The organism is Candidatus Zixiibacteriota bacterium (assembly GCA_014728145.1).
Classification (GTDB): domain Bacteria; phylum Zixibacteria; class MSB-5A5; order JAABVY01; family JAABVY01; genus WJMC01.
The window spans coordinates 1-44,253 of sequence record WJMC01000087.1 but is presented as its reverse complement, the minus strand read 5'-3'; the positions used below and the strand labels follow the sequence as shown (position 1 = coordinate 44,253).

38 protein-coding genes and 1 pseudogene are annotated in these 44,253 nt (G+C 49.4%); 17 read left to right on the top strand and 22 right to left on the bottom strand.

The annotated features are described in order from the left end of the window. Positions 1 to 3: 3 nt before the first annotated feature. The 5 genes from GF404_05740 (at position 4) to GF404_05720 (ending at position 4,100) form a co-directional block, all read left to right on the top strand. Complete coding sequence (locus GF404_05740) at positions 4 to 741, top strand: fumarate hydratase (GenBank protein ID MBD3381684.1); 738 nt, start codon at positions 4 to 6, stop codon at positions 739 to 741. A 12-nt stretch (positions 742 to 753) separates the two neighbouring features. After that, complete coding sequence (locus GF404_05735) at positions 754 to 1,314, top strand: Fe-S-containing hydro-lyase (protein ID MBD3381683.1); 561 nt, start codon at positions 754 to 756, stop codon at positions 1,312 to 1,314. A gap of 51 nt (positions 1,315 to 1,365) precedes the next feature. After that, the gene (locus GF404_05730; protein MBD3381682.1) at positions 1,366 to 3,117 is read left to right on the top strand and encodes a hypothetical protein; all 1,752 of its coding nucleotides are present in this window, start codon (positions 1,366 to 1,368) and stop codon (positions 3,115 to 3,117) included. Between the two features lie 96 nt (positions 3,118 to 3,213). Then, on the top strand, positions 3,214 to 3,636 hold the full coding sequence (locus tag GF404_05725) for a DUF134 domain-containing protein (protein MBD3381681.1): 423 nt from the start codon (positions 3,214 to 3,216) through the stop codon (positions 3,634 to 3,636). Positions 3,637 to 3,650: 14 nt separating this feature from the next. Next, positions 3,651 to 4,100, top strand: coding sequence for a hypothetical protein (locus GF404_05720; GenBank protein MBD3381680.1), 450 nt, complete (start codon positions 3,651 to 3,653; stop codon positions 4,098 to 4,100). Between the two features lie 56 nt (positions 4,101 to 4,156). Here the strand turns inward: GF404_05720 and lpxD are convergent, their stop codons facing one another. The 4 genes from lpxD to rplU are packed head-to-tail and all read right to left on the bottom strand — an operon-like array spanning position 4,157 to position 8,416. Next, the gene (gene lpxD / locus GF404_05715) at positions 4,157 to 5,194 is read right to left on the bottom strand and encodes a UDP-3-O-(3-hydroxymyristoyl)glucosamine N-acyltransferase (protein ID MBD3381679.1); all 1,038 of its coding nucleotides are present in this window, start codon (positions 5,192 to 5,194) and stop codon (positions 4,157 to 4,159) included. 6 nt (positions 5,195 to 5,200) lie between these two features. Further along, complete coding sequence (locus GF404_05710) at positions 5,201 to 5,731, bottom strand: hypothetical protein (GenBank protein MBD3381678.1); 531 nt, start codon at positions 5,729 to 5,731, stop codon at positions 5,201 to 5,203. Between the two features lie 50 nt (positions 5,732 to 5,781). Further along, positions 5,782 to 8,076 carry an outer membrane protein assembly factor BamA gene (gene bamA, locus GF404_05705; GenBank protein ID MBD3381677.1) on the bottom strand — a complete coding sequence of 765 codons (2,295 nt, stop codon included), beginning with the start codon at positions 8,074 to 8,076 and terminating at the stop codon, positions 5,782 to 5,784. Positions 8,077 to 8,104: 28 nt separating this feature from the next. After that, entirely contained in the window at positions 8,105 to 8,416 is a 312-nt protein-coding gene (gene rplU, locus GF404_05700) for a 50S ribosomal protein L21 (GenBank protein MBD3381676.1), read from the bottom strand. 202 nt (positions 8,417 to 8,618) lie between these two features. On the opposite strand from rplU, the gene uvrB reads away from it, so the two are divergent. The 12 genes from uvrB (at position 8,619) to rplS (ending at position 19,786) form a co-directional block, all read left to right on the top strand. Beyond that, positions 8,619 to 10,622 carry an excinuclease ABC subunit UvrB gene (gene uvrB, locus GF404_05695; protein MBD3381675.1) on the top strand — a complete coding sequence of 668 codons (2,004 nt, stop codon included), beginning with the start codon at positions 8,619 to 8,621 and terminating at the stop codon, positions 10,620 to 10,622. A gap of 41 nt (positions 10,623 to 10,663) precedes the next feature. Next, positions 10,664 to 11,539, top strand: a complete 876-nt coding sequence (locus tag GF404_05690; protein ID MBD3381674.1) for a hypothetical protein — start codon at positions 10,664 to 10,666, stop codon at positions 11,537 to 11,539. A gap of 125 nt (positions 11,540 to 11,664) precedes the next feature. Beyond that, positions 11,665 to 11,859 (top strand): hypothetical protein, encoded by a 195-nt coding sequence (locus tag GF404_05685; GenBank protein ID MBD3381673.1) that lies wholly within the window; start codon positions 11,665 to 11,667, stop codon positions 11,857 to 11,859. Between the two features lie 70 nt (positions 11,860 to 11,929). Continuing rightward, on the top strand, positions 11,930 to 14,497 hold the full coding sequence (locus GF404_05680; protein MBD3381672.1) for a TIGR03960 family B12-binding radical SAM protein: 2,568 nt from the start codon (positions 11,930 to 11,932) through the stop codon (positions 14,495 to 14,497). 86 nt (positions 14,498 to 14,583) lie between these two features. Continuing rightward, complete coding sequence (locus GF404_05675; protein MBD3381671.1) at positions 14,584 to 15,351, top strand: PASTA domain-containing protein; 768 nt, start codon at positions 14,584 to 14,586, stop codon at positions 15,349 to 15,351. Beyond that, positions 15,351 to 16,010, top strand: a complete 660-nt coding sequence (gene rpe, locus GF404_05670) for a ribulose-phosphate 3-epimerase (GenBank protein ID MBD3381670.1) — start codon at positions 15,351 to 15,353, stop codon at positions 16,008 to 16,010. Before GF404_05675 ends, rpe begins: the two co-directional genes overlap by 1 nt. An 88-nt stretch (positions 16,011 to 16,098) precedes the next feature. Continuing rightward, a complete protein-coding gene (locus GF404_05665) occupies positions 16,099 to 17,412 on the top strand; it encodes a signal recognition particle protein (protein MBD3381669.1) in 1,314 nt (437 codons plus the stop codon). A gap of 21 nt (positions 17,413 to 17,433) precedes the next feature. After that, positions 17,434 to 17,853 (top strand): 30S ribosomal protein S16, encoded by a 420-nt coding sequence (rpsP, locus tag GF404_05660; GenBank protein ID MBD3381668.1) that lies wholly within the window; start codon positions 17,434 to 17,436, stop codon positions 17,851 to 17,853. Between the two features lie 35 nt (positions 17,854 to 17,888). Continuing rightward, the gene (locus tag GF404_05655; GenBank protein MBD3381667.1) at positions 17,889 to 18,119 is read left to right on the top strand and encodes a KH domain-containing protein; all 231 of its coding nucleotides are present in this window, start codon (positions 17,889 to 17,891) and stop codon (positions 18,117 to 18,119) included. Between the two features lie 4 nt (positions 18,120 to 18,123). Next, on the top strand, positions 18,124 to 18,642 hold the full coding sequence (rimM, locus tag GF404_05650; protein ID MBD3381666.1) for a 16S rRNA processing protein RimM: 519 nt from the start codon (positions 18,124 to 18,126) through the stop codon (positions 18,640 to 18,642). Further along, positions 18,639 to 19,385: a tRNA (guanosine(37)-N1)-methyltransferase TrmD gene (gene trmD, locus GF404_05645; protein ID MBD3381665.1), complete on the top strand. Its 747-nt coding sequence runs from the start codon at positions 18,639 to 18,641 to the stop codon at positions 19,383 to 19,385. Before rimM ends, trmD begins: the two co-directional genes overlap by 4 nt. Positions 19,386 to 19,405: 20 nt before the next feature. Beyond that, the gene (gene rplS / locus GF404_05640) at positions 19,406 to 19,786 is read left to right on the top strand and encodes a 50S ribosomal protein L19 (GenBank protein MBD3381664.1); all 381 of its coding nucleotides are present in this window, start codon (positions 19,406 to 19,408) and stop codon (positions 19,784 to 19,786) included. Between the two features lie 27 nt (positions 19,787 to 19,813). On the opposite strand, the gene GF404_05635 is transcribed toward rplS, so the two are convergent. The 18 genes and pseudogenes from GF404_05635 to GF404_05550 form a co-directional block, all read right to left on the bottom strand. Beyond that, a complete protein-coding gene (locus tag GF404_05635; GenBank protein ID MBD3381663.1) occupies positions 19,814 to 21,217 on the bottom strand; it encodes a Stp1/IreP family PP2C-type Ser/Thr phosphatase in 1,404 nt (467 codons plus the stop codon). A 1-nt stretch (position 21,218) separates the two neighbouring features. After that, complete coding sequence (locus GF404_05630) at positions 21,219 to 22,550, bottom strand: FHA domain-containing protein (protein ID MBD3381662.1); 1,332 nt, start codon at positions 22,548 to 22,550, stop codon at positions 21,219 to 21,221. Further along, on the bottom strand, positions 22,550 to 25,210 hold the full coding sequence (locus tag GF404_05625; GenBank protein MBD3381661.1) for a PEGA domain-containing protein: 2,661 nt from the start codon (positions 25,208 to 25,210) through the stop codon (positions 22,550 to 22,552). The genes GF404_05630 and GF404_05625 overlap by 1 nt, the downstream gene beginning before the upstream one ends. Continuing rightward, positions 25,207 to 26,625: an FHA domain-containing protein gene (locus GF404_05620; GenBank protein MBD3381660.1), complete on the bottom strand. Its 1,419-nt coding sequence runs from the start codon at positions 26,623 to 26,625 to the stop codon at positions 25,207 to 25,209. The genes GF404_05625 and GF404_05620 overlap by 4 nt, the downstream gene beginning before the upstream one ends. A gap of 10 nt (positions 26,626 to 26,635) precedes the next feature. Continuing rightward, on the bottom strand, positions 26,636 to 28,879 hold the full coding sequence (locus GF404_05615) for an FHA domain-containing protein (GenBank protein MBD3381659.1): 2,244 nt from the start codon (positions 28,877 to 28,879) through the stop codon (positions 26,636 to 26,638). After that, a complete protein-coding gene (locus GF404_05610; protein ID MBD3381658.1) occupies positions 28,870 to 29,331 on the bottom strand; it encodes an FHA domain-containing protein in 462 nt (153 codons plus the stop codon). The genes GF404_05615 and GF404_05610 overlap by 10 nt, the downstream gene beginning before the upstream one ends. Positions 29,332 to 30,436: 1,105 nt before the next feature. Then, the gene (locus GF404_05605) at positions 30,437 to 30,529 is read right to left on the bottom strand and encodes a DUF3678 domain-containing protein (GenBank protein MBD3381657.1); all 93 of its coding nucleotides are present in this window, start codon (positions 30,527 to 30,529) and stop codon (positions 30,437 to 30,439) included. Between the two features lie 347 nt (positions 30,530 to 30,876). Then, entirely contained in the window at positions 30,877 to 31,773 is an 897-nt protein-coding gene (locus GF404_05600; protein MBD3381656.1) for a hypothetical protein, read from the bottom strand. Then, the gene (locus GF404_05595; GenBank protein MBD3381655.1) at positions 31,773 to 34,808 is read right to left on the bottom strand and encodes a putative baseplate assembly protein; all 3,036 of its coding nucleotides are present in this window, start codon (positions 34,806 to 34,808) and stop codon (positions 31,773 to 31,775) included. Before GF404_05595 ends, GF404_05600 begins: the two co-directional genes overlap by 1 nt. After that, entirely contained in the window at positions 34,808 to 35,209 is a 402-nt protein-coding gene (locus tag GF404_05590) for a baseplate protein (protein MBD3381654.1), read from the bottom strand. Before GF404_05590 ends, GF404_05595 begins: the two co-directional genes overlap by 1 nt. Before the next feature lie 8 nt (positions 35,210 to 35,217). Continuing rightward, a complete protein-coding gene (locus GF404_05585; GenBank protein ID MBD3381653.1) occupies positions 35,218 to 35,613 on the bottom strand; it encodes a hypothetical protein in 396 nt (131 codons plus the stop codon). A gap of 15 nt (positions 35,614 to 35,628) precedes the next feature. Continuing rightward, positions 35,629 to 36,297 (bottom strand): phage tail protein, encoded by a 669-nt coding sequence (locus tag GF404_05580; protein ID MBD3381652.1) that lies wholly within the window; start codon positions 36,295 to 36,297, stop codon positions 35,629 to 35,631. A gap of 13 nt (positions 36,298 to 36,310) precedes the next feature. Beyond that, the gene (locus GF404_05575) at positions 36,311 to 36,931 is read right to left on the bottom strand and encodes a LysM peptidoglycan-binding domain-containing protein (protein ID MBD3381651.1); all 621 of its coding nucleotides are present in this window, start codon (positions 36,929 to 36,931) and stop codon (positions 36,311 to 36,313) included. Further along, positions 36,931 to 40,104, bottom strand: coding sequence for a hypothetical protein (locus tag GF404_05570; GenBank protein MBD3381650.1), 3,174 nt, complete (start codon positions 40,102 to 40,104; stop codon positions 36,931 to 36,933). Before GF404_05570 ends, GF404_05575 begins: the two co-directional genes overlap by 1 nt. Then, a complete protein-coding gene (locus GF404_05565) occupies positions 40,104 to 40,553 on the bottom strand; it encodes a hypothetical protein (protein ID MBD3381649.1) in 450 nt (149 codons plus the stop codon). The genes GF404_05570 and GF404_05565 overlap by 1 nt, the downstream gene beginning before the upstream one ends. Positions 40,554 to 40,556: 3 nt before the next feature. After that, positions 40,557 to 42,305: pseudogene (locus tag GF404_05560) on the bottom strand (hypothetical protein). Positions 42,306 to 42,331: 26 nt separating this feature from the next. After that, the gene (locus GF404_05555; GenBank protein ID MBD3381648.1) at positions 42,332 to 43,270 is read right to left on the bottom strand and encodes a hypothetical protein; all 939 of its coding nucleotides are present in this window, start codon (positions 43,268 to 43,270) and stop codon (positions 42,332 to 42,334) included. A 41-nt stretch (positions 43,271 to 43,311) separates the two neighbouring features. Further along, on the bottom strand, positions 43,312 to 44,244 hold the full coding sequence (locus GF404_05550) for a hypothetical protein (GenBank protein ID MBD3381647.1): 933 nt from the start codon (positions 44,242 to 44,244) through the stop codon (positions 43,312 to 43,314). Positions 44,245 to 44,253: the final 9 nt, after the last annotated feature.

The window sequence follows — 44,253 nt, the reverse complement described above, 5'->3', positions numbered from 1 at the left end:
GCTATCGACATCGAGGAATCTGAGCTCGGCAAATCGATCTTAAACGATATCGTTAAAAACGCTGAAATCGCCCGTGATGAGCAGGTTCCGATCTGCCAGGACACCGGCTTCTCGGTCTTCTTTGTTCGCATGGGTCAGGATTTGCGCCTGGTGGGCGGTGATTTTAACGATGCTTTTAACGAGGGCGTCCGCCAGGGCTATGCTGAAGGGTACCTGCGTAAATCGATCGTCTCCGATCCGCTCGAACGCAAGAACACCGGCGATAACACCCCCTGCATCATCAACCTGGAAATCGTTCCCGGCGACAAATTGGAAATCCAGTGCGCGCCCAAAGGTGGCGGTTCGGAAAATATGAGCGAGGTGAGGATGCTCAAGCCGTCAGACGGTGTCGAAGGGCTCAAGGATTTCGTGGTTGAAAGAGTCGAAAAATCTGGTGGTAATCCCTGCCCGCCGGTGATAGTCGGAGTGGGTGTGGGCGGAACATTCGACAAATGCGCGCAACTGGCCAAAAAAGCTCTCCTGCGCGAGGTCGGCTCGACTCATCCCAGCTCATACTATGCCGAGCTGGAGAAGGAGCTTTTGCAACTTGTCAACAAGACCGGTGTCGGTCCGCAGGGTCTGGGCGGAAGGGTGACCGCGCTGGCGGTTCATATCGAGGCTCATCCCTGCCATATCGCCAGTTTCCCGGTGGCGGTCAATATGCAGTGTCACGCCGCCCGTCACAAATCGATCGTTCTGTAAGGAGGCAATCAGATGAACAGCAATAAAATTCGGATAGAGACTCCCCTGACTGATGACCTGGTCAAGGAGCTGAAAATCGGTACCGAGGTACTGATAAACGGCACTATTTATACCGGCAGGGATGCCGCCCATAAACGCATGACTGATGCTCTGGCCAAGGGCGAAAAGTTACCGTTTGACCCCAAAGGGCAATTGATCTATTATGCCGGACCCACTCCGCCCAAGCCGGGCAAGGTAATCGGCTCCGCCGGTCCGACTACTTCATATCGCATGAACAAGTACGCTCCGGCTATGTACGATGCCGGCTTGAAGGGCGCAATCGGAAAAGGCGAGATGTCTGCTGAGGTGGCCGGCAAATTAAAAGAACATACAGGTGTGTATTTTTTGGCCATTGGCGGAGCGGGTGCGCTGATCTCACGCTCGATAACAGCCGCCGAAGTTATCGCTTATGAAGACCTCGGACCGGAGGCTGTGCGAAAACTAACGGTCAATGATTTTCCCGCAATCGTGGTCATGGACTGTTACGGCGGAAATCTCTTTCGTGAAGGTATTGAGAAATATAAAGTTGCTTAAAAAATACAAACTTTTGTTGACCCCGTCGCCTTGACGGGGTTTTTTATAGATATGCCTGGACTGTACGGAATAGTTTCGTTCGATAAAAAGCCTGATTCAAGATTATACGACTCACTGGGTAAGAAAGTCTCCGCTTTTGACAGCCCTGTGTACAGTTATCATGACGACTGTGTCCAGCTCGGTTTCAAGACGCTGAATATAATCGATATGATAGATCAGCCTTTCTTCGAACAGAGAATGCACCTGATCCTGTTCTTCTGGGGTGAAGTTTTTTCGGATCCGTTTGATGACCAATCGGTTTCACACTCGCTGTTCGATTTTTACCTCCATGACCGCCTGGATCGCCTGTCGGAAATTAACGGTTTGTACTCTTTCGTGTTGTGGGATGAGGGCCGGAAGAGACTGGTGCTGGGATCAGATATCTATGCTTCTCGACCGCTCTATTACTGTGAATATAACAACCAGCTTGTATTCAGCCCTTCCCCCCTGATTCTGGCCCAGGTACTGGGTAAAAGCAGAATCAATCGGGAAGTGATACCACAATTTCTGAGCACCGGTCTGATTCTGGGTGACCAATCGTTCAGCGAGGATATTCGCAAACTTCGCCATGGCCGTTACCTGGTCTATTCAGAGAAAGGCATCAAGCGCACGCGTTATTTTAAAGCCGAGTACAGGCCGGAAAAGATGAGTCTGAACGATGCCGCAACGACATTAGCGGAAAAGACTCACGATGCCGCGCAACGCATGACCGAGGGCAATATATCGCTATCTCTCTCTGGTGGCAGTGATTCGAGGCTGATGGCTATTTCGATGATCAAAGCGGGATACCGTCCGCCAGCATTCACTATCGGCCAGAGCAACAGTCGCGATATCGAGATTGCCGAGGATGTCTGCAAAGCCTTCAATCTGCGTCATCATCCGCTTGTAATAACACCCGACTTTTTGCCAGAGAACCTGCAGGAAGCGGTTTATAACACCCATGGTTATGATTCCGCCATCAATTTCCATGGTATTTCGATCCGCCATGAAGTCAAAAAGTTCGCAGATATTGTGGTTAATGCAATGTGGGGCAACAAATTCGTAGGGCACCTGAGCACGAAAATACTTCCGTTTTCGAAAGCCCGACATGATGATGACTTTTACAAGTATTTTCTGGACTGGCATCAAAACGGCTTCACGATTGACGAGCTGAAAAACATCTGCACAGTCGATCTTCCTTATGACAGCCTGGAGCGGGCTGTCATGCAGATTATTCGTGAAAACCGTCAGGATGATTACCTCCAGACATTTTTAACTATGGATCATTTTGAAGTTGGCAGTCAGTACATGATGGCCGGGCTCTGGCTCGAAAATGATCTTCTTGAATTCCGCAATATCTTCCTCGACTACGAACTGATGAAGTTTAATTTCAGTGTTCCCGCCGAATATAAACTGCTGATGAAACTGGGCCGGCATATCTGGCGCTTCGTATATCCGCAGGCAGGTAAAATCCGTTACCAGAGAACCAACCTGCCCCTGTCAGCCTCACTTCTCAGGGTTGCCTTCACACGCTTTATTGAATCCATCGCCAGAATCAAACATCCGCCAGGCATCTTCGATTACACGGATGCTTTCCGAAACCCGCTGGCAAACTGGCTGAAGGATATGCTCTGTTCAGATAAAACCCTCAGTCGCGAATACCTAAAAACGGAGATGCTCGACAGGATAGTGAACGATCATATCGAATCGAAAGCAAACAACACCGAAAAAATCGGCTTGCTCCTGACGTTCGAGCAAACTCTTCGCATACTCGAAGATGATTGACGCTTGATTAAAAATCCCCGTTTTCACTTGACAGATTTAAACTTGCTGAGTAAATTCTCCCATATGAGCATATGCTCATAATTGAAAGGAGTTCAGATGCCGCGTCCAGCACGTCGTCGTCGTGTGTGTTTTGATCCGGAGCGATTATTTTTCAAGCCGAGAGGCGTGCGTATGAGCGATCTTGAAACGATCGAACTGACACGCGATGAACTCGAGGCTATCCGTCTCTGCTATTTGGAGGGTCATTACCAGGAGGAGGCCTCGCGCCAGATGGATATATCCCGCCAGACACTTGGCCGGATACTATCCAGCGCTAACAGCAAGGTAGCTGATTTTCTGGTTAACGGCAAGGCACTCACTATTAATGGTGGTCATTATTACCGCGATAAATTGAATACAAATTTGAAGAAACGACATGGCAGGTTAAAAGGCTCGCAATCCTGTTACAAGAAGAACAACCGGGCCCTTACTTCTATCGACAAGGCGAAAGCTTCACGTAAGAACGACCTGCCGGAATAAACGGAGACCATATTATGGACACAAAAAGAATTGCTGTCGCAACCAGCGACCGGAAACATATCAGCAAGCATCTCGGGCGGTGCAAATACTTCGCCATATATACTATATCACCCGAGTCCGTCCAGGATAAGCAGATCATCGAAAACAAGTTCACCCATCACCGCCAGCAGGAGATTAAGCTGGGTGCGCCGATACAAGGTGAATTACCTCACAAGGGTGAAAAGCATGGTCACCATCACCACAACCACTCTCACAAGGGACTGATTGACGCTATCGCAGACTGCCAGGTTGTCTTGGCCGGCGGGATGGGTCAACGCTTGATGAATGACCTGCGGGAGGCCGGTATAAGCGCTTATGTTGTCGATGACGATGCCGAGATAGACGTTATCATAGATAAGTACATTAAAGGTGAACTGCAGGTATTAAAAGACTTTAAGTGCGGAGGCCACGAGCACGAAGCTTGATTGATTCTTAGAGAAAATATCGACTCGAAACAAAAGAGAGCATCACGGGTCCTGACCTATTCATTAGTTTTTTCGGAGTTTTTTTCTATCAGTTGTTTTTCGAGTTTACGAACCCGCCTGATCAGTTCCGGCAGTTTTTTTGTCGAGGCTTCGATTCGCTTTTGGTGCATAATCTCGGTTGCGGGCGAGCCAAAATATGCTTTGTCTGCTTCCAGCGATTTATTGACACCGCTCTGGGCCGCCACCATAACATTATCGCCAATTTCGATATGCCCCACGAGCCCGACCTGCCCGGCCAGGATAACATTGTTGCCGAGTTTGGTCGAACCGGAAATTCCGACCTGAGAAACAACGATACAGTTTTGACCGATCTTGACATTATGGGCGATCTGCACAAGGTTGTCGATTTTTGTGCCGCGACCTATCCTCGTTTCCCCCAAAGCGGCTTTGTCGATCGAGCAATTGGATCCGATTTCGACATCATCTTCTATCACGACAATCCCGACCTGGGGAATCTTGTGGTGATGGCCGTTTACCTGAGCGTAACCAAAGCCGTCGGAACCTACTACAGTCCCGCTGTGGATCTGCACCCGATCACCCAGCTTTGAACCTGCTCTCAGGGTGACGTTTGGAAACAGCCGGCATTCAGCACCAATCAGGCATCCCCTGCCGACGAAACAACCGGCCAGCACCTGAGTTTTCTCACCGATCGTGACACCGTCCTCGATCACTACACTCGGGCCGACATAAGCCGTCGAACTAATCTCGCAGTTTTCACCGATTACAGAGCTATCATGAATTCCCGGTTCATGCTGGTCCCCGTCGGCATAGAACAGTCGCAATGCCTGGGCAAATATGAAATATGGCTGGGGATGAACTATCAGGGTAGCCGGTGCTTCCACGACTTCGGGAGAGACAATGATTGCGGATGCCCGGGTGGTCTCGAGATACTTGTAGTATTTACTATTCGCCAGAAAAGCCAGGTCACCTGTCCCGGCGGACTCTATCGAAGCCATCCCGGTCAAGACGATTTCGGGATCACCCTTGAGTTCAGCGCCCAGCTTTTCAGCCAGGCGCCCTGTTGTAATCTCCATAGTTTACTACTGCGTTTTTTCGAGCTCGTCCAGCACCTTGTCGGTTATATCCAGGCTTTTCTTGGCATAGGCGATATTACCGTTAACTGAATCGAAGATATAATCGTAGTTATTGTCCTGAGCGATTTTTTCCAGAACAGCGGTTATCTTGTCCAGAAGCGGCTTGGTAAGTTCCTGGTTGCGCTGTTCAGCCTGACCGCCCTGGCCGAACACCTCGACCATATATTTCTGTAATGCGGCCTCTTTAGTTGCGATCACTTCCTCTTTTTTGGCACGGGCTTCTTCTGAGAGAAGCAGGGCTTTCTCGTTGAGATCACGCTTGAGGCTGTCGATCTCCTGTTCCATTTCCATCGCTTCTTTCTGCCAGGCATCGAGATCCTTGTCAAAAACTTCCTGCGCGGACTGGAATTCACGGTACTCACTGCGAATTCGGTAAGAATCAACATATACTATTTTTCCACTCTGGGCCACCATATCAGAAGCGAACTGGGGAACTCCAATCAGAGCTAGCAGAAGAAAAATAATGGTCTTCTTCATGACATCACCACTCTCTTACTTTTATGTTACCGATTTATTTTCGAACCTGTTTAGAACGTTGAACCGATCTGGAAATGAGGTTTCCAGCCGGGATCATCTTTGTCATAGCCATAAGCGAAATCGAATCCAAGGATTCCAATTCCAGGGATAACCACCCTGAAACCGGCCCCAATCGATCTCTTTAACTCACCCTTAAAGTCAAAAGGTCTAATCTGGTATCCGGCCAGCCAGCTGTTACCGGCATCGGCAAACAACAAGCCATAGATCTGCTGTTCGACTACCGGGAACTGGATTTCGGCATTGTAGACCAGCATCGATCGACCGCGGATATTGTAGCCGTCGTCATCCTTGGGCGTGACATCACCATCTTCATAGCCTCGAAGTGTGCCGTCGGGATCAGTTCCTCCGGGCGAAAACCGCTCTGTAAAAGGTACACCGTCGTCACCGTCAGGTGAATCAACGACACCCAGTTTCAACTTTCCTGCGAGTACGAATTTCCAGAACAACTTGTAAAAATGTTTTACTTCAAAGGTGTGCTTGTGGTACTGCCACTCTCCCCCCAGGGGACCACCGGCATACTCAACCGTGTAGGAGTGAACCGATCCTGATGTTGGAAACATCGGCAAATCACGTGAATCGCGCATCAATGTCGATGTCACCGAAGAGGTCCGGAGCCAATCCTCGTTAAATCGCGCCAGCGAATTCGGATCGGCGGCATAGACGGAATCCTCGAAATCATAATAGCGAATATCTTCCAGACGATAACTGGCGTAGACCCGGAAATAATCATCCGGCCATCTCAGGCGTCGTCCGAAGCGTACCGATCCGCCCCGGCGACCTTCCCAGAAGTCATCGTACCATTTACGATTGAGATTGTAGATCGAAGCCGAAAAGGAGGTCGGCGTTCCAAACAACCAGGGCTCTGTGAAAGACAGTGAAAGCGAATTGCGACGAGATCCGAACTCGGTCGAGAGTTGAAGCGTCTGGCCATTGCCTCGAAAGTTGGGCATTCCCAGCGAAACCGTTCCTACCAGCTTGTCCTGACCCGAGTAACCAGCGCCTGCGTTGAACTGCCCGGTCGGCTTCTCTTCGACTTCGAGAATCAGATCGACATCGCCATTGGGAAGAACCTTGAAATCCGGCTCAGCTTTGCCAAAGTAATTCAGGAGCATCACATTTCGCACAGATCTCATCAAAGCCGAACGGCGGAAAACCTGACCCGGTCGTGAAGCCATCTCGCGCCGGATAACCTTCTCCTTGGTCTTGGTATTGCCGTTTATGACGATCTTGTGGATCTTGGCCGGGACACCCTCGGAAACCTCGAATTCGATATTCAGGATGCTGTCGACCGTGCTGATGTTCTCAAAGATACGGGCATGAATATAGCCGTCTTCCTGGTAGACAGCATACAGTTCAGAAATCGATTCTTCGAATTTCTCGGAATTAAAAATGTCGCCTTCGTCGTATTTCAAACGGCTGTGGAGAAGCTTGTCGCCGTAGATTTTATTGCCGGTAAATTTCGTGTCGCCATAGCGGTATTGAATACCCTCATAGACTTCGATTTTGACAGTCATCCAGCGCGGATCGTCCTCGTGCACAATTACGGTATCGTGCAGAATATCGGCATCGAGATAACCCTTCTCATGATAAAACTCGATAATTTTTTCTTTGTCTTCTTCATGCTTCTCCGGATCAAAATTCCCCGAACGCAGAAAGCCCTTGGGTTTGTTACCCATCTTTCCCCGCAACTTGTCATCTGTGAAGACGTCGTTGCCCTCAAAGACGATATCCATGATACGGATCTTGGGGCCCTCATCGAGTTTAATCAGGAGTTCATGATTTAGCTGACTCCCCTCGACGGGCTTCAATTCAGTCTCGATATTTACCAGGTAATAACCCTTATCCTGGTATTTGCGGCGAATTCGTTCAGTCGCCTGCTTCAGTTCATGGGGTGGAATCTGTCGTCCGACCTCGATCGAATCAACCTCTTTGATATCATCATCATCGAGCTTGTCATTGCCGGAATACTCCACCCTTGTGACGCGTGGATATTCTTCAACCTCAATGATCAGGTCGATCGTCTGCTCGTCGGTCACCTCGCCCTTGATGCGCACATCGGAAAACAGGCCGAGACCATAGATAGCCCGGATCGCGTCCTGGGTCGAAGTCGAGGTCAGCACCGCTCCGATGGTGATATCAGCCACGGAAAGGATGAGCGAGCGATCGGCAGTCAGGTTGCCGCGCACCTCAACCGAGGAGATCGTGAGGTTTTGGGCCTCCACCGTGGAAGACCATGAAAATAGTGCGAATAGTAAAATCCCTAATAATAGAAAACGAGAACTCATCCTATATCCCGAATCCAGCCCGGTAGGTTCAGGGCACGGCAATCCTGTTGATTTTGATTTCCGTATAGGGCTGGCGGTGTCCGGCTTTGCGGCGATATTTAGTCCGGCGCTTGTAGGTGGAGACGATTATCTTATCCTCTTTGCCCTGATTGACCACTTCGGCTTCGACAGTGGCGTTTTCGACATACGGCTTACCTACCTTCGGCTCATCACCGCTGATCAGCAGAACCTTGTCAAAGCTCACCTTGTCGCCGACCGTGGACGCAAGCCTGGGGATATGGAGGGACTTTCCCTCTTCCACCTCGAATTGCAGACCGCCGGTTTCAATAACTGCGTACATCGATTCTCCTTTCGAATCTCGAAATCAAGCCGGAATTATACGAAAATCATTGCCCATGTCAAGATCATTTTAATTACCAAATTCTCATACTATTGTAAACAAAAAACATTTTGCAGTTCCAGCATAACTCAATATCCTTTCTTTTAGAAGAATTTCGCTTTCTGCTTGACCGCTGGATGTGGATTACTAATTTAAATAGATTATGTCCGATTTCGAGCTCGTATCATCATATAAACCGACCGGTGACCAGCCCCGTGCGATCAAAGAAATAACCGAGGGCCTCAAGGCCGGCAGGGATTTCCAGACGCTTCTGGGAGTAACCGGCTCGGGCAAGACCTTCAGCATGGCTAACGTGATCGCCTCTTACGGCCGTCCCACTTTGGTTGTATCGCACAATAAAACCCTGGCGGCCCAGCTTTACGGTGAATTCAAGGGCTTTTTCCCTAATAACGCGGTCGAGTTCTTTATCTCGTACTACGACTACTATCAACCGGAAGCTTATGTCCCTGCTACCGACACATATATCGAAAAAGATACCGATATAAACGAAGACATCGACCGTCTCAGACTGCGCGCCACATCATCATTGCTCCAGCGTCGGGATGTTGTCATAGTTGCTTCAGTATCATGTATTTACGGTATCGGTTCACCATCCGAATACAAGCGCCAGATAGTCCAGATCGAAGTCGGTCAGTCTGTCGACAGAGACGAATTTCTGCGAGACCTGATAAAAATCCATTACAACCGCAACGATATCGACTTTTCCCGCGGAACATTCCGGGTTCGCGGCGATGTGATCGAGCTCTTTCCGGCCTATGAGTATATGCCCGTCCGGATTGAATTTTTCGGCGATGAGATCGAACGGATTACCACGATCGACCATATCACCGGTGAAATCAAGGAGGAACGGAGTTATCAGACCGTCTACCCGGCCAAGCATTTCATAACCAGCCCGGATCAATTGGAGCGGGCGATTGGCGACATCGAAAACGAGCTCTACTTTCGCCTCGATGAGTTCCGGAGCCAGAACAAGCTTTTGGAAGCCCAGAGGCTTGAATCACGTACCCAATTCGATATTGAAATGATGCGCGAAATCGGCTATTGCAGCGGAATTGAAAATTATAGCCGTCACCTGACCGGCCGTAAAGCTGGTGAGAGACCTTATACTTTGATAGATTTTTTCCCGGATGATTTTTTAATGATAATTGACGAATCGCATCAGACTATACCCCAGATCAACGGCATGTATTCCGGGGACCGCTCGCGCAAGATGGTATTGGTCGAACATGGCTTCCGCCTGCCCTCGGCTTTGGACAACCGTCCGCTTCTGTTCGATGAATTCGAGGGCATGATCGACAAGTGCATTTTCGTCTCGGCCACTCCCGCAGATTACGAGCTGAAAAAATGCGAGGGGGTTGTCACAGAACAGATTATCCGCCCGACAGGGCTGGTCGACCCGGAAATACTTGTCAGGTCGCTGGCTAACCAGGTCGATGACCTGATCGAGGAAATCCGCAAGCGTGTGAAAAAGAACGAACGGGTTCTGGCCACTACTCTTACCAAGCGGATGGCCGAGGACCTGACCGATTACCTGAAGGGCTTGAATATCCGTGTGCGCTACCTGCATTCAGAAATCGATTCGATAGACCGGGTCGAAATCATCCGTGGCCTGAGATTGGCGGAGTTCGATGTCCTGGTCGGTATCAACCTTCTGCGTGAGGGGCTCGACCTGCCGGAGGTCTCGCTGGTGGCCATTCTGGACGCCGACAAGGAAGGCTTTCTGCGTTCCGAACGGTCCCTCATACAGACTGCAGGGCGGGCGGCCCGCAATGTCAACAGCCAGGTGATTTTCTACGCCGACAAGATCACCAAATCTATGAAAAAAGCGATCGACGAAACCAACCGCCGTCGCACAATCCAGCTTGAATATAATAAAAAGCATGGCATCGAGCCTGCTACGATCTTCAAGTCCAGAGATGAAATCATCCGTTCGACAGCATTCGCCGACTCCAAATCGAAAGAGGAGGAACAGGTTCTGCTACCAGACTTCTTCAAACACCTGGAAAAATCGCAACAACGCAAATTCCTCAAGCAGGCTATGAAACAAGCCGCTGACAATCTCGAATTCGAGGCGGCGGTGTATTATCGTGACCAGCTCGGAAAACTTGACGGTTCCCAGCGAACGAAATCCAAAAAAACACGTTAAATGATTAGAACTTTGGCTGAATTTATACATAAGAGGTGACTATGATTCGTAAGCTTTTTTTATCGATAAACTTACTGGTTATGGGAATGTTTTTGTCAGGTTGCGACAAAAAAGGGGATACACCGGTGACTAACCCGGATGCAATTGTCGAACTGTTGCAACAGGACGAGGATGCCCTGGTTACAAACGATCCGGATTTTATTTCTCCCGACACTTTAACATTTTATCCTGCCCTGGATGGCGATTTCCAGACACGCAGATTCGCGCTTATCCTCGATTCCGGAGTGACGTCATTTGAAGTCTTTCTGGGCGATGCGGTTACTGTCAACAACCTGCTGGCGCGGGAAGCCGAGGCCGAATCTCATTATGAGCTCTATTATACGCTTTGGCTGAGCAATCTGGACAGCGTCGTGGCCACCAAACAACTGGTTACCGACCTCGATGAGGCTTATAAAAACCATTACCTGCTCCAGCTCGGTTCCTCTGGCGGAACCTATCGCGGTTGGCTGTTCTGGGGCACAACAAGGCGCTTCGATCTGGTACGGCCGTTTCCGATCCTTAGCTGGACTTCGCAGGAAAAAGGTGAGATCATCGCTGATCAGGATGTTATCCTGCTTTCGGAATTTGTTGAATTCAATGAACGCGACCTGATATCAGTCACTTATACCGGCGGTCCCGATGATATCGCTTTCCTTACAATCAACGAGGACGGCACGCCCGAGCGTATCGAAATGAACAAACTTTCAGGATCTAACAACACCTATCGCGCGAGCTGGAGAATTTCCTCCAATCCGCTCGACAAACCGTTTTTCTACGCCGGCGTGGAGGTTTATGATTATGAAACCCTGGCTGATCCGGACAGCTCAAAAACCGATTTCTGGCTGAGCGGGTTGATGTATTCTATTGCTGAAGATTAATAATTATTACAATTCGGCACCAGATCGAATTGATCACAAAATCAACCGGTGACGGGTCGTGATTAAAAACTATTGACAATCATCCGAAAATGATTATATAAAAGAGCGAATTAAGGAGGATTATTATGGCAAAGAAACAGACCTTTGCAGATAAAGCCAAGAAGAAAAAGCAACGGGCCAAGTTTTGTTCCGTTTGCGAGTCGGAAGTTGAAAACATTATGATCGTGAAATCGGTCGAGCGACCCGACGGCAAAGGCTATAAGTTCAAACATGAAAACATCGGTCTCTGCAAATGCAATGAAAAAGAGGTTTTTGCTTAGACTGAACGAGTCAGATTTAATTTTTAAAACCAAGGGGTAAACTCTTGGTTTTCTTTTATTATATAATACATTGGAAAACCTCAAAACACGCATAGACACAGAGCTTCTCCCGTATATACTCAAGCCGGGAAGGCTTATAGGCAACGAATTGGGCGCAGTCGAGCCGAACGGTGATGATAAAATCTCGGTCGCGCTGGCATATCCGGATTTGTATGACCTGGGGATGTCGAATCTCGGTTTATCGATTCTATACCATATAATCAACAGCAGACCCAACGGGCAAGCCGAGAGGGTTTTTGCGGTGACCGAGGATGTTTTTGAGCTGATGACCGAAAAGCATATACCGCTTTTTTCGCTCGAATCCAAGCGTCCTGTTAAAGAGTTTGATCTGCTCGGATTTAACGCCGCTACCGAATTGACTTTAACTAATATACTCGCCATGCTTGACCTGGCTGGTATTCCTCTGACCTCGCCTGAACGAAATGAGAACGATCCGCTGGTTGTGATCGGTGGTGGATGCGCCTTTAATCCGGAGCCGATGGCCGACTTCGCCGATTTCTTTTTCCTCGGTGATGCCGAAGAAGCGATTACGGAAATCATCGATTGTCTGAAAACAAACCGTGACAAAAACAGATCAGAGAAACTCTTCGAATTATCACAAATCGAAGGTGTTTACGTCCCTTCGTACTATTCAGCACACTATGACCAGGACGGTAAATTTGCCGGGCTGGAAGTTATCAGGCAGGGAGCACCTGCGAAAATCAAAGCTCGTACTGTCGAAAAGTTAAAGGACGATTTTTATCCCGCCACTCCCCTGGTCCCCGCGGTCGAAGTCGCCCATGACCGCCTGGCAGTAGAAATCATGCGCGGATGCGGTCATGCCTGCAGGTTTTGCCAGGCCACGGTTATATATCGACCGGCCCGCAGGCGTAAAGTCGATGACATCGTACGACAGGTCGAAGTTAATCTTGCCAACAGCGGTTACAACGAGGTCACTCTGCTATCACTATCGTCGGGAGACTACCGCGATATAGAAACGCTTGTGGCACGACTTGCCAAACGGCTCAAAAAGAATCGCATTACTATCTCGCTACCATCTTTGCGCATCTCGAGTATGTCGTTAGAACTGGCCGAACTTGTCACTTCTAATCGCAAGACCGGGCTGACGTTCGCGCCTGAAGCAGGTACCGATCGTTTACGCAAAGTGATCAATAAACCGCTGAGAGAAGAAGTTTTGGTCGACGTCTTGACGGAAGCTTTCAACAAAGGCTGGATGACGATCAAGCTGTACTTCATGATTGGACTGCCAACTGAAACCGATGAAGACCTGACGGCTATTACCGACCTGCTCAACAAGCTCTCACGTATCTCCCGAAAATTCAAAGGTCGACGCAACATCAATGTCACCCTATCCCCCTTCTGTCCCAAACCACATACTCCCTGGCAGTGGGAACGGCAGGCCGAGATCGACGAGATCTATGAGAAGCAGAGGCTGTTGAAGAAGACCATCCGCGGAAGAAACGTAAACCTTAAATTTCACGATCCTCATATCACCTGGCTCGAGGGAGTCCTGGGACGGGGTGACCGACGGCTCGGAAAAGTTATCCTGCGGGCCTACCGTATGGGAGCGAAAATGGATGGCTGGAGCGAGTCATTTCAATTCGAGACCTGGCAGAAAGCTTTTGAAGATGAGCAGATTGACCCGTGTATGTATCTCAATGCGAAATCGACTTCACAACCTCTGCCCTGGGATCATATCGAAAAAGGCTTATCCAAAGAGACATTGATAAAACAACTGACTGTTTCGCGGGGTTTGACAGATGTTGTAACCTCGCTCGACCGCGATAACAATCAAAGCGGGGAAAAAGTATCAGCAGAGAACGCCTCCTCAGCTTCCGGTATCAGCTACGGGCGGGCTCCCAAAGCCCTCAAGCCACAGGCCGATAAAACCGTCCCGCAGAGCAGGCTCAGGATACGCTGGGGGCGAAGCGGCCCCTCGAGGTTTTTGTCACATCTCGACAATATGCGCGCGATTGAACGAGCACTCCGGCGCGCCAACCTGCCCCTTGCATATTCCCAGGGCCATAAACCCCATCCGAAGCTGAGTTATGGTCCCCCGCTGGCGCTTGGATTTACCTCCGAAGCTGAATACCTGGATATCCAGCTTGAAGTCCCGGCCCAGAACTATATGCTCGAAAAATTGTCCCGAAAATTCCCACCTGATTTTCAGCTCTATGAGAGTAAGACCGTCTTTGGCAAAGCGACATCGTTGTCTTCACAGTTGAACCTGGCAGTCTACCAGATCAAGGTCGATCGTCCTGTTGATGAATTGCTTCTTAAAACCGATCGGATCCTGACCGCTGACGTAATTACTATTCAGCGTGAGACTAAAAGCGGCCAGCAGGAATTAGACATTCGCCGGGGAATTATCGACCTTAAAGCCGAGAAAATTTCTGAAGCCAGTACCCTGTTAACATTAGAAACCGCCATGGCCGACCTTGGTTTCGTCAAGGTTCAGGAAGTTCTCGAATTCGGCTACGGTTTCAATACAGAGGAGATCATGGGCTTCACGATTCATCGCAAAAATATGTTCCGTCTCGAGGATGGCAGACGGTTCGATCCATTTGAACTGCTCTGAGACAATCTAATTCTCAGTTTATTGTTGAAAATTTGGACTCCCTGCATTTATTGGCTGTATAACATTTTTGGAGTAGCAATGAGGTTATGGACTTAGAATTATCAGATAAGCTGCAGAAGCTCAAACCGCTCTGGACAATCATCAAGTATGGAGCGGTCTTTCTGGCTTTTTTCATGGTCATGTTCCTGCTTTTCGACCACGTGTTCATGCCGGTATATACCCGCCACGGCACCGAGTTTCCACTTCCCAACCTGCTGAACAAATCGTACGATGAAGCCCTGCGTCTGGCGGAAGCTTATGAATTCCAGGTGGTGATCCGGGGCGAACAACCCTCACCCAACATCCCGGAAGGAACGGTGCTTTCGCAGGTGCCCAAAGCCGGCACGATGATCAAGGAAAATCGTGAAGTCAAGGTGATAGTCTCCTCCGGGGTATCTATGAGTGAGGTCCCGGACCTGAGCCGTTTCTCGATTCGCCAGGCGGAACTGAAGTTGCCTGAAAACGGTCTCAAAGTTAAGAACTACTACTGGACTGAAACTGACACCCTGGCCCGGGATGTAATCTCTTACACTATACCCCCGGCCGGCGCACTGGTGCCAAAAGGCTCGGGAGTTGATCTGTATATAAATCGAGGAACGACTGAAGAAGAGGGTTATATACCCAAACTCCTGGGCAAACCCCTGGCGGAGGCGCGGGAGATGCTCGACAGCCTGGGTTTCAATGAACCGCGTATCGAATATGTCACCAACCCGCTTCTGTTACCCAAAATCGTAACTTATCAGAATCCTCCACCCGGAACTCGTGTCCGCTTTGATTCGGCACAGATTCTGGTGGTGGTACCCTCGGGAGAATGATGATCAAATTGTCACCCTCGATACTGGCGGCCGATTTCGGCCATCTCGAAGATGAGATCAGGCTGACTGAAAAATCCGGTTGCGACTGGATTCACCTGGATATCATGGACGGGCACATGGTGCCCAATATCAGCTTCGGACCGGATATCATCAAGTATGTCGACTCCAGAACCGACCTGTTTTTGGATTCACACCTGATGATTTCCAATCCTGATAAATATCTCGAAATCTACGCAGAAGCGGGTAGCGACCTGATCACGATCCATTATGAAATTGAAATGGATACAATCCCGCTTTTGAAGAAAATCCGGTCGCTGGGCAAAAAAGCCGGGCTTTCGATCAATCCCCACACCGCATTTGAGGCGGTATTCGAACCGCTTCAATACTGTGACCTGCTTTTGATCATGACGGTTCATCCCGGTTTTGCAGGTCAGAAGTTTAAGCGCGATGTAGTTCCCAAAATCCGCCAGGCTCGTGAATATATCGATTCTCACAATCTGTCGATTGAAATCCAGGTCGACGGCGGTATCGGATTGAAAACAGCGCCCCGGGTGATAGAAGCCGGTGCCGATGTACTGGTAGCAGGATCGGCCTTCTACAAATCGGGCGATTATGCGGATTTTACACGTAAGATCAAGGCGCTCAAAGCCGAAAACTAATTAAACGCTCCCCGCATTATATTAAAAATCGCTTGCCAAACCGAAAATATGTAATATATTTCTGGTTTGTCTTGAAGGATATTTTTTTATGTTCAATGAGTTGAGTGACAAATTAGAATCGGTCTTTAAAAAACTTCGCGGCCATGGCAAGCTGAACGAAAAGAATGTCAAGGACGCCTTGAAAGAAGTCCGTTTGGCGCTTCTGGAAGCCGATGTCAATTTCCGGGTTGTCAAAAAATTCGTAAAATCCGTGACCGAAGAAGCGCTCGGCGCAGAAGTACTGCAATCGATTTCACCCGGCCAACAGATCATCAAGATCGTGCACGACAAGCTGGTCGAGATACTCGGGGGTGAGTCGGATCCGATCAGGATATCTTCCGCGCCCCCCACAGTGATCGTGCTGGTAGGCTTGCAGGGTTCCGGTAAAACGACTATGTGTGGTAAACTGGCACTGCATTTTCGCCAGAAAAACAAGTCACCGCTTTTAGTGGCCGCTGATGTTTACCGGCCGGCCGCTGTCGATCAGCTCAAAACTCTCGGAAAATCGATCGAGATTCCCGTGTTTCACGAAGATGTCAAGCCTCCTGAGATGGCCAAAAAGGCGCTGAAGGCCGCCCGGGATAACAACCATGATGTCCTGATCGTCGATACTGCCGGAAGGTTGCATATTGACGATGCCCTGATGGAGGAACTCGAGAACATAAAACAAGAAATCGATCCCGATGAGGTGCTTTTGATTGCTGATGCCATGACCGGGCAGGATGCAGTCAATATCGCCAGCGAATTCAACAGCCGACTCGATCTGAGCGGTGTGCTTTTGACTAAGATGGATGGCGATGCCCGTGGCGGTGCCGCCCTGTCGATCAAGCAGGTCACCGGTAAGCCGATAAAAATGGTCGGTGTGGGCGAGAAACTGAGCGACCTGGAGGTCTTTCATCCCGACCGCATGGCTTCGCGTATTCTGGGAATGGGCGATGTCATCACGCTGGTTGAAAAAGCCCAGGCGACAATGGACGCCAAAGAGGCAGAAAAGCTGGAAAAAAAGCTTCGCAAGGAAACATTTACACTCGAAGATTTTTATAACCAGTTACAGCAGTTGAAAAAGATGGGGCCACTGGAATCTCTGGTCGGTATGCTTCCAGGTGTCGGCAATGCCCTGAAAGGGATCAACGTCGATGATTCCGCCATGAAACGGGTCGAGGCCATCATCCAGTCGATGACACCTGAAGAGCGCCGTAAACCCGATATCCTCGATGGTTCCCGTCGCAAGCGGATAGCCGAGGGGTCCGGCAACAGCGTGGTTGATGTGAACCGCTTGATGAAACAGTTCAATATGATGCAAAAAATGATAAAAAAGTTTTCCCGCGGGCAGATGAAAGATTTTGCTAAGGGATTGTTTTAATCTATTTAAGGAGGTTGTTTTTTGGCTGTACGCATACGCTTGAGGAGAATGGGAGCGAAGAAGAGGCCGTTTTATCGTTTTGTTGCCGCTGACAGCAGGTCTCCGCGTGATGGACGGTTTATTGAGATTCTTGGTTATTACAATCCGATTGAAAAACCTGCCAAAGTGGTGGTTCAGGAAGACAAGGTATTCAAATGGCTCCAAAACGGTGCTCAGATGACAGAGACGGTTGCGACTCTGTTTAAAAAAATTAATGTGCTGGACAAATGGGAAAAGATCAAAGCTGGAGAATCCGGTGATGATATCCAGGTCAAGGACACCATTGAGGAACGCAAGAAGAGAACCAGGCGTGCCAAGAAAGCCAGTGCATCCGAAGAAGAAGCTGAAGCTAAAGCTGAAGAAGGAAAATCAGCCGAAACTGAAGAGGCTAAAGAGGAGTAGAACCAATCTTCCCACTCATTGCAAGGGAGTGTACTGTGAAAGAGTTCATTGAAACCATCGTAAAGCATCTGGTTGACCAGCCTGATGAGGTTCGCCTGACTGAGGTTCAGGGCTCCAAGACTACTGTTTACGAACTCAGAGTAGGTCCCGGGGACCTGGGCAAAGTTATTGGTAAAAAAGGCCAGACCGCCAAATCTATCAGGACACTGATCGCGGCAATCAGCGCCAAAAAAGGCCAGCGTGCCGTTCTGGAAATATTAGAATAGTGCCGTGCCCGAAGAAAAGGTTGCCATAGCGCTGATAAATAAATCCTGGGGCGTAAAAGGGGAGGTGGTAGCACAACCACTGACCCGTTTCACCCAGAGATTCAAGCAACTTGGCAAAGTTAATATTTCGGGCCCCAGAATAGATCTGGACCTGACCGTCGAAGCGGTCAGACCGCACTCCGGTCGGGTCCTGATTAAATTTAAGGAGATTTCCGACAGAGAAGAAGCCGCCAGGCTCAGAAACACTTATTTGCAGATCGACGCCAGCGAAACGTTCGAACTTCCAGAGGGAAATTACTATCATTTTCAATTAGTCGGTCTGGAGGTGTTCGATGCTGGGGCTGAAAAAATCGGTAAAATCAGCGATGTCTGGGAGTATCCCGCCGGCGATATAATAGTCGTCAAATCCGATAAAGGCCGGATGTTGATCCCGTTCATCAGCGAGACAATAAAAAAAGTCGATATTGAAAACGATCGAATGGAGGTAGTCCTTCTTCCCGGAATGGAATTTGAAGCTGAATGAAATTCGAAATCCTGACCATTTTTCCGGAGATCATCGAAAACGCGGTCAAGGCCAGCCTTCTGGGCAAGGCACGTGAGGCTGGAATCATAGAAATCGACACGATCGACATCCGCGACTTCGCAACCGACAAGCATAAAACGGTCGATGACACCCCGTTCGGAGGTGGCGCCGGAATGGTCATGAAACCGGAACCGATCGATATGGCTTTAAGTCAACTGCTAAAAACAGGAGATAAGAATCGGGCCAGGATTATGCTGACATCAGCTTCAGGAAAAAAATTTGACCAAAAATTTGCGGAAAAGCTGGCGCGGGAAGAATTTTTGATTATAATCTGCGGAAGATATAAGGGAGTCGATGAACGTCTCAAGAAGCTCTACCCGATAGAGGAAGTTTCTATCGGCGATTATGTCCTCTCCGGCGGGGAGGTTGCGGCCCTGGTGATAACCGAGGCGGTCAGCCGATTGAAGCCGGGCTATATGGGCAAACTCGAGGCGGCCGAAGATGACTCTTACAGCTGGGATATACTGGGTTACCCGGTCTACACCCAGCCCCAGGTTTACCGCGACCTGAAAGTTCCGGAGGTGCTGGTTTCCGGTCATCATGAAAAGATCCGGGTATTCAGGCGCAAAGAGGCTTTGAGAAAGACATTGTTACAGCGACCCGAGATTCTGGAAAAGGTCGAGTTGAACGCTGAAGATGAGAAATTATTAGACGAAATAAAACAGGAAGAAAACAATTTCTAATATACTGTTGGAGGTCTGCTATGGATTTATTGTCGAAGATAGAGAGTGAATATAAAAAACCGAAAGTCTCCCGGTTCTCCCCCGGCGATACGGTTAAAGTTCATGTGCGTATCAAAGAGGGCGACAAGGAAAGAATCCAGATATTCCAGGGAACGGTTATCAAAAAGCGTGGCAGCGGATTAAATGAATCATTCACTGTTCGCAAGGTTTCCTCGGGTGTTGCGGTCGAAAGAGTGTTCCCGCTTCATTCACCCAACGTGACCAAAATTGAGCGGACCCGTCGCGGAAGAGTGCGCCGTGCCAAATTGTACTATCTGCGCAACCTGACCGGTAAACAGGCCCGCATCGCCGAGAAAAAAGAAGATAAAGCTCCCAAGGGGAAAAAAGGCGCGAAAAAATAGCTGTTTACAGATTGATTTTAAGCCCGTCTATTCCACGAATTCAGGCGGGCTTTTTTGTTGCACAAAATTAAAATCAGAGTAGTCGAGAAAGACCTGTCCGCTGTCGAAAACCTGCCTCAGGCTGGCATAAAGCGAGTCATTCCCGTCTTTGAGTTGAAGTGTATGCATTCCCGGATCGAGACCCAGACGTTCACTCAAATACTGTCTTACCGACCCCTGTGGAACCATATCGACGTACAGGATTAACCCCAGAAGTGAATCCGGAAAGTCCCCGATCCTGAGGTAGGCGGTCCCGCGGGGCACATCGACAATTTCGGAAGGTGCAGGTTTTTGTTCCTCTTGACCGGAAATCACCTGCCGGACATCATCTATCCACCCATCGACAGTATATTGAAAGTCCCTGTAATCATTCAGGTAAGCCCATGCACCCACCCCACCGGCAATCAGAATCAAGACGAGTAAAAGCCATCCAAACCGAAAACGTCTTCTCGACGGGACCTTAAGAGGCCTTGTATCCACACGCGCGGTCACTTGCTCTCCTGAAGATCGATTGGAATCGAAAAGCTTCTTAATGACGTCGTTTTCATGTTCCAGTTCAGCATCAGATTCGACATCGACCGTCTGGCGGGAGAAGTTTTTGTCGATTTCATCACAGTTAACATGATCAGTAATCCTCGCCAGGGCAACTGTAATATTGTCCTCACCTCCCGCCTGGTTGGCCATGTCAACAAGCTTTTGCGCCATCTGATCCAATGAGAGACCGTTGTCTGACATGACCGCGAGAATATCTCCATCGGAAACGAATCCGCATAAACCATCAGAACAGAGCAGGTAGATATCTCCATCGCAGGTATTGTCCTGACGAATATCCACCTTGACATCTTCTCTTGTCCCCAGCGCGCGGGTGATCACGTTCTTGGACACAAAACTCTTGGATTCTTCTTCAGTTAATTGTTTCGAGTTGATCAGTTCATTGACCCAGGAATGATCCATGGTGAGTTGTTCGAGATTGCCGTTGCGGAACCTGTATACCCTGCTGTCTCCGACATGACAGATAATCACGCTATCGTTCTCGAATAGAGTGGTGACAACCGTGGTACCCATCCCCCGCATCTCCTCATTGCGCACAGACTTGAGATAAATTCTGCGACTGGCCAGGCGAATCGCGTGCACCATCTTACGGCCGGACTTCGAAAATCCTTTATCGAGTTTCAGAGAATCCGGGGGATCAGTCAACTGAGATGAATCCGCGATCACATCTCCAATTGTCTCAACTGCCAGCTCGGAAGCAACTTCCCCGGCCGCATGCCCACCCATTCCATCGCAAACAACTGCCAGATCATTTTCCGGCAAAAGCCTGAAATTATCTTCGTTCAGTTCCCTGACCCGACCGACATCGGTCAATGCGGTAAATTCAATTTTCACGGCAATATCACTTTAGAATCAAAATTAATATCAATATTATCACCAGCAATCCCACGCCGACAAGTATATACGGCAGATACCGCTGTAACTTCTCCGGTGAAATCGCGTCAATTTTTATCTTTGCTACCGGAGCATCGATGTTTTTCTCGGACACCAATTTGAATACTGTGCTCTCGCGCACCGAGGATATCTCGATCAGGTCGCCCTCCTTGAGTGGAAGGACCTCATCGGTGGAGATCGTACGATCGTTGAGTTTAGTACGCATCTGGCTTTTTGTATCGCTCAGGTAGAAAACTCCATCCGTGTAGTCGACAACCGCGTGTTCTCGCGAGATCGAGGTGTCAACTTCACCCTTGCGGTCAAGGCGGACGATTATATCATTTTTCTGGCGGTCTCGGCCAATTCTGTTAGGCCCCTTAATCAGCTTGAACCTGTGATCCTGTAATGGTCCGGAGATCACCACCAGCCACATATCTTCCTCATCAGGTTTCAAAGGCTGTGGTTCAGGTTTCTTATGAGCAGACTCATCGGGGGTATCCCCGGCATCCAGCACCTTGGTCTTGTGAGCGGATTCAGCAGGCGCATCAGATACTTTTTCTGCCGACTCGATCGGCTGTTCCTGTTTTTGCGGAGCGATCGTCGGTTTGCGTGGTTCAAGAGTCGGTTTGCGCGGTTCTTCCTTTTCAATAGCTTTATCGACCGCTTTTTCTACTTTATCTGGCTCATCCTCGCTTTTCGCCGGCTCTTCCGGAGTATGATACTCCTCGGTTTTCTCAACCCGTACTTTCTCATCCGGGACATCCGGCCCATCCTCATCCTGTTTAACTTCGGCTGTTTCCTCAGGTCCTGTTTCAGGGACTTTCTCAGTTGAGGATTCAACTTGATCTTCTGCCGGTTTTTCTTCTAACTTATCAGGTTTCAATTCATCTTTTTCAATCGAAATCTCTTCATCAGACTTTTGGGAATCTTCCGTCTTTTCTTGTTCTTCTGTTTCTACCGGTTTTTCCTGGCGGGGTTCTGCGTCAGCGATCTTCTCCAGCTCATCATCAAGGACATTGAGGACCAGATCGTATTCCTCGATATTGATCGTATCGCCATCCTCGAGCTTAACCTCCCCCTCGACTCTTTCGCCAGTCACAAAGACCGCTGGTATATGGGTCACGAGCTGGAGGTAGAAACCATCCTTTCGCAATATTATTTTGGCCTGCTCCGATGCCAGAGCGGGATCTTCTATCGGGACATCACAACCGGATGAGCTCCCGACACTGATTTCCTCGCGACCGGGAAAATCAAAAGTGTTGACTATACTGCCGTCTTTTTGCAAAATTATCTTCGGCATTAATCTCTTCTCAGCTTCTTTTTGTATTTATAATTTTTCCCTTTACTGATTTTTTCACCATCATCCCATTCGCGGTAGCCGTCTTTGTTGGCGATAAACTTGTATTTACCTTCCGCCAGCCTGACTTCGAGACGTCCCTCCGAATTAGTACTACCCAGCAAAATCCGTTCGCGAGTATCCTTTTCTTCCGCCACGACATCGACACCTTCAAGGGGCTCCTTGCTTTTTCTATCGGTAAAGATAAACAGTAATTGCGCCTTGTCCTTATCTTCCTCTGGTTTTCTGACAACTGGTTGATCGGACGCTTGAGTTTCGCTTTTGGAAGTCATCTTCGCCACCAGCTCATTCTGGTTGACCCCGATAATCAGGCTCGTATCACGGTAGCCGTCTTTAGCCAGGTAGATCCTGTGCTCGACCCCGGAAAGAAGCATCTGAGAGGGTGTTTTCTCATTGACCTGTGAGACCTTGCCTTCGCTTTCGATCTTGTAGACAGTCGCTTTCAGATCGGGACCATCGGGATCACTCTTATCAACCGCGCTGATTTTTACCTGGCGAAACATCTCGTAAAACAATGAGCCCTTAAAATCCGAAGCGATGTTGACGGTTCTGACCTTGGTTTCAAAACCTGCTTTTACCAGGGTCAGTTTTGACGATCCGAACGGGATCATCATCTTGCCCGGTGTTTGTCCAATCGGGGTTTCGCGCCCATCTATCAAGACATCCGCGCCCTGTGGTTTGGATGAAATCGTGATCTCTTTTAAGAATCGCCCGGTCAGTTCCCAGCGTTCATCATCTTCGTTAAACTGCTTTTCCCATATATAGTCATCATCCGCCTGAAATTCACCGCTTTCGATCTCAAAACCGGCAAGCTTGACCGGATATTTACTGTTTTCATGCTCGAGCCTGATGTTAACGCTGTCCATAATCGGCACATCGACAAGCGCTGGAGTGATCAGATCGGTTTCTCTGGAATTGACATAAACTTCTGCCCCCTGTGGAATCGAATTGACATAGACTTCTCTCGTGAGGACAAAATTTGGAAAAGTCACCTCTGAACCTTCAGTCAGTACAAATTGCGTATCAATCGGATCTGCCTCCGGATGGAGAAGACGCAGATCATACTCGCCATCCTCGAGTTCGACCAGTTGAAGCGGTGTCTTACCATAGAGTTCATCATTCAAATAGACCTCGGCACCTTCGGGCGCGCTGTTGATCCAGACACGATAATCTCCCACAGGTCCGCTTTCACCGCCCCCCCGAAGCAACAGCGCTAAAATCAGGATTAAAATCAAGACTCCCAGCGATCCGCCCGCATATATCCAGACCCGGCTGTCGATACGTTTAAAATTGGCGGCAATCGAATTGAAATTAAACCCTCCGCGGCCGGATCTGGCTCCTGCTTGTGAGGTGTCGTGAATAACTGTGCGCGCTTCAGCGCTGGAGGTGTCGTGAACGACTGTGCGAGCCTCTTCGGAATTAAAAATCTGTGTTTTAGCTTCCTCGCCCGGTCCGGGTTGCGAAGGTGTTTCTGATGGCTTCTGTTTGGGATGATCGCTCTCAGAAGCTTCAGGCTCCGGTTTTGGTTTTGGTTCCGGTTTTGGTTTTTGCTCTGGCTCGGATATCTCGGCGAACGGATTGTCCCCGGCCGAGAGAACCTGTGTCTTGATATTCTGCTGATCCGACTTCTCGTCCTCAGGCTGCGGAAGAGAGGGTTCGCTTCCCGGTACAGTGTCCTCGCCGATATGAATTTCATGCACGAGCCTTGACAGGTCGGACATCGGTTCACCCGGATAATGCTTGCGGGTCAGTTCATATAAATCGACATACATCTCGTTTGCAGTTTTATAACGATCTGCGGTGTCACGCGCTAATGACTTCTTGACGATCTCGCGTAAATCAGGGGTGAGGTCCTGATCATTTAACCTGCTGAAATCGATCCTTCCTGACATGATATTCTTCATGATCGAAAAATCGGAGTCTCCCACAAACGCCTGGCATCCGGTCAAAAGTTCATAAAAAACCGTACCCAGAGAGAAGATATCGCTCTGGCGGGTAGCATCCCTGCCCTCCAGTTGCTCAGGCGAAAGATATGCCACCTTGCCCTTGACAAATCCGGTCTGGGTTTTCTGGGCCACCCGATGACGCGCTTTGGCAATCCCGAAATCAATCAAATTGACGGCGCCCTCGACTGACAGCATTATATTTGATGGTGATATGTCGCGGTGCACGATATTCAGGGACTGACCGGTCCTGCGGTCTTTGAGGTTATGGGCGTACTCGAGTGCCTTGCAGATCTCGCCAATAATAAACACAGCCAGGTTCTCCGGCACCCGGCCATCACGTTCAATGAAGTATTCGATCAGGTCACGCAGGTCAATACCCTCGACGAACTGCATGATAATATACAGGTTGTTCTCGGATGTCCTGCGCAGGCTGTAAATCTGGACTATATTAGGATGGTTCAAGCGGGCCGTGTTGAGCGCTTCATCGACAAACATATCCATGTACTGCTTATCACCCAAAAGCGACTGTGCTACCTCCTTGATAGCCACAGGTCGATCGAGCGTAATATCCCAGCCGTAATAGATCGTGCCGAAACCGCCGGTTTTTATCCGCCTCAGGATTTCGTACTGGTTGTCGATTATCTTGCGCAGGCTCATCGTTCGCTATCCTCGTTCTCGAAGCCGAACCTCTCGGGATCAGTGGCGATAATCATCACCGCCATGATCTTGGGTACATACCCCATGGTCTCGTTGTGAAGCATATCGCTTTTAACCAGGTACCAGAAACGATTTTCACCGATCACATCGATTCTGCGCAATGCACGGGCTACCCTGCCTTCCCCGGTATTGTACGAGGCCATAGCCAGCATATACGAGTTATACAAATTATACAACTGTTTAATATATTTACAAGCGGCTTGTGTCGATTTTTTAGGGTAGATACGTTCATCGACTGACCCATCCACTCTTAAACCAAATTGTCTCGCGGTTGCGGGCATAAACTGCCACAAACCACGCGCGCCGGCATGGGAGGTAACCGTCGTATCATAACCGGATTCGACAAACGCCAGCCAGGCGAAATGCTCTGGCAGACCTGCACCGCGCAGGAGCCTGCGGACCATACCGAGCTGTGGCCGGGCACGTTCCATTGAGCGCGAAAACCAGTTGCGCAGATTGCCTGTGAATTTTTCGACATAACCGGCTACACTTTCGACAAAAATCAAGGGGATCTCGTCCTGCGGATCGCCCATCTGGGCAGAAAGATCTTTCAGCCTCCAGGCGACATATTCATTGAGAGATTTCTTCTCGACCTCCTGCTTTTCCGTGTAGGGCCGGTAAAGCGCAAAATATCCTCCTGCCACTATCAAAGCGATAATCACGAAGACTGCGACCAGAGCCAGTTTGCGACCGCTCTTTTTAATACTAACCGCGCCGTCACCTCCAAAATCGACTGTTACTTCGGGACCATTATCTCCGAAGACGATTTCATCGCCGGCAGTAAGACGCGCGCTGTCAATCTTTTTACCATTGATGAAAGTACCATTGGTGGAGTTGAGGTCACGGACAGTCAGCTCGGGCGGACGGAAATTGATTTCGGCATGAGCGCGGGAAACCATCAGGTGATCCAGGGGAAGGTCGCAATCGACTTCCCTTCCGACAATTATCTTGCCGGGCGGATAACGATAAGTTTTATCCCCGGAGACTTCCAGGACAAGCACTGTGTCAGCATGCTGAACCATCTCGGTTTTGGCACGCTTGCCAGGTTGCGCGGATTCATCGGTATAGGTAATCTTGACCTCGGGACCGCCTTCTCCGAAACGAACCAGGTCACCGAAGGCAATATAGCCCTTATCATGGGGAGATTCATTGACATAAGTGCCGTTGGATGATCCCAGATCGGTCAAAAACAGCCCGTCACCTTTGATATTTATACGGCAGTGCTGGTAAGAGACGACATCGGAATCAAGCACCAGATCGCAATTTCCCGATCTTCCCACCAGCACCGAATCTCCGGAAAACCTCTTGCGACTGCCGACGTTTTCACCGGAGATGAACTCGACAATAATCTGCAATTACACACACCTATCCGGTTTTAAACACGAAATCAACCACAGAAGCAATACTGATCACATCATTGTTGATCAAAATCCGCCGGTCGATTCGATTACGATTCACATAGGTCCCGTTAGTAGAATCGGAATCGACAAGCGTATATTTACCGCCGGCAAACTCGATTATTGCATGATGGCCAGAGATTCCCTCTACCTGAAGGACGATATCGTTGTCGTTTGCGGATCCGATCTTATTAACCCCTTTGCGCAGGCGGTATTCTTTCTGGGATGCACTGCCCGACTTGACTTCCAGCCGTGCCTCGCCTATCGGTGCCTTTGATTTCTCAGAAGCTTTCTTCAATATGATAATGATGATGATTAACAGGATAATCACCAGCAGTATAATCAAAAGGATCAGGCCATATTTTTCAAAAAACGATTTCCCCTTGATATCAACTTCTTCACCACTCGGTTCAGAATACGGATGAGTTTCTGTCAGGACGTTTCCATCCAGATCGACATCGACATCGACAGTGAGTTCACCCTCCGTGGGCAGGTTGTTTAAGGCCAGCCAGTATTGACCGCGGATGAGCGCGACAGCCCGCCGGAAGAGAAAATAGATCATGTCACGCTTGTCCGCAGAGTAGAGGAAACCGCCCGAAAAATCAGCGATCTTCTTGAGATCCTCAAGCATCTGAGGATCTTTTTTGTCGTCATAGACCAGCGTATAGACCTGAGGAAGGCCATGCGAGCGTTTGTACTTTTCGAGTGTATTAAAGCTGTTGCGGCTGGATTTATCGTCAGAGTTAGTGAACACTATGAAGATTGGATATGTATCGCTTTGAAGTGAATCGTAGTACGATAATGCGCTCAAGATACCATCATAGAGCACCACTTTATCGCCATCAAACTCCAGCTTTTCTACTGCTGATTTCTGTTTTGAGAAAGATTTTTCCAACGGCAAGGCCATCTCAACATCACCGGCACAGGTAAAAAACGCCACGCGGTGACGGGACTCATCCAGCTTGCTTAAAAACTCCGTCGTGATTTTTTCACGTACTTCACTCAGCTCGTTAGCACGAAGCTCAGCGGTTCCAAGAATGAAGATAAAATCGATCTCACCGGAAGAGAACAATGCCTCCGCTGATTTCACATCGAGCGCTTCACCATCGACTTCCACCCTTGTAAAGTTTTCAGCGATCAAACCTGTGGCGATATTGCGATTGTTTTCAAATACCGACAGGACAACCATGTCATCATCGGGAAGCAAACGGTTGACATAGACATTGGCTTCAGCATCGATGTTGGTCGAGATCACAGCTTTCTTGACTATCGATTCCTTGACTGTCTTTTCTTTGACCAGAGAAGGCAATTCGGAGAGCTTAAATTTCCAAATTATCTCGTCCTTGTTGTCGAGGACATAGACGATATCTCTTCCAACAACATCGATTGAGATCGGCTTATCGAACATTCCGCCATACGGCCGTGACCATTCCGAGGTCTCATAGTCGGCCATAAAATAAAACACTTTCTCGTCCTCGTCGAGGACCAGCACCTCGCCATGCTGGTTGACACACAAATCGACAGGTTCGTCGATTTCCTTACCTGCGTAGGCAATCCGGATTTCTTTGAGGAATTCATTGTCAGAATTGAAGACCTGTACCGACTTGCGTTTTTTATCGAGCACAAAGACTCTGCCCTGGTGGTCTACATCGACCGCAATCGGCTCATCGAAACCGGCTCCCTGCAGACTTCCCAGTTTCTGCCCGGAGGGATTGAATATCTGTACCGATTCCTTGTCTTTATCGGCCACATACACCCTGCCATCGCGCGCCACCGAGACCGACATCGGCCGATCAAATGCTTTTTCACCGCCCAGAGTACCCATTCGTAAACCGTTTTCATCGAACTTACTGAGCTCATCGCGGTCACGGTCGACGACATAGATCGAGCCATCGACGCCGATATCGATATCCTGGGGCACGTCGATATTATCGTCGCCCGAGGACGGGATGGTGCGCAGGTACTGGCCGTTGGAGGAATAGACCTTGACCCGGTTGTTGCGGGCCGAACCGATAAAGATCTCTCCCTTGGGACCGACATAGATCGCCTTGACATTGGAGACCTCCGTATCGCCGGTACCCGAAGGTAGTTTGATGCGCGGCTGGGTCTCTACTTTAATCGCGGAAGCCTGCGCGCAAAATAACAATAAGAAAAGCAGAATCCAAACGGGCCTGAAGTCTTTATGCATATCCCCCCTCCTGCTTAGAGACATTTGAAGATCATCTCGGTCTTGCCGATCTTGATATGGTCATTGTCGATCAGTTCCCACTCGGTCTGTACCTCGCCGTTGACATAGGTCTTGTTTTTAGAGCCGAGATCGTTGATATAGAAACTGCCGTTTTCATAACGGATGGCGCAATGGGGCGAAGAAAGATAATCGTCACGCACGACGATATCTTCGTTTTCGGTCGGGCCGAGCGTGTACTTGCGATCATCGAGACGATAATCCTGGCCCTTGAATTCACCGTTTATAATAACCAGCCAGCCGACAACCGGCAGATCCTCCACCGTGGAGCCGACACCAACCACACGGGTCTTACCTCGTCCGGCGCCGCGCGCGTCAACAACACGCGTAGCCTGAGATTTCTTCTTGTCGCGCTTTGGCATTTTGGGAACATCCTTTCGTCCAAATCTAAAAAATTTTCCAAAAATATTTAGTCTCATCTGCCTGCCTTTTATTATTGTTATACGATCGCCTGGTAAAACCAGTAACCGAACATATTGACATCACGTTCCGCTGAGATAGCCGTCTGTTTTACAACCACTTCCTCTTTGGTAATGAATTTCCCATTTATTATGTACGGCATATTGCGCCAGCGATACTTACGGTCATTACCGGAGATTTCCCAGACACCGACTTTCTCGCCATCGACTTCGATATCAGTTTTAAGTCCGCCGTAAGCATAGTCGATCCGACGGATCATAAGAATATCGAGCTCCGGTTTAAGATTCTTGATCTTGAACTGCGCAAATCCTTCCCAGTGCAATCGCCCCCGATCGGACATCCGGGTACCATCGGGGAAGAAGAAGTTCTGTTTCTGGCGAAGCTCTTCTTTGACCCCGCCCAGCTTGAACTCGTGATCTTTTTCTGACTGATCATTTAGGATATCGATCCAATCGACGAGCTTGTAACGCACCTCATCGACCATAAGCTCCTCAGGGAATTCCTTCGACCAGATCTTGATCTCATCCATGGACAACCGTTCGCCCTTGAATTCCTCCAGTTCTCCCTCGATTTCCGATCGTATTTCAGCCACCTTCGGAGCCAGAAGCTTTTTTAGAGAATTGGATGCCTTGGATTGATAGATAATCAGGTTATTGAGGTCCTCGGATGTAATATCCGATGCCGAGGTCAGGTTCAAAAGTGCCTGCAAATTATCCTTGTATTCGCCGACCTCCTTGCGTTGCGAGAGATTGGGAGTATTCTCCAGTTCGGCAGAGATTTCTTTTTCGATATCAACAATTATCCTGATCAATTCGAAGGCGTTGCGGAAATCGATTTTACCACCGATCGAAACCATTTCGGCAGTCAGGGCGGCCTGGTATGCTTCCAGCGAATACTTCAAATCATAGAGCTTGTTGAGTTGCATGAAAACGACTTTCATGTCGTTATACACGGTAAAAATCCGGGACTTTATTTCGGGTGACAAAAACCAACCGAACGAACCGGCGATCGGTGCGAAACGGCAGTCCAGTTCACCAGCCTGCGGGGCCCTGGGATCGGCAGGATTTTTGACATCCTTGAGATCCTCCTCCAGACGAACCCGTGCTAATTCGATACCCTCCGTGATTTCCGGTGGAGTGGCTGAAAACTCGAGCTTGGCACGTTCGGCGATACGTTTGTGACCCTTATATTGTGGATTTGCCTTGTTGGTTATGAAATCGACCGGTTCATCAAAATATTTCAACACCAGGTAAACAACGATAGGCAGGCGATACTTTGAAACATCTATCGCCAGAACCTTAGTCTCCCACAGGAAGATATCATTACCCAACCCATCGATTGCGTAACCGGGTGCGATCTCGATCGAGAAATCGCCTTTCTCACGAGCGATCACCCGCAGTTCGCCGGAGAAGTTCAACATCACCCCCGGTGAATGATGCAACCGGTTGTGGAGCCTGTGTTTCTCCAGGTCGTAGTCAACCAGGTGATTGAAATCGTCCTCCGAAGCGAAGAAGCCCCGGAAAAAGGATACACGCTTAAATTCCTTATTCTCCTCGGTCATCTCGTTCACCTTCCTGTATTTCATCAAGATTGTTATCAGTTTCTCCGACCCATGATTCCACACCTATCATGGAAGCCACTCCGACCTGCATAAAGTCGGCTTCTTCGACCTCAGGTTCGGCAAAGATCATGTAATAGTTCGTATGAGCCGGTTTCTCGGCCTGCACTATGGCATGAATCCGGCGGATCATCTCCAGCGGGGTCTCGTCGACGGTACGCGGGATCCTCACTGTGAAGCAATGCGCTTTCTCGATATAGCCGATGATGATCGAATCGACCCCGACCGTGGAAGCTACTCCTACCTGGAAACCGTTAAAGGGCCAGTAATTCTCTATAATCTCCGGTTCACTGTTGGTGTAAATTTTGAGGTACAGCGACAATCCACGGGGAGTACCGCGCAGTTTATAGATCTTCACGATATTGGCGATCAATTCGCGCTTCTTGGCCTCATCCCAGCTCTCATCGAGAGGTAGTGCCAGTATCGATGCCAGCCATGGTAGAAATTCAGAGGGAGTGTTGTAGGGCTCGAAATAAGTGTGAATCCGGTTCAGAATCCGATCAATCGGCAGATCGGGATGCTTGAAAAGCCACAGAAAGCGTTTCAGGAAATTCCCCTGCCGGACATCATACATGCGATAGATATTGGGCAGATAATTCAGGTAGCTCTTCGACGCGGCCACGATACGAATACCACCATCAGGCACATCCTCACCCGGCCGGGGATTCTGGTGCATGACCGTACCTTCGCGTGCCGGGTGTTCCTCGAATTCAATCGAACGGATCGGTATCTGTTCCAGCGCGCAGATCTTCTCTGCTTTTTCGAGATCATGCCCGATTAGTTTCGGCATCTTCTTTGACGCTGTCGCCTGTCCGGTAACCATCAATACTCTCTTCTGACCTGGAAGCTGTTCACATCGACAACATAGAAAAGCTGATTAGGCAGAGCCCTCATTTTGTCTATAAACAGTTTACGTTGTTCATCATATATTTCAAGGCGGTCGACATATTCGACGCCCTCGGTATCTTCCACAATTCTATAAAGATCGGTCTTGACCAAGGCTTTTCCGAACGACCATCCCCGGCCGTCATTGCCTCCATAGAGCGGATGCAGGTAACGCCGGATATTCTGCTCAAGATCGCGTTTGATCCGCTCGGGATCAGCACCGGTGGCGGTTACCTGGTAACGGATTTCAAAAGAGACCTCCAAATACGATGGTCGCTCGACATGGAGCCTGGTTGTCAACAGACGACGCGGTTCGAGATAATCGCGCACCAGGTTCAAAAGCTGTGTCGAAGGTGTGATCTTATCCGCCCGGGCACGCTGTTCGGGAGTCTCCTTCGGGATTACGATCAATGTAACCTCGCCCTCCGCTGGTGTGTTGGCAATACAATGCGTACGTGCTATATGCGACGAAGCTCTCTGAGCCAGCCATTCGTAGTCCTCGCGGGTGACCGCCCGGAAACGGTTGCGGAAAATCTGTGGCGCGCGCTGTTTGGCATCCGAGACCGTCTCCAGATCAGACCCGCCACTGGCCGGGAAGAAATTTATAACCGAGGCTATATTTGGATTTGCCCGACGAAGGATGGTCAGGCTTTTACTGCCGACATTGCCCTGCTCACCACCGCCGGTCGCATAGCGGCGGGCCACGATCGAATTCGTTCCCGAAGGGGGTCTCATGCCCTTGCGACCATCCCCAAATCTGATTTTGCCCTCGATATGATTGAGGATATAATGGCGCGCACTGCCGTCGGAGTTATAGAAATTGTCGACCTCATGCCACCTCACCCAGATTTTGGAAGGATTGCCGGCATTGTCAGTGACTGTATCGATAGCGTCGTCACCTTCTTCGGCCTTAATCTGTTCTTCTTCTTTTTTTGAAGGAGGAGTGTTTTCTCTAACCCATATCTCCTGCCCCTCCAAAACGGGAGGGTTGGAAAACTTATAAGTCTGATCAGGTGTGCCGTCTGAGGATCCCAAAATTTCCCCGCTTATCGTGGACTGGTTGAGCCCCATTACGCTATTAGTCAGGACCGCCTTGAGCATCGGCGCAACAGCGTAACCGCCATCCTGAAAGCGACACCGAATCCAGTAGTTTTTCTGCCCGAACTTTTCAACCGGCTTGAAATCGCGCGGAAAATCGAATTTGACCTGTCCGCTACACTTAAAATTCTCGGTAGTATCGATCGGCATCAGGTCTGCCCAGTCCTTGCCGTTATAGTATTCCCACCACAACTTCTGTTCCTGCCGGTTTTCAGTTCCGAAAATATCCCCGAAATAACGCGTGGTCAGCTCATCGACAGGCAGCCGCTGGTCTTCCTTGACAATGAAGCAGATGCCGTAACTGTCCTTTTCAGCGATCGACTTAAATGCCAGATAGAGACTGGGCGAACGATCCCTCTGCTCTTCAAATAATTGAAATGGGTTGTATTCCTTTTTGATAAGCCCGGAGAAATCGCGATATGTGAAATCCGCATAGGACTTCAGGTTGGAAACAAACACCGGCTTCTGGTTGTAACGCAATGTCAACATCTTTATGCAGGGTGGCCTGAGCGGGTTATCATCTTTCCAGACCCAGTTTTTACCGACCTGTTCGTAATGACCAGCCTGACCGTAATTGCCTTTAATCAGCCTGCACCGAATCCAGTGACCTTCCTGGCCGTTGACCTTGGTGGGGCTGAAATCCTCGGGACGATCGAATTTGATCTCGCCCGAATGTGTGAAAGCAAGTGTCGAATCTGTAAAGTTGAACTTTCCTGCCGGACGGCTGACCCCGGTGGGCGAAGTTGCACCCAACTCGACCCATTTTCGACCGTTGTAATATTCCCAGAGAAGTTCAAGGTCGGAAGATGCCACCGGCGCTTCGACAACCGAGGGGTCGGCCAGGTCGATATCCAGGATCACCTCCGCCTCGGTCTTGGAGAAGATATCCGGTGAGGAGATATAGAAAGCAAAATCGTACTTGGGTTCTTCCGAGAATGGGTAAACGCTTTTAGAGAAATCCAAAGGCAGGAAGATCGAACCTGCGATATTGGAGAAGCCGGCTTCAGGAGTCGGACCATCCTCGACAATTCGGGCCTCGACCGCGATCGTGTCCAGTTCCGTAATTTGCTCGCTCGACGGTATAGCGGTCAGTGTAGCCTTAAACCAGAAAGTCTCAACACCGTCGATTTCGGTTTTTTCGAGGTCGCCAAGTGGACCAGCGATTTCAATCAGGGTCTCATTTTCACCCAATGTCTCGGTGTATACCAATCTCGTGTTCAGTTCTTTGAAGCGTTTGCCGTTGAAATATTCCCAGTCGAGCATCGTTAAAAGCGCGCGCGCCTCCTCCGAGGCTCCTTTGAAACGCAGAAACAGGCTGGCCGATTCCGTTAACGCAGAAAATTTATCATCGCCCACAAAGACCGCTCTCTCGATCTGTGATACTCCCCCGAACACAGGAAAGCCGTCCGGCGATGGGTTATTTATAAAACTGCTGTTGTCGGAAACCGAATCACCGGCTGTGGTAACAACCCTGGCCAGATCTACAGGTGACAGCCTCAGATCCTCGGCCGTTTCGAAGACCACGCTGTCGGTCACCTCGGTCTGGCTGGTGGCAATCTGGGTACCGGCTGGAACCACGACACTCTCTTCGAGCCCTTGTCCGGGTGTAAAGGTCAGGTACGATTGAGCCGGTTGCGGTAACAGAAGCGACATCCCGATCAAATCGAGAAGTGCCACATAGGTCTTATCGGTAATCCGGTTGAGCTTGTAGATTTTCATCTCGGTCAACCAGGCGAACAGTTCCAGAAGAGTAATGCCCGGGTCTGAAGGATTGTGATCGGTCCATTCCGGGCAATAACGCGGAATCAGCCGACGCAATTCCTCCATAATATCGGCATGGGTCCTGTCATCCAGATTTGGGGGAGTTATTGGCATCAGACCTCACTTTTTTGCAGGTAGAACGGATACACGAGATTAAAAACATTGTTGGTTGTACGAACTTTATAATCTATCGCTATATTGATTATATGCGGTTGCTCGGGATCGGTATCGGCGGTCACCTTGACCTCGACAATGCGGGGTTCCCACTTTATCAGGGCTTCCTCGACATGGTAAACCGCCAGGGCACGGGTGTTGGCGTTGTTGGGAGCAAAGACAAGATCATGGATACCGCATCCGAAATCAGGGCGCATCTGCCGCTCGCCAAAAGCGGTGCCGACAATCAAAACGATTGCGTCCTCGATCGATTCCTCATAGCGCGACATCGCCACACCGCCACGACGGTCGACATCGACCGGAAATTTAAATCCCACACCCAGGAAATTTTTACGAGGCATTACAACTCCTATCCTATCATTACAGTTCCCGCCGCTATCACCTGTCCGATTGGCAGATCGACCGGATCGTTGCAGGTCATCGCCGTATCACCCATGCGTGCGGCCGGTTTACCGTTGATCATTACGGTCGGGGAACCCATGACTATCTTGCCCCTGTTGGTCGGAGGTTTCTGGAACGGCCCGCCCTGCGGGATATGCGGGGGCGTATTTGTCGCCTCGGAACCCATTACCGCCGCCGGCATTCCCATAATCTTGACATCCGTCGAACAACTCGAATCGATAATGCCCATAAACGGATGAGGCAACGGCGTCGGGACCGGCACACCTGCCGCGGCCGGTATCAGGATTATATGAATGTCTACCGCCGTGATCTTATCACCCTGCTTAGCTGCAGGCATTCCCATAGAAGAAACCTCTCCTCAATTTATATTGACAACAGCTCCCTTGACAGTCAGGGGACCGGAGGCCTCGACTTTTCCTGTTCCTGTCGATTCCACGGCAAAACCCGAGGTGCCTTTCAGTTTAAGCTGTTGACTAGCTTCTATATTTATATTCTGCGATTTCAGGTCGATTTTCATCGTGCCTTCAATCGTAATATTGTCAGATTTTATCGTGATCGAACCATCGGATTTCATGGTCAGCACGCTTTTCCCGGAGGAGGTCTTGATCTCGACCTGCTCTGATCCCGAAGTGTCATCGATCTTGATAATATGACCGCTACGAGACTTGATCATGCGGATATTGTTCTCGGAGCTGTGACTGTTCTCCGAAGGTGGCTGATCCTGGCCGTTGTAGAGCGACCCGACGACATAGGGATGGTTCACATCACCATGCTCGAATGCCACCAGGACTTCATCGTTGACTTCAGGGATAAACCAGCTCCCGCGATCGTTGCCGGTCATAAACTGGCAGACCCGGGCCCAATGGCTTTCCTCATCGGATGACAGCCACGGAAAACGGACCTTTACACGGCCGGTGTTTTCCGGATCATCGATGTTGGAAACGACCCCGATCACGACACCATAGTACCGCTGAGTCTGATCACTTTCACTGTTGGAACCACCGCTTAAAGCTCTTCGTAAAGGCATATCAGCCTGTCTCCTATTCGATTGGAGGAATCGTCAACTCGAGTCCCGGTTCGAGATCGAGCGGATCCTCAATCTGATTGTATTCCGCAATTCGACGCCACTCGGAGGCATCGTTGTATTCCCTGTGAGCAATCAGGCTGAGAGTATCTCCACGCCTGACAATCCTGTGCTTGGCACGATCAGCTGATTGCCTCGGTTGTCTCTGTAACTGCTCAAAAGTCGTCGTGTACTCTTTAATAGTCACATCCAGGACCGCCCGTACGGGAGTACCATCCTGGACGAACATTGTATATCTCTGCTTGAGCTTTTCAAAAACACCCTTGAACTGAAAATTTCCCCAGGTAAACAATGTCAAAGGCGGGCGATGCTTATCCGGGTCGACCATCAGAAGTTTCTCGATCTTTTCAGTATGAGTCCTGACATCGCTCTTTTCTTCGCTGGTATCGAAAAAAAGCTCCATCGACAGCTCCATGCGCATACCGGTCGTAAATGACGCCGCCGGAGCATCGAGCCCCAAAACTCGCTGCTCGGCCCAGGGGGTTTCCTTTTTGAGTTGATATTCGCTCGGATTGAAGAGAACCTGGAATGTATCATTTGTGTCGACATTGGTAATAGTAGCCTTTTCAAGAGACATCAGCGCTCACCTCCCATCCGTTCGCTCTCGGTTTCCAGGATTCGCTTCAGCCTGAAAAATATATCATCAATAGTCTGGTCATCGATTTTTATTTCTTCTGATACTTCTGCTGTCTGCCTACCTGATTGTATATTTTCGAGTTCTTCATCTTCGAGATCGAGAACCGTCAAACCATATCGCGACAGAGCGCTCTTTTTGCGAGTCGCAATCTGTCCTACCTGTGAAGGTAGATCCTGCTTCAGATGTTTGCCAATAGCGGTTCCGACCTCGAACGGCGGACGGTCCCATCCGCGCGGAAGATCGGCCTGCCTGTCAACTGCGGGAATAACACTGTCCGCTGGTTTTTTAATTTTTGAGGGTGTCAATGCCATACTTTCCCTGCCAGTCGCGGTCCTCTTGATCAAACTCGTCAGCAGTTCCGGCACCTTCGGTTTTTCGATATCACCGGCCAGTTTCACAGTCGGCTCGGGCAATGAGGGTGTTGCAATACCGCGCAATGCACTTAATTTATCAGGCAGACCTGTCTTTGACGGAATCTGGCCGGAAGAAGCCATCTCCAGAGCTTTACTTCCCGCGCCCAAAGGCATCCTCTGAAGCGCAGACCTGCCGGAGCTGATCAGACCGCCAATTTGATCTTTAGCGCTTTCTGTCATCGAGCCAATTTGTGGGATCATAGAAGACACACCCTGCTGAACGGAAGACATCATACTTGCACCACCTGCAATCGAACCGAAACCGGTCAGGCTCTTGATCTTCTGACTACCGGATCTCAGCGATTCTCCCGCTCCTTTAAATGCAGACGTTCCTTTCTTCACCAGGGAAGGCAGAAATCCTTTTGACCTGCCGGCAGTGGATTCAAGTGCTGAAGGTGCTCCCGGAATCAATTGAGGAACTTCCGAATCTGCCTGTGGCGCTCCCGCAGGCAAAGACATGGATTGTCCCGGTGGTGTAACAAAATTCAGCATATCAATACCGCTTTGTACAGGCGATCGATCGAACAATTCGAGATCGGGAGTGAACGAGCCAATCTGTGGAATCGCAGGCATTCCAGCGGATTCGGTCATCTCTGCGGCACGACCGGCCAGAGCCATCGCAGATCCGGCCAAACGCGATCTTCCTTGTGACAAACCGCTCGCGAGGGAGGTTGCTGACGGTCTCCTGACTTCCCTGCGAATTTCGAGTACCTGCTCGGCACCCTCACGAAGACTGCGGATTTGCCTCAACTGCACCGGGTCAGGACGATCAGGTATAACCGTATCAGTCAGGTTATCCATTTCAACCGGCAATTCAGTTGCCTCAAAACCACGTTCACGTCCTAACTTGCGCGTAAACAGCTTCATAGCCCCCCTGGCTTCGCTTACAGCCAGTTTCGGGAGGTCGGCCTTGAAAATCGGTTCAAAGCTCCCCAGGTCCAGTTTGCGGCCGATTTGAGCCACAATCTTGTGAGCATATTCAGGAAGCGTCGTACGCATCATCTTAGCCACATTCGCGTTCATAAACGTGCGCATGCGACCAATCGCGGGCAACCGCCCGGAAATTCCCTCTGCTGATCCGGCTTTGCGCGATTTTGATGTTTCAGCATCTGCTTTTTTAACTCGGGCTTTACCCTGCTTCAATGACTTTTTGATACTTGCGAAAACTTCTTTTGCCAAAGACACCGGATCAGATACCGGCTTATCTGAAGTACCAATATCGAGCAATGCCTGTGTTCCGGTCTTAAACGGTTTGAGGCTGATTGTCTCCATCTCGTCAGCTTCGAGTGAGGCATAAACCGGCAGGTGGCGCGTAATAAGGTCGGTCGTGAATGATCGCAGCGAACGAGCCGTACTGGCTACCTCGTCAGGTGAAACAATCGGCTGAGTTGTGGAAAATTCCTCTGCTTTCTGCGAAGTCATGAACATCCGCGCACGGCTCAAAACTGTTTCCTCGAACCTTCCCTCGAAATCTACAGCCGAGGGAAGCTCTTCTCTTTCAGGTTCTGACCTGGTGGAAATCTTTTCGAGTTGCGGTAACAGCGACAGCACCGCTTTTTGAGAGGGCGATTTCTCTGGTTGTTGCAGATGATGCTTGATTCTGCGTGCTAACGCCAGAGCGCGGCTTTGCTGTCTTTGTTGATGAGTTATCATCTCGGGACCGAGTTCCTCAGGAGCCGCCCCTGCGGATGCAGTCTCGGTTTGGATTTTGAGTGCAAACTCCCGGCTTCCGGGTACCTCGTATGGAACCTGCTCGAGCGAACCTGTCTGCTGGCCGGATATTTGAGTTTTCGTATCAGCAGATATCCTCTCCGAAGCCTGTTTAGATCCGAGCCTGCGGGTTGGAATGAAGTATCCTAACAATTTATCGCTGTCGACCGAACGGATCGGTTCTGCCATCTCCTCGGTGATCAGTTCAGCCGCCATTTCAGCTTCGAGTTCATGTTCCGGGGCTACAGCGATCCGCCTGATCCTGCGGGGTAGCGCATATCGTTTGCCCTCGAAATAATCGACCTGAGTGATTGTACGAATCCGTCGTTTGCTCCAGCGCTTCTTACGGGTAAGGTAAATAAACTGGCCCTCATAGATAAACAAACTCGGCAGTTCCTCGGTTTGTCCGGCTGGGGATATATACCGATCGATAATTGATTTGACCTGGTCTTCAATCCGCGACATGCGAGTTTGCGCAAATTCGTGGCCGTAATCACGCACGAAACTATCGAGTTTCTTCAGCTTCAACTTATCCGGATCGAGAAACTGTCCCGGGTTGTATTTTTCTATTATCGTGTGGTAAAGATCGCTTTTGGATTTTGTGCTTATGGTTGCGCTTTCGGATTTCCGGCTCTTTTCAATATTCTGATCTTCTCTACCGAAGTAAATCTGCGGATCGAAATTGAGATACGGTTCGCTCGTAATCAAAGCCTCAGGTCCAAGGTACAACTTGCCATGTTCGAACTGGATCACATTGAATTTACTTTCAAGATCGAACTCAAAGCGGTCAGCCGGAATCCCCGACGCGAACTCCGTCATCTGGGCCAAATAACTTTTGAGGGCCGTCTCCTGTTCACGCAGTTTCTGGCCCATACGCAGATCTTCGAGGCTGGCTCGGGCGGGACGGGATTCGAAGGCGTTTTTTTCCATCAGGTGCCTCTGCACCTTGACTTTTAACTGCCTCAGTTTTTCAATCCAGTGCCTGTCCATCAGATCTCCACCAGCTCGATACCTTCATGGATGATCGTCAAACTCTCAACCATCAATTTCGTGATATCCGTACTCAGTCCCCGTGTTTTCCAGCTGACCGGGAAAGCTCTGCGGAAATTCCAACGTTTAATCACATCCATATTATCATTGTAAAGTATTATCGATCCCGACTTGCGGTCAACCGGCTCATTGGATTCTATTGAATCATAGAGCCATTTGAAAAGTGAATTGGAACTGATCATCCCGCGTGAGAGAACGATCTCGGATTGCACCGCGTGTCCGGGAAAGTAGCGGGGTGAGGAGTTGTCACCACCTTCATGGTATTCAACCACATTACGCTTAAGGCTCATTCCGGTAACCTCGGTAAAATAAGCTTCCGCGATACCATCAATTTCAACCGCGAAAAAAATCGATATATTGTGATCTTCACGTTCCGCCAGAGCGGGCATCGACTACTCCTTCTGGGTCTCCATAGTTTTCTGAGCCACCCGTACGATAATGAACTCCGCGGGCCTGACAATCGCGACACCTATTTCAATGATCAACTCGCCACGGTCTCTTATCTCAGCGGGATTGTTTTCTTCATCGATTTTAATATAAAACGCTTCCTCGACGCTGTCCCCCTGCAGGTAACCTTTGCGCCATAAATCGCGCAGGAAAATGCTGACGTGGCGCTTGATCTCCTGCCACAGCGACGGATCATTGGGTTCGAACACGACCCATTGCGTACCACTCTCGATCGACTCGGCAATCATGTTGAAAGTCCGCCGCACATTGACATAACGATAAGCGGGATCGGACGAAAGAGTGCGCGCTCCCCAGACACGAATTCCGCGCCCGGGAAATGCCAGCACGGCGTTGATCCCTTCCGGGTTCAACATCTCGGTATCATACTGGGTCAGCTCGCTGTCGCTGTCGACAACACCTTCGATTTCATGATTGGCAAACGAATGATGGGTGCCACCTTCGATATCGAGCCTGGCGATCATCCCGGCTACATAGCCCGACGGTGGAACCGGTTTGACCGGCAGGACAGCTTCGGATTGATAGACTTTTGCCTTGAACCAGGGCCATACAGTTGCGGCATAGGAACTGTCGATTCTTTCACGCCATTTCATCGCCTTGCGGATACTCAGATTCGGTGGCGGATCGATTAAAAGAAACTGGTAGCGACCGTTCTCGACACGATCTATCGCGTTGCGGATTACCGCGCGAACACCTTCTTCTCCGCCAAATCCGGGCAAGTTCAAATGACTGTACAGATCGGGCAGAGCGATTACACGGCCCTCCTCGATCCTATCCAGCATTGCCATCCCCGTATATGAGTCACTCTCAGCTAAGCCGATATAATCATCAGGGATAAGGCTCGAGAAACCATCCTTACCTTCGCTTAACCGATAACTCCCGATCGCGGGAAGCAGGACTGTATTGCCTGCAGTCAAAGCTTCTATATTTACAAGCTGAGAGTCTTTGTTGATCCTGTTGACTATACTCTGACTGGCAGATGCTGTCGGTGACAAATTCCTGAATTTTTCCTTGATGTCACCGCACTTAATGTCCAGATCGTAACGCATTGCATAGACTGAAACAGAATCCCATTCGTAGTACTCATTTTTCAATGATCCCGGTACTATCCTGATCCGGTTGCCCTCGATCGCCTCGACCTGCACAAAATCGCGCTTTTCCTCGCCTTTTAAATAAAGCAGATCACCCCTGGAAAACCTGTGTGTCGATTCGAGACTGATTGAATCGCTTGATTGGGAAGCTTCGGACACCAGATATGAACTCACTAACGGACGGCTGTTTGAAAGCTCGATCGAAATCCTGTTGCCCCAGGTTCCGCCCGATTCAGCTTCTACCTCAAAGAGAGGTTTTTTGCGAACGGAGTCTATCTGAACCGAGGAGGGAGTGAGGATTTCCTCGGTTGCCCTGCGGTTGAGATGAGCTACGCGGACGATATAACATTTGCGCCCACCGTTTAGAAAGAAACCATAGACCGCGTATGGCAGATATGTCGAAGGCAGAAACTGTCCGAATTTCTGTTTGAAATCTGTAAACGAATTCACCCCGACTGCCCGGTTAACGGGTCCGCGTTCTGTGACACCGAAAAACACGGCACAATCGGTTCGGACTATTTCGAGTTGTTTTTCTTCACGCCCGGTTTTCTCTATGTGAATTCCGGGTGAATAGTACTCAGGCATTAATGATCATCCATGAGACTGCCCAATTATTTAAATTTTTCCTCCAGAAGCGGCTTCAGCATGGAAGCGTCGATCACCTCCACTTCGAACCCGGAGGGAACCATGAAGGCTTCATCCGGAATATCGTCATAGGAGATATCCTGAAGGATCGAATTCGCCAGAAGGTTGAATGACATGGATGGCATACTCATGCCCTCGTTCCATATTTCGACGGATATTTTGACCGAAGACTCGACAGCGACTGCCGGATCCAGCGCCCAGGATTTATCAATCAACTCAGGATCGATACCCAGCAATCCGAAAGCTTCTTTAATATAACCATGATATTTTTCCGGAAAGTAAGTCTCTTTCATACTGTTCCAGTTGCGCGAAAACAGCTCGTACTGCTCGATATCCTCAGTCATCCAGGAGACACCGTCGACCTTGACACGCAATTCACCCGGCACCTGCTCCACGGGGACATTGATATTGATACCGAAATCATATTTGATCTGGTAGCAATCATAACCGGATATGCTTTTCAGCTCGTTATTCACTTCCATTGAAAAGCCGGTAATCTCATAATACTGCGTTATCATTGGAACATAAGATTTCAGTGTATCCATGATCCACTGAAGCATTTCAGGCCTGATCGTTTCGTACAAGGAACCGATCCTGATATCCTGACACTTGGATTCTTCCCACTCACAGGACAGAAGCCGATCATTGGGAAGATCCATAACCACCATGGCTTTCGTCTTCACGGATGTATCAGTTTCGGAGGGCAGTCCAATCTCCATATCCGTAAAAAAAGCGACTTCGCCTTCCCTGATTAACTGGGATTGATTCATCTCGAACTCGGTGATAAAGGGAATACCGCTCAAAGACGTCTTAATATCGATCGTCATATCAGCGTACACGAAGCCGAGCATTGAAAGCCAAATCGTTGCGATCATTGCCAGGACTGTAATACCTTTTTTCATCATTCAACCTTGTATCTAAATATATCTTTATTTCATTATAATCGCTACATACCGAGCGGACTGAATCCACCGCCCCCCGGCATAGCCGCGTTGTCTACCTTTTCGAAGCCTTCCGGCTGGACAAATTCGGAAGCATTGATCTCAGCTTCAGCCGCCTCGATCAGGTTCGTATTCATGTTGATGGTCATCGGCATCTTAAACATCTGGCCCATGCCCTGCTTCATCTCCTCGGTCATCTCCATATCAACCACGATTTTCATTGTACCTTCGAGAGGCACATATTCCGAGAACTGCATGGCCTCTTCGACCATAGCTTTATCAATTCCAAGTTTTTCCAGAATCGGGGTCATTCCGGTCAAGCCGCCTTGTCCACTCTTGAAAAACAGGTTCTGCATTACTTCCATCTGCTTTTTATAGTTCTTGTAGTCATCAAAATCCGTGGTGCCCCAGTAGGAGCCATCGATCTTGATGTTCATCGGCATTGGCTCCGGTCCCATCATCTTGGCCTTGATATCGACATCCGCAGTGAAAGCCATCTCCTCGGCCTTGTGGCCCTTGATGTCTTTGGTTTTTCCGCTCATACCCATCTTAATACTCTTGATGGTCACCATTTCCTTGATGCTGTCGACCACGTCATCCAGCATACTCATCATATCGGCCAGCGAATCGACCATGCTTTCGCCATGCATTGAATATGTCGAATCCATGTAATTGACGATGATGATCTGATTGCCGCCCTTGACTATGCTTCTCGTCCGGGTAGACATCTGTGGCATCATCGGATTCTGCATCGATTGCTCGATTGCCAGCTGATCCCCTTTAATAAGGTACGTTTGTTTGGTGGTCAGGTTTCCCATCATAGGAATACCTGTCATAACCATCTCCTGCTTGACCGCAAAATCAGCTGTAAGCGTGGCACTAAAAAGCAGGCCCAAAAGAACAGTTACAAGCAGGCTTTTCTTTATTAGTTTCATCATTCCTCCAGT

Excerpts from the sequence above, each read along its gene's own strand:
- rplS (MBD3381664.1), top strand. The coding sequence starts at position 19,406 with ATGGATTTATTGTCGAAGATAGAGAGTGAATATAAAAAACCGAAAGTC.
- GF404_05625 (MBD3381661.1), bottom strand. The coding sequence starts at position 25,210 with ATGAGCCTGCGCAAGATAATCGACAACCAGTACGAAATCCTGAGGCGG.
- GF404_05595 (MBD3381655.1), bottom strand. The coding sequence starts at position 34,808 with ATGCCAATAACTCCCCCAAATCTGGATGACAGGACCCATGCCGATATT.
- GF404_05575 (MBD3381651.1), bottom strand. The coding sequence starts at position 36,931 with ATGTCTCTTGAAAAGGCTACTATTACCAATGTCGACACAAATGATACA.
- GF404_05690 (MBD3381674.1), top strand. The coding sequence starts at position 10,664 with ATGATTCGTAAGCTTTTTTTATCGATAAACTTACTGGTTATGGGAATG.
- GF404_05720 (MBD3381680.1), top strand. The coding sequence starts at position 3,651 with ATGGACACAAAAAGAATTGCTGTCGCAACCAGCGACCGGAAACATATC.
- GF404_05610 (MBD3381658.1), bottom strand. The coding sequence starts at position 29,331 with ATGAGACTAAATATTTTTGGAAAATTTTTTAGATTTGGACGAAAGGAT.
- GF404_05725 (MBD3381681.1), top strand. The coding sequence starts at position 3,214 with ATGCCGCGTCCAGCACGTCGTCGTCGTGTGTGTTTTGATCCGGAGCGA.
- GF404_05730 (MBD3381682.1), top strand. The coding sequence starts at position 1,366 with ATGCCTGGACTGTACGGAATAGTTTCGTTCGATAAAAAGCCTGATTCA.
- GF404_05555 (MBD3381648.1), bottom strand. The coding sequence starts at position 43,270 with ATGATGAAAAAAGGTATTACAGTCCTGGCAATGATCGCAACGATTTGG.
- GF404_05615 (MBD3381659.1), bottom strand. The coding sequence starts at position 28,879 with ATGTCTCTAAGCAGGAGGGGGGATATGCATAAAGACTTCAGGCCCGTT.
- GF404_05570 (MBD3381650.1), bottom strand. The coding sequence starts at position 40,104 with ATGGACAGGCACTGGATTGAAAAACTGAGGCAGTTAAAAGTCAAGGTG.
- GF404_05735 (MBD3381683.1), top strand. The coding sequence starts at position 754 with ATGAACAGCAATAAAATTCGGATAGAGACTCCCCTGACTGATGACCTG.
- uvrB (MBD3381675.1), top strand. The coding sequence starts at position 8,619 with ATGTCCGATTTCGAGCTCGTATCATCATATAAACCGACCGGTGACCAG.
- GF404_05580 (MBD3381652.1), bottom strand. The coding sequence starts at position 36,297 with ATGCCTTTACGAAGAGCTTTAAGCGGTGGTTCCAACAGTGAAAGTGAT.
- GF404_05565 (MBD3381649.1), bottom strand. The coding sequence starts at position 40,553 with ATGCCCGCTCTGGCGGAACGTGAAGATCACAATATATCGATTTTTTTC.
- GF404_05675 (MBD3381671.1), top strand. The coding sequence starts at position 14,584 with ATGGACTTAGAATTATCAGATAAGCTGCAGAAGCTCAAACCGCTCTGG.
- trmD (MBD3381665.1), top strand. The coding sequence starts at position 18,639 with ATGAAATTCGAAATCCTGACCATTTTTCCGGAGATCATCGAAAACGCG.
- GF404_05585 (MBD3381653.1), bottom strand. The coding sequence starts at position 35,613 with ATGGGAATGCCTGCAGCTAAGCAGGGTGATAAGATCACGGCGGTAGAC.
- GF404_05590 (MBD3381654.1), bottom strand. The coding sequence starts at position 35,209 with ATGCCTCGTAAAAATTTCCTGGGTGTGGGATTTAAATTTCCGGTCGAT.
- lpxD (MBD3381679.1), bottom strand. The coding sequence starts at position 5,194 with ATGGAGATTACAACAGGGCGCCTGGCTGAAAAGCTGGGCGCTGAACTC.
- GF404_05630 (MBD3381662.1), bottom strand. The coding sequence starts at position 22,550 with ATGCCGAAGATAATTTTGCAAAAAGACGGCAGTATAGTCAACACTTTT.
- GF404_05600 (MBD3381656.1), bottom strand. The coding sequence starts at position 31,773 with ATGGTTACCGGACAGGCGACAGCGTCAAAGAAGATGCCGAAACTAATC.
- GF404_05685 (MBD3381673.1), top strand. The coding sequence starts at position 11,665 with ATGGCAAAGAAACAGACCTTTGCAGATAAAGCCAAGAAGAAAAAGCAA.
- GF404_05710 (MBD3381678.1), bottom strand. The coding sequence starts at position 5,731 with ATGAAGAAGACCATTATTTTTCTTCTGCTAGCTCTGATTGGAGTTCCC.
- GF404_05550 (MBD3381647.1), bottom strand. The coding sequence starts at position 44,244 with ATGATGAAACTAATAAAGAAAAGCCTGCTTGTAACTGTTCTTTTGGGC.
- rplU (MBD3381676.1), bottom strand. The coding sequence starts at position 8,416 with ATGTACGCAGTTATTGAAACCGGCGGTCTGCAATTCGAGGTGGAAGAG.
- GF404_05665 (MBD3381669.1), top strand. The coding sequence starts at position 16,099 with ATGTTCAATGAGTTGAGTGACAAATTAGAATCGGTCTTTAAAAAACTT.
- rpe (MBD3381670.1), top strand. The coding sequence starts at position 15,351 with ATGATCAAATTGTCACCCTCGATACTGGCGGCCGATTTCGGCCATCTC.
- bamA (MBD3381677.1), bottom strand. The coding sequence starts at position 8,076 with ATGAGTTCTCGTTTTCTATTATTAGGGATTTTACTATTCGCACTATTT.